Here is a 49,892-nt window from a genome sequence, read left to right on the forward strand (position 1 = left end):
CCCCATGGGCAACCGTTCGCTGCTCCTGCGTTACGTGCTGCTGGCCATCGGCTGGCTGAGCGTAGCGCTGGGGGTGATCGGGATTTTCCTGCCGGTGTTGCCCACCACGCCCTTCCTGTTGCTGGCGGCCGCCTGTTTCGCCCGCAGCTCGCCACGGTTTTATCAGTGGCTGGTGGGGCATCCACGGCTTGGGCCGTGGATTCNNGACTACCTGGACGGCAATGGCATTCCGCTCAAGGGCAAGGTCTATGCAATCGGCTTGATGTGGCTGAGCATCGGCTTCTCCTGCTACCTGGTGCCCCTGCCGTGGGCGCGGGGGGTCATGCTGACCAGCGCGGTGCTGGTGACGATCTACATCCTCAAACAGAAAACCCTGCAAAAGCCCTGAGCCCCCTCGTCATCCGATCATTCCCACGCTCCGCGTGGGAACGATCACCTGCCACCCGACAATTTGTCCTGCCTCGCTGAATNCAAAAGCCCTGAGCCCCCTCGTCATCCGATCATTCCCACGCTCCGCGTGGGAACGATCACCTGCCACCCGACAATTTGTCCTGCCTCGCTGAAAACACCGCCTAGACTTCAGTCATCTGCACCCGAGCAGCCAGACATGTCCCGTCGCCGGCGTAGTCCAGGATGGCCAACGCTCCGACTTCGGCTCGGCGGATGGCTGCTGCTGGCGAGTTTTCTGCTGACCGGGCTCAGCAGTGTCTGGGCCGACTGGAACTTTACGCAGATCCTGCAAATCGCCGAAAAGCGCTACGGCCCGCTCGGCCCCGCCCAAGGAAGAATCGAGGCCTGGAGTCAAATGCTTAAAAGCGAACTCAACCAACCCGAGCGCGAACAACTGGACGCGGTCAATCGCTTCTTCAATCAACAGCTGAACTTTCAGGACGACACGCGCATCTGGCGTCAGACCGATTACTGGGCCACGCCGGAAGAATCTTTGATTAAGGGTGCCGCCGACTGCGAAGACTACGCCCTGGCGAAATATTTCAGCCTGCGCCAACTCGGGATTCCCAGCGAGAAACTGCGCATTACCTACGTCAAGGCACTGTCCCAAAACCAGGCGCACATGGTGCTGACCTTCTACAGCAGCCCCACGGCCGAGCCGCTGGTGCTCGACAACCTGATCGGCGAAATTCGCCCCGCCTCCCAACGCAACGACCTGTTGCCGGTGTACGCCTTCAACGCCGAAGGCCTGTACTTGCCGGGGGCCAATGGCGGCAAACGCAGCAGTGACTCGAAGAAATTGTCGCGGTGGCAGGACGTGTTGAAAAAGATGCAAGCCGAAGGGTTCGCCGTGGGCGAAGGCTAGCCGCCATCGCAAGGAGCGTTTTATGTCGCTGCGCAAACAGTTATTTCTCGCCATTTGCCTGTTCTTGCTGGTGGCCTTCAGTGGCAGTTTTTTTGTCAGCCTGGAAAGCTCCCGAGAACAGATGCTCAGCCAGTTGCGCTCCCACGCCCAGGATGCTGCCACCGCCTTGGGTCTGTCGTTGACCGCGCAGATCGACGACCCGGCGATGACCGAATTGATGGTCAGCTCGATTTTCGACAGCGGCTATTTCCGCAGCATCCGCGTCGTCAATATCGTTGATGAAAAGGTGCTGGTGGAGCGCAGCACATCGGCGCAGATCGAAGGCGTGCCCGGTTGGTTTGTGAGTCTGGTCAACCTGCGCCCGGAAGGTGGCGATGCGCTGATCATGCGCGGTTGGGAACAGGTGGCGCGGGTCGAAGTGCAGAGCAATCCGCAGTTCGCCCTGGCCAAACTTTGGGACAGCACCCTCGGCAGCCTGATCTGGCTGTTGATCTGCGGGCTGCTCAGCGCCGTATTCGGTGGATGGTTGTTACGCCGGCAATTGCGCCCGCTCGACAAAATGGTCCGGCAAGCCGAAGCCATCAGTAAACGCGAGTTCCTCAGCCTGCCAAAACTGCCACGCACCCCTGAACTGAGGCGCGTGGTGCTGGCCATGAATCAGATGGTCGAAAAGCTCAAGGCGCTGTTCTCCGAAGAGGCCACGCGCAGCGAAAAATTGCGCGCCGAATCCTATCAGGACAGCCTCACGGGCCTGGCCAATCGACGCTTGCTGGACGAACAACTGGCCGACCATTTATTGGTCTGCGAGCAAAGCAGCGACGGCCATTTATTGATGCTGCGAATCAACGACCTGATCGGCCTCAACCAACGCCTGGGCGGCCAGCGCACCGATGGGCTGATCAGCGCCGTCGGCGAATTGCTCAAGCGCCTCACACAACTGCCGGAACGGCGCACCTGGCTGGCGGCGCGTAATCGTGGCGGCGAATTCAGCCTGCTGACACCGGGCCTGGACAGTACCGAAGCCGCCCGCCTCGCCTCGGAAATCAGCGCCACCCTGGAAAACCTGCGCCTGACCGGCGCCAGCGATTGCATGCCCGTTGCACACTTGGGCGTGGTCGCCTATCAGCCCGGCCAAGCGGCCGGCGACGTCCTGCTGCGCCTCGATCAAGCGCTGGCCCAGGCTCAGCAACATCCTGAGCGGCCGTGGGTGCATCTGGCCCATTCCGATACCGCGACGAACCACTCGCAACACGACTGGCGCACCTGGATCGACGACGCGCTGACCCACGGCAAAATGCAGCTGTATTTCCAACCCGTGGTGCAATGCGCCGACACCAGCCAGGTGCTGCACCACAAAGTCCTCGCGCGCTTGCTCGACCCGCAAGGCGAGGCCATCGCCGCCGGGCATTTCCTGCCGTGGATCGAGCGTCTCGGCTGGTCGGCACGGCTCGACCTGGCGATGCTCGAAGCCACCCTCGATTACCTCATCGTCAACCGCTGGCCGCTGGCGTTAAGCCTGTCCGGCAGCACCCTGCGCGACCCGGCACAACTGCGACAAATCATCGACATGCTCGAATCGCTGCCTGACCTGGCCCCTCTGCTGACACTGGAAATCGACGAACGCCAACTACCGCCCCCCGATGAATTGCAACGCCTGAGCCACAGCCTGCTCGACACCGGTTACCGCATCGGCTTGCAGCATTTCGGCGGTAGCTTCAGCCAGATCGGCAACCTGACGCAGCTGGGTTTGGCGTATCTGAAAATCGATGGCGCGTACATCCGGCACATTGATGAACAGAGTGACAAGCGGCTGTTTATTGATGCGATTTACCGGGCGACCAACAGCATTGATTTGCCGTTGATTGCGGAGATGGTCGAGACCAAAGGGGAATTGGAGGTGATTCGGGAGTTGGGGTTGTTTGGGGTGATGGGGCGGTTGATTGGACCGCCGGAGCCGATGTAAGGGGTATGACTGCGGTTTGAAAGTTGGCATTAGCTATCAGATATGTCGGCCCAAAACTGCTGGGTTCGGACAATCTTTTCATGTTAAACGGCGATGTTTAAAAGACACCGTCGCACATCCCCCCTCGACAGGAGTCTCCCCATGCTCGTGCAACCCGTCCGTCACCTTGTTTCCATGCTGCTGCGTGAACCAGAAATCCCCGGTGCCCGTCTACTGGACTCTTCCACTGACGTCTGGGCAATCAACCGCGCCGCGGCCCTGGACAACTTCCCCATCAACGGGCTCAAGGTCTACGTCCCGGCCTGGTCAAGCATGGGCAAAGGCGACAAGGTCGAGCTGCTGTTCAACGGCCAGGTGGTCAATCAGCACATTATCACCGACGACGCCGAAGTCGGTCAGCGGGTGACCTTGTGGGTCGAACCCAGGCATTGGCTGACCGGGACGCACACGCTGGCTTACCGGGTGACGCGTTTCAATCAGGGCGCCGAGACGTTTACGCCGGCACTCAAGCTCTACGCCAAGCTGGAGATTCCTGCGGGCCAGGACCTTAACCCGGAAGAAGGCAGCCACTCGAACCTGTACCTGTTCATCGATCCGGCCATCGTCGAGAACATCGTCGACAAGGAGATCGCCGCGGCCGGGGTGGACATCATCATTCGGGCCGAGTCCGGGACCGGCGTGCCTTATCCGGATGCGGCGGTGGGCGATGTCATGGTGCTGAGCTGGGGCGGTGTGCTCGTGGAATCCGCGCCGCTGACTGCCGAGCAGATCAGCGACCCGGCCACTCACCCGATCGTGATCCACGTCGTCGAAGCCACCATCCTGGCCGCGGGCGACACCGACATCTCCGGGCTGGCGGTCACCTTCCGCGTGCGCGATGTGGTGCACAATTTTTCGGAAGACTGGTGCAAGGCCACGCGGCTGGTGGTCATGACCGGCGTCGATCTGCTTGATGCGCCGATCGTCAAGGAGGCGACGAACAACATCCTTGACCTCGATGCGCTGGAGGACAAAAACATCACGGCTCAGGTCTGGGCCAAAGGGCCGGCGTTCAAGCTGGAGGACCGCATCATCCTGAAGATGCGCGGCACCACCGTGGACAACGAGGCCGTGGAAGTCAACACGCCGGCCCAGACGGTCAACAACCTGCCGCATACCTATGAATTCAAACTGTCCAATGCCGACGTGCGTCAACTGGCCAAAACCCAGGTGACTTTTTCCTATCGCGTAGAGCGCCCGGGCGTGACCGACCCCCTGCCGTCAAAGGGGCAATTCGTCACCTTCATCGGCGAACCGAAACACCTGGCCGCGCCCAAGGCCGAAGATGAACAAAACGGCGCGATTGATCCGGACCTGCCTCACCCTCGCGTGCGGATTCCGTTCGATCCGATCATGCAGCAGGGCATGGCCACGACCTCATCTGGGCCGGCACCCGCCCGGATACCGGCAGCTACACCCCTGAGCTGGATTGGTATTTTCCAACCTGGGAAGAGATCGAAGCCCAGCAAGATTTCTTCATCGCGGTGGACGGCAGGCACCTGAAAACCCTGGAAGGCGGCACGCTGGAGCTGTGGTACCACCTGCTCAGCGAAGACCAGAACGGCGACCGAGTCCGCCGCGAATCCTTGCATGCGGCGCTGCTGCAGGTGGGCGAGCCGCAACTCGAACTGGTCAAACCCATCGTCCTCGGTGAACAGGACGGAGCGCTGGAGCCCGGGGACCTGCCCGGCGGCATCGGCAAACTGACCGCGCCAAGGCCGACCGTCAAACCGACCCAATCCGGTGACATCGTGACCTACACCTGGACGGGTGAAGTCACGGGCCTCACGGAAGACTCCGCCACTCTCAACGGGCTGTCCAAGGACAAGGACGTGCACTTCACCCTCAGCGCCGCGTTTGTCGCCGAGCATATCGAGCCGAACCGCGGCAAGAAGGTGACGGTGAGTTACCGGATCTGGCGGGCGGCGACGAACGAGACGAGTTATTCGAATGTGCTGGAATTTGGGGTTGGCCAGGCGATTGGCTCAGGCAACCTGAAAGTCATGGGGGCGCGCTTCAATTGCCATACGTTTGGGCATACCGGCGCTTCTCGTGTATTGAGCGCGTTCGATGCCACTACCGAGCAACCCATAGAGGCGCAGTGGAAATATGCCACAGACATTGAGTGGACAACTGCCGCCACCTGGACTGATACAACGCCACAGGAATCTTTACAGGTTCGTTCCTCCGACAAACAGATCACCCTCAATCCGGCAAATATTATCGGCAACGGACACTGCTTCGTCGCGCATCGTGACGGGGGTGACGTGATCGCTTGGGGCAACGCTGATTACGGTGGGAAGATTCCTCCGGCCATTATCCCCCTGAAAGACATCGTTGAAGTCAGTAGCACTTACTCCGCTTACGCTGCCCGCCGAACCCATGGCGCGGTGGTGGTGTGGGGGAGACCGTATGGTGGTGGGAACATGGGCAGTGTTGTTCCTTCGGACTTTGTTCGGGTTGTTGGTAACTCAGCGGCGTTTGCCGGTCTAAAGAATGCGAGTCAGGTGGTTGCCTGGGGGTATGACAATGGGGGCGGCACTGTGCCTACTGCAATCGCGGCACTCAGGGACATTGTACGGATCGTTGTCAGTAGCAACGCATTTGCCGCGCAACGGGCCACCGGGCAGGTGGTGGCTTGGGGGGATCCCAGTCGGGGGGGAAACCTGCCGACGGACATTGCCCTGCTCACCGATATCAACATGATCCTCGGTGCCCAGTATGCCTTTGCGGCCCTTCGCGCCAACGGCCGTCTCGTCGCTTGGGGCAGGGCCGAGTTTGGTGGAAATCTGCCAGCACCGATTGCTTCATTGAACGATATCATCGAGCTGCGTTGTAATGCTCTGGCGTTTATAGCGAAGCGCGCTACAGGCCAATGGGTGGCTTGGGGCGAACCATCAAGTGGTGGCACTATCAGCCCAGAGTTCGCGGGATTGACGGATATTGTCGACGTGAGCTCGACAGCATCAGCATTCGCAGCTCGTCGTGCCAACGGCCATGTAGTGGCGTGGGGAAGCCCGATAAGGGGCGGCGTGGTGCCTGCCGACATCGCGCTGCTGAACGACATTGTGCAGGTGGCCGGCACGCAGAGTGCGTTCGCAGCCTTGCGTAAGAATGGTACCGTCGTAGCTTGGGGTAAGCCGGATATGGGGGGGGATACGTCAGCGGTTGAGGACCAACTGATCAATGTACAAGCCCTATACGCCAGCGACGAGGCGTTCGCCGCCCTGACTTCCGATGGTCGCGTTGTAACCTGGGGTAACCCGGAAAAAGGAGGCAACAGCAGTGCAGTGCAAGACCAGTTGGTCGGTCAGGTTTCCTATCAGGTAAGTGCAGTTTCGCGTGGAGTGAGTGTTTAAGGGACGGATCGATTGACTACGCATCGCAACACTGAACTGGGGATTGAGCCAGTGGTGATGCTGGGCGAGTTGGCGGTGAATCGGATGCAGGATAACCTTGATCCGAAGTCATCACTGGTCAGTCATACCGTGTCATCGTTCTTCGCGAGCAGGCCCGCTCCCACATTGGGTCTGGGTCGATCACGGAGGTGCATGGAACAAGAAACGGCCTACCCAGGCCGTTTTTTTTCGCCTACCGTTTGTCTAAAACCCCCGCCCACCTGTTAGTTCTGACAGTAGTCAGCGCGCCTTTCATCGTGCCCAATCTACCTGTCAATGTCCCCTCCCCCACAGTGGCGTACCTTCGCCAAGGAGTTTTTGATGGCCGCTTCTGGTCTATTCCTGTTTCGCCCTTCAGGGTCGGTCGTCGCCCCGCTGCAGCACCGGCCATTGATGATTGCCGGCGCGGTCGAGCCGATTGTCGACGGTGACGCGGGTATCAACATCAGTGTGGTGGAGAGCCATCCGGAGGGGGTGTTGTGCGCTATCAATAAATACAGCCCTCCAGTGCTGGCGGGCGATCAGATTGATGTGTATTGGGACGGTGACAAGATCTTCCACAAGGAACTCCAGCCAGAAGAAGTCGACGGTGATTTCCTGTTCTTTTTCCTGCCCGTCGCCCCCATGGTTCCCGGTTGGGTGGAAACGGTTTACTACGTGCTCACGCGCAAGGACGAAACAGTGCCGGACGACCCGTCAGCTGGGTTGCGGGTGCTGGTGAAGCTCGACAGGCCGGGGGGGCGCGACAAGGAACCTCATCTGCCAGGCCATTCCGAACTGCATCAACCTCAACTCCCCCAAGACGTCATTGACAATGGTATCGATGCGGAGTGGGCCGCCAGCGGTGTCCCTGTCACGATCCCCTTCTACCTTGGAATTTTCCCTTACGACGTGGTGAATCTGCACTGGGGCAGCGTTCGAATCCCTCATACCGTCACCCCCGATCAGGCCAATCGCGAAACCCCCATCATCATCACGGTGGATCAGGACGCCATTCTCGCCGGCGGTGACAGCGCGGCGTTGCCGGTTCGCTACTTTCCGCACGACCCGGTGTGGAACTGGGCCGAGAAGCACTCCATAAGCACGACGGTTCTGGTCGATGCCGGTGCCTGGCGCCTGGAATCACCGATCATCAATGAAGCCGTGAACGGGGTCATCACCCTCAAGGATCTGAACAACGAAGACGTCACCGTTCTGGTCAAGATTGCTGGCGACGATTTTGCGATCGGCGATACGGTGAAGCTGACCTGGATCGGCACGCCTGCTGTCGGCAAACCGTTGATCCATACGCAATCGCGAACCGTGGACAACATCCCGCACCACCTCGAATTCAAGGTGCCCTACGCCGAGGTCCGCGCAATTGCCATGGGGTCGGCCGACGCCTCGTATGTGTTGACCAAACTGGATAACTCGCCGCCCCTGTCGTCCAAGCGCGCATTCGCCGATGTCGTTGGGGATGTGGCAATCATCCCGGCGCCCATCGTTGAGCAAGCGGTGGGCGGCACGCTTGAACCCGACAACGAATATGCAACGGTGCGTGTCAGCTATCCCGGCATGGCCAGCGGCGATTCCCTCAACCTGATCTGGCTGGGTACCCAAGCCAACGGTCAGTCGTATTTGCACGAAGAGCCACACACTGTCAGCGCCGGAGAGGCCGCCGACAAGCTAGTGACCTTCCACATCGACAGTCAGCACATTGTCGTGCTGGACAAGGGTTCGCTGGACCTGTCCTACCGCATCACCAACGACGCCGTAGCGCTGTATGGCATCAGTGAATCGGAACGCTTGCTGCTCAAGGTCGAACAATTGCGCACCACACTGCCGGTGCCCGTGGTGCTGGAAGCCGACCCACCGGATGTGCTCGACCCCTCGAAGGTTTTCCATAACGTGAATGTCAGGGTCAACTACCTCGGCACGCTCCCGGGCGACATTCTGACCTGTCACTGGAGCGGCAACGGTCCTTTTGGCAGCACAACCAACTGGGTGCCGATCACCACCGTGACCGCCGGAAAACCCGTGACGTTCAGAGTGGCGGAGGAGTTCGTCGCGGCCAACATCGGCAAGTACGTCAAGGTACGTTACACGGTGAAGCATGCGACTACGGGGTTGTGGAGTTATTCGGTTACGTTGAATTTGCTGGTCGCAGCATGGATTGCACCGACACTGGACACAGTCACCGACTCCAAAGGCCCGGTCCCCCAGGGCGGCATCACCTTTGACCGATCAGTAACCGTCACTGGCACGGCCAGTCCCAACCAGAAAGTCCGCTTGCTCGATGGCACCACTTCACTGGGGGAACCCACCGCCAATGGTTCGGGCACCTGGACTCAGGTGGTAAGTGCATTGACCGTCAAGGCTTACAGCCTCAAGGCGCTGGCGCTGTATGGCGAGGGCGAAGAGTCCGCTCCACCGTTCACGTTTACCGTGGCGGCGGCGCTCAAACCGGCCATTGACTCGGTCACCGATTCCAAAGGCCCGGTCGCCCAGGGTGGCATCACCTTCGACCGGTCGGTGACCGTCACTGGCAAGGCCAGTCCCAACCAGAAAGTCCGCTTGCTCGATGGCACCACGTCACTGGGGGAACCTACCGCCAATGGCAGCGGCATCTGGACTCAGGTGGTAAGTGCATTGACCGTCAAGGCTTACAGCCTCAAGGCGCTGGCGCTGTATGGCGAGGGCGAAGCATCCACCCCGTTGCGCACGTTTACCGTGGCGGTGGCGGTCAAGCCAACCATTGACTCGGTCACCGATTCCAAAGGCCCGGTCCCCCAGGGCGGCATCACCTTCGACCGATCAGTAACCGTCACTGGCAAGGCCAGCCCCAATCAGAAAGTCCGCTTGCTCGATGGCACCACTTCTCTGGGGGAGCCTACCACCAATGGTTCGGGCATCTGGACTCAGGTCGTGAATGCATTGACCGTCAAGGCTTACAGCCTCAAGGCGCTGGCGCTGTATGGCGAAGGCGAAGAGTCCGCTCCACCGTTCACGTTTACCGTGACGGCGGCGCTCAAACCGGCCATTGACTCGGTCACCGATTCCAAAGGCCCGGTCGCCCAGGGTGGCATCACCTTCGACCGGTCGGTGACCGTCACTGGCAAGGCCAGTCCCAACCAGAAAGTCCGCTTGCTTGATGGCACCACGTCACTGGGGGAACCTACCGCCAATGGTTCGGGTGTCTGGACTCAGGTGGTAAGTGCATTGACCGTCAAGGCTTACAGCCTCAAGGCGCTGGCGCTGTATGGCGAAGGCGAAGAGTCCGCTCCACCGTTCACGTTTACCGTGGCGGTGGAGGTCAAACCGACCATTGATTCGGTCAAAGGCTCGACAAGCAGGGTCGAAATCCACAATGGCGGTACAACGTTCGAGACCAGTGTGACGCTGACCGGCACGGCCAGCAAAGGCCAGAAGGTCCAGGTACTCGACGGCACCATATCGAAGGGGGAGCCCACCGCCAGTACAACGACGGGAATCTGGTACTTGCTGGTGACAGGGTTGAGTGTGGCGTCTCACAGCTTCACCGCTAAAGCGTTGTATGGCAGTGGACAGTCCTCCACGCCAGCGCGTAGCCTCACAGTAGCAACACCATTAACAATTAATACTAGTCAGATGAACCTAAATGGGCTCTCAGTAAAAATCCCAAATTGGCCGAAAACTGGACAAGATTCTATTGGCAATACTGATGTTCGCCTGGCTCAAGGTGGAAAGACTCCCTATTATTATTATTCAAGTAATGAGGCCGTTGCCTCCGTGACACAAACGGGCAAAGTCACTGGCAACAGTATCGGCAATGCCACAATTTTCGTTCGAGACGCATCGCTTCAATTGGTAAGTTATCCAATATCAGTGAGAAACATATATCAACTGCGATCTAATGATTCATATTTAACGCACGCTCAGGCCGTTTCCTGGATGAGCTCCTTCGGCAATGCATTGCCGGCTGGCCAAGCCCTCAATGACATGCAACGAGTGTATGGCCAAAAATTACCTACCGCCCGAAATTATTGGCTTTGTGAAGTGGGTGGATGCCCTCCGGTTCAGGGTTATCAAACATACGCTTTCTACAATATAGATCATATGGATCAACGTTGCGCATCCGACGTCGACCAACGCTGGCGATTCGGGGCATGGTGTATTCAACCTTTATAGTCTTATAAACCTGACGAGTACAAAAGCGCACCTCATTAACTTCTTCCATCATGGGAGAGCGAATAAGGTTTTGAATGTGATAAGCGAAGGGGAAATATTTATTTCCACAATCGTGATTAAAGACTAGTTAAAGCGCCGAATCTATTTACGCGCCTTCACCTGCATGACTGATGTGAACTTAACCAGGATCAGGCGCGACTGGTCCTGATGAACGCTGTGTCGGGTCACCGCCGTTTCCGGAGTCACCACTCGACTCGAACCATCGGGCGGCGCTTCTCGGGGTGTGGCATGACAAGGTGCGCAGTTACGATGGAAGCTGGTGCGGGGCGGGCAGTCGATTACCCTGGCGCTACCGTTGTTGCTGAAGGTGAAGCGGATTGAGGATGGAGATTCGTGGTTGCCGAGACAGGTGATTGCCGGTCAGACGGGTCAATAAAAAACGCCGCTTACCCAATAGGAGAAGCGGCGTTTCAGTCTTGCAAGACTACTATTCCCTTACCAGTTAACCCTCACCCCAAAGTTAACCCCCCACGGCTTCTCAATGTGCTCGCCCTTTTCATAATCAAAATCAACGTGCGCCTGCATCCCCTCGGAGAAAGCCACTGCCAACCCCGCCCCGAAATCGGTACGGTAGCCCGACAGGTCGTTGTTAAACACATTGTTGTTCACTTGCACTTTGTTATTTTTGGCGAACTCGTAACCCGCCGCGGCACTGATATAAGGCTGTACCACCTTGCCGTTGCCGAAGTCGAAATTGCGCCCGAAGGTGCTGCCGACCTTGCCCAGCATCGAGCGGGCCCGATCACCGTTGGCGTCCATGCCGTTGTCCAGGTTGTAATGCTTGCCCTGGATCACGACAGACGAGAATCGGGTAAACGGTTCGATGAAGTAGCCATCGCCGAACTTGATGTGTCGGCCGAATTCGGCCCAGCCGCCGAGGCCGGAGTTGTCGTAGTCGCCTTTGGCACGGGAACCGTCGCTCAGGCCGACTTTTGACTCGTTGCGGAAGTGGTTGAACTTGAGCGCGGCATCGAAGTAGTAACCGGAATCGGCATCGAGCCAAGTTGCGTAAGGCCCGACGTAGTAGCTGTCGACGGTGCCGGAAGTGCCGTAATCAAGATTCAGCCTGGAATTGCTGTACCCCGCCATCACCCCCATAAACCATTGGCTCTCACCCAGTCTCGCATCAGCGCCCAGGGAAAAACCTTGCTGGGTTTGCTGATAAGCCACACCCGAGCCGTCAGCCACATTGTATTGGCTGCCGTAAGTACGCACCCAGGCACCCGACTTGCCGCCGTTGAATCGAAGCTCACCCATGCGACTGCGTAGGGATGCGTCTTCGCCGGTGGCCACAGTGATCGCTGTATTGAACAGGGCCAATACCGAACGCGCGCCCGGGCTGACGGTTTCGGTAGCAGGGTCCAGATACCAGTCGGTGGCCCCGCTTTCGTCCATCGTGCTTTTCAGCGAATAGGACCAGGTTCCCAGGTCCGCCCTGCCACTGATCAGCGAGAATTGCGCATCACCCGCCGCCGTATGCACGAGGTTCAATTGCCCGGGAGACACGGCATCCAGCCCAGAGGCCGCAACCAACAGACCGAACTGCCCAGTGGCCACACCGGTCACGTTCAGGAAATCGTGATGGCCGGTGGCAAAGTTGCCTTTCATCGCAAATACATTGGCGCCGGTGCCTGAGGCCGCAAGTGTTCCGACGTTCAACTGGTAGAACGTGTCCGGGGCATCGGGCGAACCGAAGCTGACTGTACCGCCATTCATGGCCAATGCGCCGACGGTGTCGTTGCGGGTCAGGGTCCAGTTGGAGCCGCTGTTGATGGTCACACCGTCGACCTTATCCAGGCTGCCGGTGAACCGTGAATTGTTTTGCAGGTTGACCGTGGCCGAGGAGGCGTCATCGACGAGCACGACATCACCGGTGAAATGGCCCTGATCGAAGGTGAGGTTCGCTACGCTGCTGCCATCTATATTCACGTTGCCTTGAAGCGCACTGTTGGCGACGGTCATGGCGGCGGTAGAGGCGCCTTGCACATCAAGCAAGATGTTGTTTCCGGCAAGCAGACTGGCACCGTTCGAGAGACGGATAGTGGCATTTGTGCCTCTCTCGACCAGAACCGCGGAGCCGTTGACACCCTGTACGATGGCATTATCCAGTGTAAGGGCACGAGCACCTACATTGGCGGAATCGTTGACCATCCGCACACCTGTCGCCTGCCCGGTGATATGCGTCCCGGCAGAGGCATCCACTTCACCGCCCAGAATGTTCACACCAATGCCGTCGCCTGCCGAGCCGGTGACTTGCGTATTGATCAACGACAATTTGCTCAGCCCCGTGACCTGGGCACCAGCTACTTCACCCTTGATCTGGCTATTGGAAACGGTCACGTCCGATCCGCCGGCCGCGACACTGGAACGGTTTACGGCCAGCCCGATGTCTTCGCTGGTCACATTGGCCCGATCGATAGTGCCTCGACTGCTGGTGACTACAACGCCTTCAGCGCCGCTACTGCCGACAATGCTCGCGCCGTTGATATTCAACGTTGAGCCAGATTGCACAGTGATCGATCGGGTACTGGCGCCATTGACGTTCAACACGCCATTGTTACGCACCAGATAGTCGATCGACGTTGTCGATGAGTCGATATCCAGTGTCGTTCCGTCGACGATGGTTGCCGCCTGTGCACCCGTGCCGGACAAAGAAAAGACCGGCATGAACACCAGTACGCCCAGCGCGCGTTTTCGAATAACCCTGACGGGGAGCTCGCCAAATACTTTCATAATTTATCCACCTCCAACTCATAATAAAAAGTGCGCAAATACATTTGCGTGAAAAAATAGAGCGCGGAAGGTAAAGGAACTCCCCCTAAAAAAATGTAGGAAATATCCGAAATCACATAGCGAATATTTCCATAACTTCCCTCACTAAAAAAAACCGGAAGGTTTTTACACCTTCCGGGCTTTTTCACTTAAATCGGACAAGGCGTTCCAGTCCCCCCTACCATATGCACTCTAACGAAGTGACTGGAAGTTACGTCCCGCCCATCGATCTCGACGACGTAACTGATTTCCCCCCATGCGCTCTGTGTTGCAAGAAGCTCCTGGTAGCGGACTTTTATAATAAAACCGTCGTCAACCTCCTGATCGCTCGGAGAATAGTTGAATTCGTACTTGGTACCCGGCTTCACTGTAGTCCCCGCAGAATCGCTATACCCTTGATAAGTACAGGCCAATGTTTTCCCCTTCAATTCCGGCTCTCCACCTGCGACCAGTGCTTCAGCACATTTGCCAAGCACTGCATCGGCTCGCAAAGATTGGCAATTGAGTAGAGTCAAATCTGGATCCATATGTTGAAACCTTACTTCGGGCGCAACACCCGGACGAATATAAACATCAACGTCCTGAGGCAACGAAAACTCCTCATTTTCGTTAAGGTCCGGATTGGTTAGTTTGTAACTTACCGGAAGCGGATTGCCATTTCCTCCTTCATCCACAACTTCCCACTCAACAGTCCATTCCAAATCATCCGTTTCCGTTCCATCCAGTTCAATGACGCCCCCCTGTGCTGCTGTCACCTCAACACCCTTCCAGATCAGTGTCGCAACGTCTCCGTCCTTGACGCCATCAAAAACCTGCGCAGTGACTGAAACCGTCTGATCTTTGTCGTCTTCTGTCAGTACATTCGGGCCATTACCTCCTTGTCCTTGAACAGTCACCAGATCAAGGTCCGGATTGGGATTCTCCTCCCCTTCACCGGGCCCCGGTCTGCGGAGGTCGACAACAATATTTTTTGTAAGTGGCGTTAATGGGTGACGAACCGTGCCGCGCTTTATCTGATAACTGGTTGTTATTGTTTTTTCGCCAAGGCTATCTTTAGCCAGCGCGCTATAAGGAACATTCACGTAGAAGGGAAAGCCGTTGATCCGCTGTGCGGGCAATAGAATGCCATCTACCGTCACTTCGATCTCATCACGATCCGCGATGTAATTATCGTACTCAGCCAATATCCCGATGCCCAAAGGCATCCGCGCATCGGCCAGATCCACCAGTTTAGGTAGCGTATCATCATCAAACAGCGGAATGCTGGGTGGCAATAATCCCTCTGGCGGATCCGTCAGCGATACGTTCGTTTTCTTGTACGCTGAGGGGAGACTCTTATTACCTTTCCGATCCATCAACGTATACCAGAGTTCTTTTTCACCCTCTTCGGTGCCAACCTGGGCAGCAGTCAAGTTGAAAGTAACCGGCACGGCGGTATCTGTAACAGTCACCTTCCCTATCGAAATAGCTCCTGGCAAAGATATGCCAAAGAAAGCTTCGATTTCATCCCCGATTTTTTTTGTGGCGTATTGAGGGACGGTAACAAGAACAAAACCGTTGGCATCCAGGTAAGGTTTGGTAATGCCGTCTCGCTCAACTTCTGCAGGAAGGGTCACCTCACCGTTCGGCAAGGGAGCCTGCGTATCGATATTAATTACCTCGTGCGCAACTTCATCAGGATTGCCACCATGACTCAGTATATAACTTAACTCATGCGATCCCGATGCATTAGTGAGGCCTGCTGGCAACAGCAATTCAAACTCAGTGATGGCAGGATCAATTGGAGTCTCATAATCATATCGGGTACCAACACGACTGCCATTCCAGGTCAAGTTCAAAAACCCTGGTATAGCGTTTTCATCGCCCGCCTGAGCAAATCGGGGGATCAGCACTTTTAGCTGTGCGCCTTGAAGACTGGAATGCAACTGATTTGGCAAATCGTCCGCGGTATCGGGCAACAGGGGATTATCAGCGTGCAGGGAGGGGGGCGCTGCGTCCTCTGTAGGCATACTCTGCCGAACGACAAGATAACGCGCGCGATTCTGTGCGGGATCCAATGGTTTGAAACTGGTCATCTGTATCTTCCTTTCAATTGCTTGATTATCTGACAAAGGACACTACCAGCCCCCGTCAGGACACTTGGAAACTGACCACCCACGCGCGGACTTTAATTCTGATAATCCGACTTAAACAGCGGACAGTATTGCGCTCTTTTAATCGATCAATGTTTAGGCACGTCACTCACGAATGATTCTTCGCAAATATCATTATTCGGCCCGCACAATTGACCACTGGGCATCGTTCTATTGATAATCACAAACTCAGACTTCGACTCACCTTGTCCGCCGTTGCTCTTTCTCAAAAAATATCGGCAAAGTGCTGATCCGCGATCAACCATCGGCGCAACTAACCTTTCATAGTCTGTCACCGATATATCAAAACCATTGCGTGCCTGCTCAAGACTGAGTGTTGTTTCAAATGACTCAGTGACCCCCGGGATGGGGGATGTGCCATTGGGGCCGTAACACCCTTGCCAATGAAGCTCGACAATATCGTCTTTGTCGAACGCGTCGTTACCCTCGATATGCACCCGCACCTGCTCCCACAATCGAGGTCTGGCACAGCAATCAAGCAGGCCTTTTAGCCCGCCATCAGGGAACGTCGGCTCCGGCAAATTCCTGATGATGATGATTGCCACGTTTACCGGAGTCGCTCGGGCCAACTGCACGTTTACCTGGTTGTCGGTGGTGTACCACACCGGTAACGCCGGATTTTCCATGTCTTGCTCGATAGCCGTCCAAGGAATACTGAACTCAATATTTTGCCCGGCGCTGTCGCCATCCTTGACCTCGTATTCAGCGACTGGCGTGCTGATGGCGCCCCAGTACAGGAAGATCTTTTCTCCAGGCTGTGGATTGTCGTACAAGCGCAAGTACCCGTCGGCGGGCTGACCATGATCTATCGTCTGCAGCGTGTTCAGTTGTTTCGAAACAGCGCCATAGATCTCCAGATTCGCCAGCGTGAGGTTCAACATCGCGGGAGCGTCAGCGTGATCCGGACCGGCGACCGTCAAATTGACCGGCACCTGCGTTTCTGGAGCAGGCGGCGTCGGTGTCCCGCCACGACTGATGCGGTAGTCAACACGCGCATCCATCGGCCCGAGCCCGTCAGCCGTCAGTGTCGACCACGGTACAGTTTGGCTGAGCGGAAATTGGGTTGGGTCAACGTCCAGGGGGGCGAGAGCATGACTATTCCACCGGATCAGAACCTTGTCGGAGGCGTCCGGATTGTCATAGGCATCGATTTCGACGGTGACCGCTTTCTGATCGACCGCCCCTTCGCGAGCGTGTTCGCGGTCGATCAACCCCCGCACCGACAATGGCACCCGAGCTGGATCGAGATTGCCAGGGGCCGGCGTCAAGTCGACAAAAACCGGTAACAGGGTCGAGCGTGGCCCACGGTTGCCGGCCCAATCACGTAGCCGGTAATAAAAGTAGCGTTGACCGTGCCCACGACCACGAATATCCGCCGCGTACACGGTAATGATGAGACGACGCTGGTCAATGTCCTGTTGACTGAACTCCTGCTCACGAATGCCAGATTCGGTATCCAGAGGATTGGGGTTGTCCGTCAAATAATAGATTGCGCGATCCCGGGCCTTTAAATCGACATAGAGCGGGACTTGTAATCTGACCTCTCCAAATCGTGTGAGGTAGTCATCGGTGATATCGCCGGGAACATCCAGCATCACCAGCGGCTTTGGCTCCTGACCATCATCCGGCGGCACTCTATCGACCGTGACGCGCTTGGAGAAGGACAGTTCTGCGTTCCCGCCGTAACTGAGTTGGTACGACAGGGAATAAATACCGTGATCCAGCTTGTCCCGAGGGACTTTCAAGGTCTTCTCCCCTGGGTCGGTGAACTCCTCCCTGTACACTTCGGTGAACGAACTGCCTTCCTTTACCCAACTGATAGAGATGATGTAGGGAAACGGATCGACGAGTGCCGTTCTCCAGTTCGGAACGATGACGACCAGGTCATCACTCACTGCACTTCTCGGCAACAGCCCCTCCGGACTCTCTTCGCCGTTCTCGTCCTTGAGGATGGCAGGCACCCTCGGTTGTTCCAGGGTTGGATCCGTTGGATCAGCCCGGTTTTGAGAAATCGGCATTGCTGACTTCCTCTCAAGACTTTGTCGACGTTCTCTCACGCTCAGTACGTATTCAGCGTGTCAGGTATTTGTTGCTCTGAAGTGATTTAACGGCACTGCGTACAGACTGGCTACTGTCAGAAATAACAGGTTTTGCTAGTTGGCATTAGCTATCAGATATGTCGGCCCAAAACTGCTGGGTTCGGACAATCTTTTCATGTTAAACGGCGATGTTTAAAAGACATCTCCTGACACTGACCAAGGCTACACAACCTTGCGCCGTTGCCTACGACTACGCCAGAATCCGCCGGCTTGTGTGCCTTGCCCCCTCGCTCTATCGTTTCCGTGTCGTTGCAAATGCAGCGATCGGGTTTAGCAGCTCGGTAAATATCAAGGCACGCAATGTCCCCTTTTTATTGCAGGCTGATGTCTGCAGTTTCGATATGGTGGCTGTGCGCGGGAGACCCTCGGGTCTGCCGGGTCTTATACCTCTCGGTTCGCTAACCTGCGTACAGCCGCCACCCTTACTTGTTTAGCGACAGGTACCGGTGGTTCCAACANNGATNAANGGAGTTTCACCATGTTCAAAATCACACCCAACCCACCCGAAACCGACGACGTTTCCCCCTACGAAACCCCCGATTCAAAAAAACTCAACGAAGCCGCCGACCGCGCCCTCGATTACTACCTCAAACCGGTCGTTCCCAAAGACACTCCGCGTAAACCGAGCACGATTTACTCAATCGACCCCGATACCAACGACGAGACCCTGCTGGTCAACGCCTGCGAAACCCTGGCGTCGGCGAGTGTGATGCTGAGTAATTTCGCGGGATTGATGGAGGGGTCGCATCGCAACACGGTGTTGGGGATTCAGCAGGTGGTGATGCTGGGTGAGTTGGCGGTGAACCGGATGCTGGATAATTTCGTTCCGCAGGGTTAGCAAAAATTCTGGGGCGAACACTTTCCTGTGGCGAGGGAGCGTGCTCCCGCTCGGCTGTGCAGCAGTCGTAGAACCAGCGAAACGCTGTTTATCAGACACAATCGCGGTGAATGGTTTTGGGGCTGCTTCGCAACCCAGCGGGAGCAAGCCCCCTCGCCACAACAGCTCTTCAGGCTGCGAGTTTTGTGGGGGACTTTCGGGCCTCTTCGCGAGCAAGCCCGCTCCTACAGTTGACCTGGGTTGTTCGCCTGTTTTGTGTTCACTGAAGATCAAAGTGTCGGAGCGGGCTTACTTGCGAAAGCGATCTCACAGACAACAAAAATCCCGCCATTCCTTACACAGGAATGGCGGGTTTTGTCGTTTCAGAGGTCAGCCTTCAGATCACACGGTGTCCACCTTCAACGAATGGTCATTCAACATGCCATTGATGATCGTCGCTGTGTCATGCCCACCCGCCACCACCCCGCCCGCTCCCGGCGTGACGCCGTAGTGGCTGGCCAGGTTGACGCCGGCCAGGTCGATGGTCTGGTTCGGTGCCGCGCCGGCCATGGCGCTGACGTCGATGCTGGTCAGGACCGAGGCGCCGCTGCCGATGACTTTGAAGTGCAGGTAGTCATCCAGCGATGCCGCGGTGCCGTTTTCGCCTTGCAGCAGTTGCGACAAATCGAGTTTGTCGGTGCCTGGTGTGAAGTCGGTGACCACGTCATGGCCGCTGTTGCCTTTGAGCCACTGGAAGGTGTCAGCCCCTGCCCCGCCAGTGAGGGTGTTGTTGCCCAGACCGCCAATCAGGAAGTCGTCACCGCCGCCACCCTTGAGGATGTCGTCGCCCAAGCCACCGTTGATAACGTTGCTGAAGTTATCGCCCGTGAGCGAGTCGTTGAAGTTGGAGCCGGTGAGGTTTTCGATGGCGGTCAGGGTGTCGGTGCCGGCGCCTCCGGTGTTTTGCGCGGAGGCCAGGCTCAGGTCGACCGTGACCCCGGCGGTGGCGTGGGCATAGCTCACGGTGTCGGTGCCAGTGCCGCCGTCGAGCATGTCGTTGCCGGTGCCGCTGAACAGCAAGTCATTGCCGGCGCCGCCGTGCAGCTCATTGTTGCCGGAGCCGGCGGTGAGCACGTCGTTGCCGTCGCCGGCATTGAGGACGTTGTCGCCGGCGCCCGCCACCAACACATCGTCGCCAGCCGTGCCGGTGAGAGTGTGGCCGTCCTGATAGCTGATGGTCACGCCCGCGCTGTCGCTGCCGCCGTGGTTGTCATTGGCGGTGTAAGTGCCGTGGGCATCCGGGGCGATGTCGTGGCCCCCGGCGTAGTTGAGGGTCATGGTCAGCTGATAGTTTTCCGCGTTGTTCACGCCGCTGCCGCTGGTGTTGGTGATGTTGGTAACGTGGATCTGGTAGGTCCCGTCCGCCGCCGCGGTGAGGGTTTGCCCGTCCGCGAGTGTGATCCACGCGCCGCCATTGAGCGAGTACTCCATGGCGATGTGACCGCCTGCCAGGTTGTGGTCCAGGTTAAGGGTTTCGCCCTGTTTGAGGTTGACGGTAATCCGGTCCTCATCGTTGGCGTTGCCGGTGGTTACCCCGCCCAGATAACCACTGATCACCAGCACGGCCGTCATGGTGGCCGCGTTCGCCGAAAAGGCGTTGCGCACATTCGCCAGGACCTGGTTAGCGGTGTTGTTGCCGGTCGAGGCGAAGCTGATCGCGCCAGTGCCGGTGAAGTCGGCGCCTTTTGAAATCCAGCCGGTGTTGAAGTTGGTGGGTGAAGCCGTCAGCGGATCGCCATCGGCATCGGTGTCGTTGGCCAGCAGCAATTCACCCGGCACCACGATGTTGCCCGAGAGCACGTTGGTGATGATGTGGTCATCGGCCGCCACCGGTGCCGCGTTCGGAATGACTTTGACCGTCAGCGTGGAGCTGGCCAGGTCGCCGTCGTTGTCGCTGGCGGTGAAGCCGATGTTTTCGGTGATCACCACCGCCGTGGTTTTTTGCGAGGTGTAGGTGTACTCGCCGGTGTCGAGGTTCACCACCAACGTGCCGCCATTGTTGGTGGCGATGCTGATGCTGTTGTTCACCGTGTTGAACGTGCCGTGGTTGGCGCCGCCACTGAAGTTCAACGAACCCTGATTGCTGTTGCCTTTAGGGTCGTAGGTATACGTCGTGCCGTCGACCACGAGGGTTTTGATGAAGCCGCCATCGGCGCCGAACGTGCCGCCTTCCAGCAAGGTGCCCGTGACCGGCGCGCCGACCACCGTGCCCGACAGCACCGAGTTGAGTTGGTTGAGATCGGTCACCACCACCGCGTTGGTGTTGGTGTGCGTGCTGCCGTCATAGGCCAGCGGATCGAGGTTGGCGTTGCTCACGCCGCTGCCCAGGCCGATCGCGTAATTCTTGATGCTGTTGGCGTCGAGGAAGGCTTTGAGCGCGGTTTCGTCTGCGGTGCCGATGTCGCCTTCGTTGGGTTTGCCGTCGGAGAAGAAGTAACCGATGTTCTGCGCCCCGGTCAGTTTGCCCGAGGTGTTGAACGCGGTTTGCATCGTCGCGACAGCCGCGTCGTAGTTGGTGCCACCGCCGGCAGTCAGGCCGGAGATGATCGACTTGGCGGTCGCGACATCCACCCAGATCGATGTCTTGTCAGTGGCGTTGCTGCTGAAGGTGACGATCTGCACTTTCACATCGCCCAGGTCGTCGTATTTGTCGAGCAAGGCACTGATCGCCTGCTTGGCCAGCGCCAACCGCGACAGCCCGGGTACGCCGGACGCATCGGCCATACTGCCGGAGACGTCGATCACCAACAGCAGGTTGGAATCGATCTCGACCGCGGCGACCGAACGATCGGCGGCGACCGCCTTGGGTACGTCATCGACGATGTTCACCACGATGGTGCTGGTGGTGCTGTTACCCGAGGCATCCGTGGCTTTGTAGGTGAAGCTTTCGCTCAGGGTGTTCGGGCCGTCGTTGGCGTTCGGCGAAGTTTTCGGCGCCGAGGTCAGGGTGTAGGTGTAGGTGCCGTTGGGGTTGAGCAGCATTTGCCCATAGGTCCCGGTGGCACTGCCGACCAGGGTGTAGGTGATGGCGCCACTGCCGCCGGTCACGGAACCGACCAGCGTCCCGGTGGACGTTTCCCCGGTGTTGCCCGGGTCGCTGCCGGTGACGGTGCCGGCGGCCAGGTCCGGACCATCCTGGTTCAGGTCGAGGGCTTTTTCGTAGACCGTGACGTCTTGATCGACCACGGCTTTGAGGCCGCTGTCGGTAACGTTGATGGTGATGGTGGTGGTGCTTTCATCGCCATCGGAATCGCGGATGGTGTAGGTGAACGTATCGGTGGCGCCCGCGACGCCGACCGAGTTCGGGTTGCTGTGGTACACGGCGTTGCCCGCCGCATCCAGGGTCAGGTAACCGTAGGTGCCGTTGATGTTGGTGCCCACGCCACCGACGGCAGAGGTGGCGGTGTTGCTGCCGGCCCGCACGCCGATCACTGCCCCGCCGGCCGCCGCTCCGTCGGCACCGGGTACGTCGTTGCCAAGTACGCTGATGTTGACCGTAGCGCCTTCGATCGCACTGGCGGTGTTCGGCGCAGCGGTGGGCAAATCATCGACGATGTTGACGTTGATCTGACCTGTCGCGGTGCTGCCGTCGGTGTCCGTCGCCACCACGGTGAAGTTCTCGGTGAGGCTGTTGGCGCCGTTGGCGGTTGGATGGGTTTCGTTGTCCGCCAGGGTGTAGCTGTAACTGACCACGCCAGTGGCAGGGTTGTAACCGGTGATGGTCAGCGTGCTGCCGAGCGGTGTGACCACCGATTGCGGGAAGCCTGCCGCCACGCCACCGGTGACCAGCGCAATGCCGCCCACGGTGAGGGTTTGCAGACCGTCCAGCGCGGTCACGGTGAAGGTGCCGCTCTGGGTCAGGGCCGGGGTATTGGGGTTGGTGCCGTCGCTGAGGTTTTTCTCGTAGACGGTAAGTTCACCACCGTACACATCGAGGCCGTTGAGCGTGACCGGGTCGTTGTTGTTCTGGATGTTCAGCACCAGGTTGGCAGTGCTGGTATCGCCGTCGGCATCGGTGAGGGTGTAGGCGAAGGTTTCGGTGCCTGTGCCGCCGCCGTGCAGGTTTTTGAAGTCGGCGTCGTTGGCGTTCAGCGTGTAGGTGTATGTGCCATTGGCGTTGAGTACCAAGGTGCCGTAAGTGCCGGTGAAAGTGCCTGGGGTCACAGGCCCGGCGTTCGGCCCGGTGGCAACATGGTCTGCGCCCTGGACGTCGTTGGTCAGGACGTTGCCGTTGAGGGTCAGAGCGGTTTCCGACGCCTTGGCGGCGTTGCTGTCGTCGAAGGCTTTTGGCACGTCATCGACGATCTTCACCACGATGGTGCTGGTGGTGCTGTTACCCAGCGAATCGGTGGCTTGATAGGTGAAGCTTTCAGTCAGCGAATTCGCGCCGTCGTTGGCATGCGGCGTTGTGGTCGCAGGCGACGTCAGGGTGTAGGTGTACGTGCCGTTGGGGTTGAGCTGGATCTGGCCATAGTTACCCGTGGCGCTGCCCACCAGCGTGTAGGTGATTGCGCCAGTCGCACCAGTGACCGAGCCGACCAGCGTGCCTTTGGCGGTTTCGCCGGTGCTGGTTGGATCGCTGCCGATGACCGTGCCGGCCGCCAGGTCTTGCCCGTCCTTGGTCAGGTCCAGGGCTTTTTCATAGACCGTCACGTCGGTATCGCGGGACGCGACGATGCAGCTGTTGGACACGTCGATGGTGATGGTGGTGGTGCTTTCATCACCGTCGGCATCGCGCACGGTATAGGTGAACACGTCGGTCGCGCCCGGGCCGTTCACCGCATTCGGATTGCTGTGGTAGGTCGCGTTGCCGTTGGCATCCAGCGTCAGGTAACCGTAGGTGCCGTTGATATTCGTGCCCAGGCCACCGATGGCCGAGGTCGAGGTGTCCGCGCCTGCGCGCACGCCAATCACTGCACCGCTGAGCGCCGGGCCGTCGGCACCGCCGATGTCGTTATCCAGCACGTTGCCCGAGACAGTCGCGCCCTCGCCCACCGAGGCGTGATCAGGGTTGGCGGTGGGCAGGTCGTCAACGATGTTGACGTTGATCTGGCCCGACGCGGTGCTGCCGTCGGTGTCCGTCGCCACGACATTGAAGTTCTCGGTGATGCTGTTGGCACCGTTGGCGGTCGGGTGGGTTTCGTTATCGGCCAAGGTGTAGCTGTAGCTGATCACGCCAGTGGCCGGGTTGTAGCCGGTGATGGTCAGCGTGCTGCCCAATGGGGTGACGATCGATTGCGGGAAGCCTGCGGCCACGCCACCGGTCACCACGTTGATCCCGCCCACGGTCAGGGTTTGCAGGCCATCGAGGGCGGTCACGGTGAAGGTGCCGCTCTGGGTCAGGGCCGGCGCGTTCGGGCTGGTGCCGTCGCTGAGGTTTTTCTCGTAGACGGTGAGTTCGCCGCCGTAAACGTCGAGGCCGTTGAGGGTCACCGGGTCGTCGTTGTTGTGGATGTTCAGTACAAGGTTCGCGGTGCTGGTGTCGCCGTCGGCATCGGTGATGACGTAGGTGAAGGTTTCAGTGCCGCTGCCATTGCCGTGCAGGGCTTTGAAATCCGCATCGCTGGTGTTGAGGGTGTAGGTGTACGTGCCGTTGGCGTTCAGCACCAACGTGCCGTAAGTCCCGACGAAGGTGCCCGGGGTGATCGGGCCGGCGTTCTCACCGATGGTCACGCGGTCAGCGCCTTGCACGTCGTTGGTCAGGACGTTGCCGTTGAGGGTCAGCAAGGTTTCCGAAGCAGTGCCGGCGTTGCTGTCATTCACGGCCTGTGGCAGGTCGTCGACGATGTTGACGTCGAGATTGCCGTTGGCGGTGGTGCCGTTGTCATCGACCACGGTGACGGCGAACTGCTCGGAGATTCCGTTGGCACCGTTGGCGGTCGGATGCGCTTCGTTATCGGCCAGGGTGTAGCTGTAACTGACCACGCCGGTGGTGCTGTCGAACCCGGTGATGGTCAGCGTGCTGCCGAGCGGCGTGACGATGGATTGCGGGAAGCCCGCGGAGACGCCGCCGACCACCACGTTGATGCCACCGACGCTGAGGGTTTGCACGCCGTCGAGGGCAGTGATGGTGAAGGTGCCGCTTTGGGTCAACGCTGGCGCGTCGGGGCTGCTGCCATCGCTGAGGTTTTTCTCGTAGACGGTGAGTTCGCCGCCGTTGACGTTGAGGCCATCGATGGTCACTGGATCATCGTTATTGTGGATTTGCAGCACCAGGTTGGCGGTGCTGGTATCGCCGTCGGCATCGGTCAGGGTGTAGGTGAAATTCTCGGTGCCATCGCCACCGCCGTGCAGCGCCTTGAAGTCGGCGTCGCTGGTGTTCAGCGTGTAGGTGTAAGTGCCGTTGGGATTGAGCACCAAGGTGCCGTATGTCCCGGTGAAGGTGCCGCCGATGATCGGCCCGCTGTTGGGGCCGGTGGGAATGCGGTCAGCGCCTTGCGAGTCGTTGGGCAGCACGCTGCCGGTCAGGGTCAGCAGGGTTTCCGAGGCGGTACTGGCGTTGGTGTCATCGACCGCTTTGGGCACGTCGTCGGTGATGTTGACGTCCAGCGTGCCGGTGGCAGTATCGCCATTGGAATCATTAGCGACGACGGTGAACTGTTCGCTGAGGTTGTTAGCCCCCTCGCCGGCCGAATGGGTGTCGTTGCCGACCAGGGTGTAGCTGTAACTGACCACGCCGGTGGCCGGGTTGTAACCGGTGATCGTCAGGGTGTTGCCCAGTTGTGTGGTGATCGACTGCGGGAAGCCGACAGCCACCCCGCCCGTGATCACATTGATCCCGCCGATGCTCAGGCTGGTCAGCCCGTCGGGCGCAGACACGGTGAAGGTGCCGTTCTGGATCAGCGCACCCGGATTGCTGGCAGAACCGTCGGCGAGGTTGGCTTCGTTGAGGGTCAGTTCGCCCCCCGCCACCGACAGGCCCGCGAGGGTCACCGGATTGTTGGGGACGTCAGGAACGATGGGGGCCGCGATTGCATTGTCGCCGTTGTCCAGATCACCGGCCAAGCGTTCCAGCGGAAATTCGGGAATGCCGTTGAAGCCTGCGGTGGGGAAGCCAATGGTGGGATCGACCCGCCCGCCCACTTCTTCGAGCATGACGAAACTGTGGCCGCCGCCCGCCGCTCCACCGGGTGCACCGGTCGATGTAGGGCCGGCCGCCGTGGCTTCAGCCGTTTGAGTCGGGTCATCGCCGGCAGCGATGGCTTTTTGCAGTTGCTCGACATCGGTCAGTTGCGCCTGAGTCGGCGTCACCGCTTCAGCGGTATCCACATGGGGCGCCTGATGCGCCAGTAGCTGGGAGGTCATTTGCAGGCTGCTACCCCGCCCGAGGGTCAGTTCCTGGCCATTTTGCAAATGCACGGCCACCGCGCCTTCGGCCCCGGTGATCAACTGGTCGCCGGCGAACAATCGATCGCCCTCGACCAGCGCACGTCGTGTGCCGCCGCTCGTTTCCGCGAACACCTGACCAATGACTTTACTGACGATACCGATGAGCGTTGCCATGTGCATTTCCTCCGCTGCCAACCGCTGTCGGCACCCTGTTTGTGCGAAGAACGTGCTCATGGTTGAAGCAGGTTGCCTGGCGGATCGCCTGCGAGGTGCGTTTACCCAAGTAAGCCGCTGCCCCGGCGATAGTCTCGCCAAGCGTGTCGCTCGTGGGCAATGTGTCCGTTTTTTGAAAAACCCCAATTTAATCAACAACCTTGGGGGTCCAATCGCAGCCAAATTGCCTTAAGTGCGATGCGTAACGATTTTGAACCTGTAGAGCGACAAAAAACTGTCGCCTCAAAACCGTATCGCTTCCCTCCCCTCCAGCACTTCTCCGCCCTATGTCGATAAGTGGATGGAACTTTCCTTGAACCCTCGAATGCTCCCTAGAGCTCGTGAATCAAGGGCTTTCAGAGTGAACAATGTGCTGGATTTTGCAGAGCGCATAAGTTTTTTTTGGAATAACCCCTATGAAAAAAATTTCTTAGCTACGCTCTAGAATGTTCTTAGCTACGTTGTTACAAGCATGAAACGGTTTTGCCTATAAATGTCGTCAAATAATTGGCGACTGATAAAGAACCATCAGGAATCAGGGAGATGTACCCATGCGCGTTTTAACCCCCCTTTGCAGCGCAATTCTGCTGGCCATGGCCTGCACATCCCAGGCCCAAGCCATATCGTTGACCGAGGCGATCCAGAGCACCATCGCAACCCACCCGGAACTGGCCTCGCGCGTAGATTCGCGCCTGTCCGCGGATGAGCAAGTCAAAGTCGCGAAGGGGGGCTTTTATCCATCAGTTGATCTGAACGCCGCCTACGGGCGCGGGTACAGCGATAACACCAACACCCGGGCGTTCGGCAATCACGACACCAGAATCCTCACCTACACCCAATCGGAGCTGCGCCTGCGGCAGATGCTGTTCGACGGTTTCAACACCGCGAATGAAGTCGAACGCACCAAAGGAGTCGTAAACTCCCGAGCCTATTACGCTCAAGGCACCGCACAGGATTTGGCATTGCGCACCATCGAGGTCTACCTCGAAGTGCTCAAGCGCCGCGAACTGGTGACCCTGGCCACGAACAACCTGCAGGCTCACTTGCGGGTCAACGACCAGATCGGCCTGCGCACCCAGCGTGGCGTCGGCAGCAACGCCGACTCCGATCAGTCCAGCGCTCGCCGGGCACTGGCGCAAAACAACCTCGACACCGCCGAAGTCGATCTGGCCGATGCCGAGTCGAATTTCGCCGCCGTTGTGGGACGCCTGCCGGATGAACTCGAAGCCCCGCCGTCGATCCGCGGCGAACTGCCCGCCACGCTGCCGGAAGCTCAGCAGAGCATGGTGGAAAACAACCCGTACCTGAAATCCGCCCAGGCTGACGTGCAATCGGCCGAGAGCCAGTACGAAGTCGCCAAGTCGCCGTTCTATCCACGTTTCGATGCCGAAGCCGCGGTGGGCGCGAACAATAATGTGCAAGGCGATGAAGGCCACGATAACGAATGGCGCGTGGGCGTGGTGATGAACTACAACCTGTTCCGCGGCGGCAGCGACAAGGCTCGCCTTGCTTCCGATGCGCACCAGATCAACCAGGCGATGGACATCCGCAACAACGCCCTGCGCCAACTCAACGAGAACATCCACCTGGCCTGGAACGCCATGGTCAATGCCAAGAAACAGACCCCGACTGCGCGCGAATACGCCGATACCAGCCGGCGCGTGCGCCTGGCGTATCAGGACCAGTTCGGCCTCGGCCAACGCACTCTGCTCGACTTGCTCGACAGTGAAAACGAGCTCTACAACGCCAACCGTCGCTACACCGAAGTGCGCTACACCGAGGAATACTCGATGTACCGCGTGCTGGCGAACATGGGCGAGTTGCTGAGCAAGCAACGGGTGGTATTGCCCGCCGATGCGATCGCCTCCACCGAAGTGAAAAACGAAGCCCGTTTGCCTGAACTGAAGTAGGCCTGTGGAGAGATCAATTTGACCAGCATGGAACCCGGCAACACCGGTGTCGATCCGCGCCTGAGCTTCGATGACCCGCTACTGGACGGTCTGTTGATCCTCTGCAAACTCCACGGCGCGACAGTCAGTCGCGCCAGCCTGAGCGCCGGGCTACCGCTCAACAAACAACGTCTGAGCCTGGACCTGCTGCCTCGTGCAGCAGCGCGGGCCAGCTTGCAGGCGCGGGTGCTGCGCCGCGAACTGGCGGACATTTCCGCGCTCAACCTGCCTGTGATGCTGATCCTCAACAACGGCCGCACCGCCATCCTGCGACGTTTTGGCGATGACGGCCGGTTGCTGATCCTGCCCAGCGAAGCGGACGGCGGCGAACAATGGGTCAGCCGTGAAGAACTGGCCGAAAATTACAGTGGCCAGGCCTTGTTCGCCCGGCCACGCCATGAACTCGAAGACTTGCGCTCGCCGCTGGTGCCGCGCGTGGAGGCGTGGTTCCGCGACACTTTGAAGCTGTCGAAATGGCTGTACAGCGATGCGATTCTGGCGAGTTTCCTGATCAACCTTTTGGGGTTGATGGTGCCGCTGTTCGTGATGCAAACCTACGACCGCGTGGTGCCGAACCAGGCCACGTCGACCTTGTGGGTGTTGTCGATCGGCTTGCTGATCGGCACCGGTTTCGAACTGGTGCTGCGGGTAGTGCGCGCGCACTTGCTGGACACCGCCGGGAAGAAAACCGACGTAATTCTTTCCGCGACCTTGTTCGAACGCATCACCGGCATGGCGATGAAAGCGCGGCCGGCGACCATTGGCGGTTTCGCCCAGAGCATCCATGACTTCCAGGGCCTGCGCGAATTCCTCACCGCCGTCACGCTGACCAGCCTGATCGACCTGCCCTTTGCCGTGCTGATGCTGGTGGTGATCGGCCTGCTCGGCGGCTGGCTGGTGGTGATTCCATTGCTCGCCTTTCCGATTACGATCATTTTCGCGATGGTGATTCAGGTCCGCCTGCGCGATACCGTGCAGAAAAGCCTGAGCCTCGGCGCCGAACGCCAGGCCTTGCTGATCGAAACCCTCGGTGGCCTGGAAACCCTGAAAGCGTGCAGCGCCGAAAGCGAACGCCAGCACAAATGGGAAAGCACCCACGGCGCCCTCACCCGCCTCGACAGCCATGCGCGCAACCTCTCGGCACTGGCGACCAACGGCACGCTGTTCATCCAGCAATTCTCCGGCATGGCGACCATCGTCGCCGGGGTCTACAGCATCATCGCCGGCAACCTCAGCGTCGGTGCGCTGGTGGCGACCTACATGCTCGGCAGCCGTGTGCTCGCGCCACTGGGGCAGATCGCCGGTTTGATCACGCGCTACCAACAAGCGCAACTGACGATGAAAAGCACCGATGCGCTGATGTCCTTGCCGCAAGAGCGCGACGCCAACCAGCGGCCGCTGGAGCGCACGCAGTTGCAAGGCGCGATGGATGTCAGCGGCGTGACCTTCCACTACAACGGCCAGAACGCCCCGGCCCTGTCCAATGTCAGCTTCAGCGTCAAACCCGGCGAACGGATTGGCATCATCGGTCGCAGCGGCTCGGGCAAAAGCACCCTGGCGCGATTGGTGATGGGGTTCTATGCACCGGAAGAAGGCCAGTTACTGCTCGATGGCCTGGACTTGCGGCAACTCGATGTCGCCGACCTGCGCCAGCAAATCGGTTACGTCGCCCATGACCTGCCGCTGCTGGCCGGCAGCCTGCGCGACAACTTGACCCTGGGTGCGCGTTACATCAGCGATTCACGGATGCTCGAAGTCGCCGAACTGACCGGTGTCACCGAGCTGGCGCGCCAGCATCCGCAAGGTTTTGACCGGCCCGTGGGCGAACGCGGGCAGTTGCTGTCCGGCGGTCAGCGTCAGGCGGTGCTGCTGGCCCGGGCCTTGTTGCTGGATCCGCCGATCATGCTGCTCGACGAACCCACCAGCGCCATGGACAACAGCAGCGAAGATGTTTTGCGGCAGAAACTCCACGGCTGGGTTCAGGGCAAGACCTTGCTGCTGGTGACTCACCGCACCTCGATGCTCAGCCTGGTGGATCGGCTGTTGGTGCTGGATAACGGGCGGATCGTTGCCGACGGTCCGAAAGAAGCGGTCATCGATGCACTGCGCAAGGGCCGTGTCGGCTCTGCGGCTGTCTAGGAGCTACTCATGGCCCGTTCATCATCCGACACGCCACAAGACCGGGGCTACTTCGGCAGCTTCGGCAAAACCGCCGAGAGCGAATTCATGCCGGAAACCGCCGGCGCTTCGCTGCAGGATTCTCCGCGCTGGTCGCGAATCACCGTGTGGCTGGCCGCAGCCTTGCTGATTACCGCGCTGGTCTGGGCCAAGTTTGCGGTGCTGCAAGAAGTCACCATGGGCGAAGGCAAGGCGATCCCGTCGAGCAAGGTCCAGGTGATCCAGAACCTTGAGGGCGGCATCGTCACCGAGATCTTCGTGCGCGAAGGGCAAATGGTGAACAAGGGCGACACCTTGCTGCGCCTCGATGACACTCGATTCCTGTCAAATAAGGGCGAAAGCGAAGCGGATCGTTACGCGTTGACCGCACAGGTCGAACGCCTGTCGGCCGAAGCCGAAGGCCGGCCGTTCAAGCTGTCGCCGGAGGTGATCGCCAAGGCGCCGCAAGTGGCCGAGGATGAGCGCTCGCTGTATGAACAACGCCAACGTCGACTGGCCAGTGAGCAACGGACGCTGAGTGAACAACTGCGGCAGAAAACCCAGGAACTGGCGGAATTTCGCTCCAAGCAGGGGCAGTTCAGTTCGAGCCTGGCCTTGCTGCAACAAGAGATGAACATGTCAGCGCCACTGGTGGGCACCGGGGCGGTTTCACCGGTGGAAATCCTGCGGCTCAAACGCAGCGCCGTGGAGATTCGCGGCTCGTTGAACGCCACGACGCTGGCGATTCCCCGGGCGGAATCGGCGATCAATGAGATCAAAAGCAAGATTGATGAATCGGAACAATCCTTCCGCTCGGACGCGGCGAAAGAGCTGAATGAAAAACGCACCGACCTGTCGAAAATCACAGCGTCGAGCATCGCCATCGATGATCGCGTGACCCGCACCACGGTGGTGTCGCCGGTGCACGGGATTATCAAAGTGCTGAAGGTCAATACCATCGGCGGCGTGGTCCAACCGGGCAGCGACATGGTGGAAATCGTCCCCATTGAAGACAACCTGCTGATCGAAGCCAAGGTGCGGCCGCAGGACGTGGCGTTTCTACATCCGGGGCAGAAAGCGATGGTCAAGTTCAGTGCTTACGACTACACGATTTATGGCGGACTGACTGCCAAGCTGGAGTTGATTGGTGCGGACACGATTACCGATGACAAGGGCAACAGCTTTTATCTGATTCAGGTGAGGACCGACAAGAATCACTTGGGCGGGGATGTGAAGCCGTTGCTGATTATTCCGGGGATGGTGGCGACGGTGGACATCATTACCGGGGAGAAAAGTGTGCTGGATTACCTTTTGAAACCGGTGTTGAAAGCGCGGACCGAGGCGATGCGGGAAAGGTAGTCTCTTGCCGGAATTGTTGGTGTTTTTGCTGTCGTCTTCGCGGACAAGCCCGCTCCCACAGTGTTCGTGGTGTTCACATCTTTTGTGTACAACACAAATCCTGTGGGAGCGGGCTTGCCCGCGAAGAGGCCCTCACAAACACCGCCTATTTCGGCCCATGATTGCGCTGAAAAACCTCTTCCCCCATCGCCGCAATCTGCCCCTCGATCAACGCCTCGAACGGTTTTAACAAGGGTTCAAAAGAGGCCGGCGCTTCCAGCGTCTGCAACGCCTGAACAATCGCCTCCACCGTCGACAACGCCCCTGGCCCCGGTGCCTTGCGCAGCCGATAGCGCGAAACGCCACCCTCGGCCAACGTCACCCTCGGCAACGCCGCCAGCAACGGATTGAGGTGCAACATCTTGCGCGCCTTGCGCCAGGTGCCGTCCGGGACGACCAGCAGCAGCGGCTCTTCATTCGTGGTGTACGCCTGCAACGGCTGCGCTTCGTCGGCCGGAAACAACAACCGCGCCTGATACCCCGGCGGGTTCAGCAGCGCCGCTAGATCCTCGAATACTTCCCCCACAATCAACTCGGCATTCTTCAAGCCCAACGCCGCTAAACGCGCGGTGTTCAGCGCATGATTCACTTCGCTCGGATGCTGCAACAGCAACACNCGGGTGCGGCTGTCGAGGCTGGGGATCAGCGGGCACAGGCAATGGGTGATGGGCCTGAGGCACCGGGAACACTGGGGTCTGGACATGATTTTCAGGCCTGGTTGAGCTGGGCTTTGAGTAGGTCGCGGAAGGTCTGGATCAGCGGCTCGCGGCTGCGGCCACGACGCACGATCATCGAAAACGGCGCCTGATAACCAAACGTCGCCGGCAGCAGGACGCGCAAGTCGCCCTTGTCCGCCCAAGCCTGGGCGTAGTGCTCCGGCAGGTAGCCGATATAGGCGCCGGACAGCACCAGAATCAACTGCGCCTCCATACTTTCCACCGTCGCCGCGCTGTGTTTGAAGCCGTGACGCGCCAGTTCGGCCTGGCTCCAGTAGCCACGACCGACCATGCGTTGCTGGGTAATCACTTGTTCGGGGATACGCCGTTCGTTGAATAACGGGTGTCGCGTGCTGCAATACAGCCAATGCTGCTCGCGGTACAGCGGCATGTAGATCAACCCACTCATGCGGGTGGAAAACGCACCGATGGCCAGGTCGAGACGGTTGTCCTGNACGCCGAGCTGCAATTCGTAGGGGCTCATCACCGACAAATGCAGGTGCACGGCCGGGTGTTCCAGGCTGTAGGCGCCAATGNCTTCGGCGAACGGCAAGGCCTTGTCGCTGACGGTGGAGTCGATCACCCCAAGGTTGAGGGTGCCGCGCAGTTCGCCCTTCAACGCCGCCGCGTATTGTTCGAAGCCTTCGAGCTCGCCGAGCAGACGCAAGGTTTCCTGATGGAACAGCTCGCCCTTGCTGGTGAGGCTGAAACCGCCGCGACCGCGATGGCACAACACCAGCCCGAGGGCGGATTCGAGCTGGCTCATGTAGGTGCTGATGGCCGAGGTCGAGAGGTTGAGCTCTTGCTGGGCATTGGCGAACCCCTGATGACGGACCACGCTGACGAAGATGCGTAACAGTTTCAGGTCGGGTAAAGCGTTGGCCATGGGGGCTCTCCGTCTGTCGCTTTTGTGGCTAGGGAGCTTGCTCCCGCTGGGCTGCGAAGCGGCCCCAAAATCATTCACCTCGTTGTGTCAGACGGACCGCATGAGGGATTTTACGACTGCTGCGCAGCCGAGCGGGAGCAAGCTCCCTCGCCACTGGGGCTCTGTACACGCCGACAAGTCTATCTGTGCGCTCCGCATTAGTTTAGAAAAATCTGAACTAAGTATTTGCCCGTAGCGATTCTTCCCGGTCACTACATTTCGCAGAATCGGCCCCCAACGGTGCCCGAACCTCCCCGGAGCGGCGCAACCGACATAAATAAAACAACGACGATGAGGCCTTACCCGTGGACAAGATTCTTCACCAACCACTGGGCGGCAATGAAATGCCGCGCTTCGCCGGCATCGCCACCATGATGCGACTTCCCCACCTGCAAACGGCCAAAGGCCTGGACGCCGCCTTTGTCGGCGTGCCGCTGGACATCGGCACCTCGCTGCGCGCCGGCACCCGCTTCGGGCCGCGTGAGATCCGTGCCGAATCGGTGATGATCCGCCCCTACAACATGGCCACCGGCGCCGCGCCGTTCGACTCGTTGTCGGTTGCGGACATTGGCGACGTGGCGATCAACACCTTTAACCTGCTCGACGCCGTGCGCATCATCGAGGAAGCCTACGATGAGATTCTTGAGCACAACGTGATCCCGATGACCCTGGGCGGCGACCACACCATCACCCTGCCGATCCTGCGGGCGATCCACAAGAAACACGGCAAGGTCGGGCTGGTGCACATCGATGCCCACGCCGACGTCAACGACCATATGTTCGGCGAGAAANTNGCCCACGGCACCACCTTCCGTCGCGCGGCTGAAGAAGGCCTGATCGACTGCGATCGCGTGGTGCAAATCGGCTTGCGCGCTCAGGGTTACACCTCCGAAGACTTCAACTGGAGCCGCAAACAGGGCTTTCGCGTGGTCCAGGCTGAAGAATGCTGGCACCACTCTCTCGCGCCGCTGATGGCCGAAGTGCGTGAAAAAGTCGGCGGCGGCCCGGTGTACCTGAGCTTCGACATCGACGGCATCGACCCGGCCTGGGCGCCCGGCACCGGCACCCCGGAAATCGGCGGGCTGACCACCATCCAGGCGATCGAAATCATCCGTGGCTGCCAGGGCCTCGACCTGATTGGTTGCGATCTGGTAGAAGTTTCGCCGCCCTACGACACCACCGGCAACACCTCGCTGCTGGCCGCCAACTTGCTGTACGAAATGCTCTGCGTACTGCCGGGCGTGGCCCACCGCTGAGGATCGGTCATGAACGAACGTGATCAGGTGTTGAACGCCGCCGCCGATCTGGTGACGGCGTTTGCCCGTAACGATCGCGAAGCCTACTTCGGCGCGTTCAGCGCCGACGCCAGCTTCGTCTTCTACACCCTCGAACAGCCCTTGCTGTCGCGCGATGCCTATCAGGCGTTGTGGGACACCTGGCGCGCCGAGGATGGCTTCGAGGTGCTTGCGTGCACCTCGAGCAACGCTTTCGTCAGCCTGCAGGGTAACGTGGCGGTATTTATTCATGACGTGGCCACCGAGCTGCGCATGAACGGGGAGCAACACTTCAGCCAGGAGCGCGAGACGATTGTGTTTCGCCGACAACAACAAGGCCTATGGCTGGCCTGCCACGAACATTTGTCCGCGATGCCGGAAGGGCTGCCACCCCCTTAGCCAAACAGGTGACGCTCACACACGATGAGCGCGCCTTTATGATCGGAGCTGATCATGAATAACAACAACAAAGACCAAAGCCTTACGCACATTGAAACCTACGGGGTCGAACAGATCCCGGACAACGAACGCACCGCAGGCCCGACGGATCTGTTCCGACTGATCTTCGGCGGTGCCAACACCTTTGCCACCGCCGTGCTGGGTAGTTTCCCGGTACTGTTCGGCCTGTCTTTTCAGGCCGGCGTCTGGGCAATTGTGCTGGGCGTGCTGCTGGGCTCGCTGATCCTCGCGCCAATGGGCCTGTTCGGGCCGATCAACGGCACCAATAACGCGGTGTCTTCCGGTGCGCACTTTGGTGTGCACGGGCGAATTGTAGGCTCGTTTCTGTCGCTGCTGACGGCGATTGCCTTCTTCTCACTGTCGGTGTGGAGTTCGGGCGATGCGCTGGTCGGTGGTGCGAAACGTCTGATCGGCCTGCCGGAAACCGACCTGACCCTGGGCCTGGCTTACGGCGTGTTCGCCATGCTCGTACTGACCGTGTGCATCTACGGCTTTCGCTTCATGCTGTGGGTTAACCGCATTGCGGTATGGGCGGCGAGCCTGCTGTTCCTGCTGGGCATCTTCGCCTTCGCCGGGCCTTTCGATGTGAACTACGCCGGCACCGTGAGCATGGGTCAACCGGGTTTCTGGGCAGCCTTCATTGGCGCTGCGCTGGTAGCGATGAGCAACCCGATTTCCTTCGGCGCGTTCCTCGGTGACTGGTCGCGTTACATCCCGCGTGACACCTCCAAGCGCCGGATCATGGCCGCCGTGGTGATCTCGCAGATCGCCACCTTGATCCCGTTCCTGTTCGGCCTCGCCACCGCGACCATCGTGGCCATCAAGGCGCCGGACTACATCGCGGCCAACAACTACGTCGGCGGGCTGCTGGCCGTCGCGCCTACCTGGTTCTTCCTGCCGGTGTGCCTGATTGCGGTAATCGGCGGCATGTCCACCGGCACCACGTCGCTGTATGGCACGGGGCTGGACATGTCCAGCGTGTTCCCGCGCCTGCTGTCACGGGTCAAGGCCACGTTGCTGATCGGGGTGATGTCGATTGCCTTCATCTTCATCGGACGTTTCGCCGCCAACCTGGTGCAAAGCGTGTCGACCTTTGCCGTGCTGATCATCACCTGCACCACACCGTGGATGGTGATGATGATCATCGGCCTGATCGTACGCCGAGGCTTTTACTGCCCGGATGACCTGCAGGTGTTTACTCGCGGTGAAACCGGCGGCCGCTACTGGTTCAGCCATGGCTGGAACTGGCGCGGGCTGGGCGCCTGGATCCCGAGCGCACNGGTCGGTCTGTGCTTTGTCAACCTGCCGGGGCAGTTTGTCGGCCCGCTGGGCGAACTGGCGGGCGGTATCGACATCAGCCTGCCGGTGACCCTCGGCCTGGCGTCGCTGGTGTATCTGACGCTGCTGAGTCTGTTCCCGGAACCGGCTGCGGTGTTCGGGCCGAATGATGCACGCAGCAAGGGCACGGATTCGCTCGGTAAACCGGCGATGCGACAAGCCGCCTGATCAAACGCATTACCTGTGGTCAACGCATTACCTGTGGGGACGGTTTGTCCACAGGGATTGATTTTTCGCCTCACCATAAAAAAGACAAGGTGTTTCCCCTGAAGAAACGCGGTTGCAGGATAGCCGCCTGATCAAACGCATTACCTGTGGTCAACGCATTACCTGTGGGGACGGTTTGTCCACAGGGATTGATTTTTCGCCTCACCATAAAAAAGACAATCGGAGACACGCCATCATGGCTTTGGATTTATTCGTCGTACTCATCTACGCCGCCGGCATGCTCGTGCTCGGCTATTACGGCATGCGCCGCGCCAAGACCCACGAAGACTACCTGGTAGCCGGTCGCAACCTGGGCCCGTCGCTGTACATGGGCACCATGGCCGCCACCGTGCTGGGCGGTGCATCCACCGTCGGCACTGTGCGCCTGGGTTATGTGCACGGCATCTCCGGTTTCTGGCTTTGCGCCGCACTGGGTTGCGGGATCGTGGCGCTGAACCTGTTCCTCGCCAAACCGCTGCTGAAACTGAAGATCTACACCGTTACCCAGGTGCTGGAAAAACGCTACAACCCCATGGCCCGCCAAGCGAGTGCGGTGATCATGCTGGCCTACGCGCTGATGATAGGCGTGACCTCGATCCTGGCCATCGGCACCGTGCTGCAAGTGCTGTTCGGCCTGCCGTTCTGGCTGTCGGTGCTGTTGGGCGGTGGCGTGGTGGTGGTGTATTCGACNATCGGCGGCATGTGGTCGCTGACCCTGACCGACATTGTGCAGTTCGTGATCAAGACCGTCGGGCTGATGTTTATCCTGCTGCCGATCTGCCTGTACCGCGTCGGCGGCTGGGACCAACTGGTGGCCAAGTTGCCCGCGTCGAATTTCAGCTTCACCGAAATCGGCTGGGACACGATCATCACCTACTTCATGATCTACTTTTTCGGCATCCTGATCGGCCAGGACATCTGGCAGCGGGTATTCACTGCCCGTGACGAAAAGGTCGCCCAGTACGCAGGNACGTTCGCCGGTTTCTACTGCATNCTTTACGGACTGGCCTGCGCCCTGATCGGCATGGCGGCGCATGTACTGCTGCCGAACCTGGACAACGTCAACAATGCCTTCGCCGCCATCGTCAAAGCCTCGTTGCCGGATGGNATTCGCGGCCTGGTGATCGCCGCTGCCCTGGCGGCCATGATGTCCACCGCCAGCGCCGGCCTGCTCGCCGCCGCCACCACCCTGACCGAAGACCTGCTGCCGAAACTGCGTGGCGGTAAACAGTCGAGCCTGGGTATCAACCGCCTGTTCACCCTGCTGACCGGCATCGTGGTTCTTGGCATCGCGCTGGTAGTCAATGACGTAATCAGCGCCCTGACCCTGGCCTACAACCTGCTGGTGGGCGGTATGTTGGTCCCGCTGATCGGTGCAATCTTCTGGAAACGCGCAACCACCGCCGGCGCCATCGCCAGCATGGGTATGGGTTTTGCCACCGCGCTGCTGTTCATGATCAAGGACGGTATGGACGCCAACACTCCGATCTACTACAGCCTCGGCGTGGGTCTGGTGAGCTTCGTGCTGGTCAGCTTGCTGTCCCCTCGTCCGGCAACGGTGGCCAGCGCCGCCTAAGCTGAACATAACGACTTGATGCTTTCTTCGACGGGTGTGGCGTCGGTTGCCACACCCGTTTTTTTTCGTCTGGAGAAAACCTTTGATGAAGATTGTTTCTCGCGATCAGTGGTTCGAGGTCAAACAGCTCAGTGACGGCATTCGGCTGATTCACGAGCCTTACATCCGGCCTTTCTATCGCTGCAACCTCTGGCACATTCAGGGCCGCGACAAGGACTTGCTGCTGGACAGCGGTTCCGGGCTGGTGAGCCTGCGTGAACAGTTGCCGTGGATCACCGAACGGCCGTTGGTGGCGGTCGCCAGTCATTGCCATTTCGACCACATTGCCGGGCATCACGAATTTCCGGAACGGCTGGTGCATCCGGCCGAGGCCGACATCCTGGCGGCACCCGACGGCGAAAACGATTTGAGCCGGGCGTTTGTCGGTGACGAGATGTTCGAGGCGCACCCGGACTGCCCATTGTGCTACGCCGAATATCGAGTCAAAGCCGCACCGGCCACGGGGATGATTGAAGAAGGCGATGTGCTGGATCTGGGCAATCGCGTGCTGCAGGTGCTGCACACGCCGGGGCATTCACCGGGTGGCATCAGCCTGTACGAGGCGGCAACCGAGACGCTGTTCAGCGGCGACATTATCTACGACGGCCCGCTGATCGCAGACGCCTACCATTCCAATCTCGACGACTACGCTCGCAGCCTGCAGCGTTTGCGCGGGTTGCCGATCCGCACGGTGCACGGCGGGCATTTCGGCAGTTTTTCCGGGGAGCATTTGCGCACGATGATTGACGAGTGGCAGCGCTCACACGCCTGAAGCCTGCTGTACTCAAGCCCAGGGACAACAACAATGACGCCCTCGAAGAACCACCATGAAAAGAGCTGCCGTTCGTGCCGCCGTGCATCGCTTCATCAGTCGTCTGCTGGAGGGTCAGGATGACTTCGACGACAACGCCAGCCTGGCGCAGTTGGGATTGGATAAACAGGATATCGAAGAGCTGATCTTCCATCTGGAGGATGAGCTGGGGTTGACGGCGTTTACGGCGGAAGAAGACCGGATGCTCAAGGAGGCCAGGACGGCGAATGATTTGAGTCGGTTTTTGGTGGAGATCGGGCGGCATTGAGTACGAATGCCAAGCGCGCGCTCGTGGTGAACTGTGGCGAGGGAGCTTGCTCCCGTTCGGCTGCGCAGCATGTTCCGAGTATTCCCTGACAATTCTGAGGCTACCAAGGGGCGCTGCGCGCCCCAGCGGGAGCAAGCTCCCTCGCCACAGAGGATTTGCCAGGTTTTAGCCAGTGCGGGCCAGACTTACCGGCGGCGCGGCTGGCGTCGACGCTGTTCGTCGTCAGTGCGAATTGGCACCGGTTGCAGAGGCGGTTCGATCAAACCGAGTGCAACACCCAGATCGTGCAGCCAGTTTTGGATTTTCTCTTTCATGGTGCCCCCTTCAGGGTAGTGCCGAGCGGCTGAAATTCTGTAGCCCCTTCGCACTGATAATAGTCCGAAGTCCTACGCAATGCTCGGCCAAATCCGCAATGATCTGTTACTGAATTGATCAGAATACCTGACCGATAGTTCAAGCAATCGCCGAAGCCTGCACTGGCGCCGATGGATAGACCGTCTGTTGCTGCTCAATCCACGCGTTCAGGTTGGCCCCGACCATGCCTTTGCGCCACATCAACCAGGTTGTTGCGTGGGCAAACGGCTCCGCCAACGGGTGCACCGCCACGCTTTCGCGGCCCGGCAGGCTGGCCAGCATCGACTCCGACATCAGCGCCACGCCTGAGCCGGCAATCACACACGCCAGCATGCCCGGGTAAGACTCGATCTCCATCGCCCGGCCCATGGCCGCATGGTCATGGGCGAACCAGGCTTCCAGACGCATCCGGTAGGAACAGCCCTGACGAAAGGTAAACACCGAGCGCCCTTCCACATCCAACGCGCTACGCACCGGCGGGTGATCGGCCTCGCTGATCAGCACCAGCCGCTCGTCGCATAACGGCACGCCATCCAGTCCGGCCAGTTCCAGCGGGCCGTCCACCAAGGCCGCATCGAGACGACCGGTGAGCAAGCCCTCAAGCAATTCGCCGCTGGGCCCGGATTGCACTTGCAGGTTCACCGCCGGGTACGTGCGGTGATAACGCGCCAACAACCCCGGCAGATGAATCGCCGCCGTGCTGTACATGGTGCCCAACACGAAGTCCCCGGCCGGTTGCCCGCCCTGCACCGCCGCCTGAGCTTCATCGCGCAAGTTGAACAGCTTGGCGGTGTAGTCCAGCAGGACTTTTCCCGCAGGTGACAACTGCAAACGCTGACGCTCGCGGACGAAAAGCTCTACACCGAGCTGCTCTTCAAGTTGCTTGAGCCGCGTCGACAGGTTCGACGGCACACGGTGCAGGCGCTCGGCCGCACGGGTGATGGAGCCCTCTTCCGCCACGGCCTGGAAAATGCGCAATTGACTGAACTCCATACCTTTCTCCAAAACTGAACAAGTTACTCACTATTATTCATTTTTAAAGAAAGTCAATCAGTCCTAGCCTGACGGTCATTGAGCCTTTACCGGAATTCAGACCATGTCTCCCTTGATTCGCTTACTCGCCAGCTTTATCGCCCTGATGATGGCCATGGGCATCGGGCGTTTCGCCCTCACGCCGCAAATGCCGCACTTGCTCAGTGAAGGTCAAATCGACCTGACCGCCGCCGGTCTGATTGCGGCTGCCAACTACCTCGGTTACTTCGTCGGCGCCGTGGATGCCATGTTCTCTCGTCGCCCCGAACAGGTTCGTCGGCGACTGCTCGGTGGTCTGTGGTTGTGTGTGCTGCTGACATTGGCGTCTTTCTGGGCCAACGGGTTCTGGTCGCATCTGGTGCTGCGATTCGGTACCGGCGTGGCCAGCGCCTGGGTATTGGTGATGATCACGGCGTTGAGCCAGCCACTGGCCGCGGCAGCCGGTCGCCCACGACTGGGCGCCCAGGTATTCGCCGGACCGGGTTTGGGGATTTTTCTTACAGGAATGTTGGCCTTGGGCTCACACCTGCTGGGGCAGACGTCTGCCACCCTGTGGCTGGTGTATGCCGGTGTCGCCTTGGCGATGCTGCTGGGGATTCTGCCGTTTCTGCCGCAATCGACCGCCGCTGCGGTTGCCGCACCGAGCTCAGGCACTTCGAGTCAGCAAGGCATTGGCCGTCTAGGTGTGATCTACGGACTGTACGGTTTGGGCTACATCATCCCCGCCACGTTTCTTTCGCAAATGGCCAGCGCCCAATTCCATGGTCAATGGCAGGCCGACCTGTTCTGGCCGTGCTTCGGCCTGGCGTCGGCCATCGGAGTGGTACTGGTCAGTCTGCGTCGACAAACCCCGAATGGCACTCGCCACTGGCTGATGGTGACGTTGTGGCTGCAAGCCGCCGGCGTCTTTGCCTGCCTGTTGGGCAGCGGGCCGGGCTTGGCCTTGGGCGTCATTCTTTGCGGCACGCCGTTCCTGGCCTGCATGCAATTGGTGATGCAACGCTCCCGGGAACTGGCGCCCCACGCCACCCAACGCAACGCCGGGTTGCTGACGGCGTGCTTCGCCGTGGGTCAGCTCGCAGGACCGTTGCTGGCGGCGCTGAGCAGCAACTTCAGTGGCGGTTTGCAGCCAGCACTGGTGGTTGCCGGCAGTGGCTTGCTTGTCGCCGGTGGGTTGTTGTTGCGTCCGGTCACTGCTGCCCAAGGGCTTTGCGCAAACGACGGCGCACCCACTGCTCAGCGCTGACAAACGTGATGCCCAACAATACCAGCACGGCACCGATGACGAAGTTAACGCTCAGTTCTTCACCCAGCAACACCACGCCGAACGTGACACCGAACAGCGGTGTCATGAACGAAAACACCGCCAGGTTCGCGGCCAGGTAACGGCGCAACAGCCAGAACCATGTCAGGTAGCTGAAGAACGACACCACCAGCCCCTGGAACAGCACGCTCGCCACCGCCACGGTGGTCAGGCTGACGTGGGTCACCTGACCGCTGAGGATCGCGATCAGCAGCAGCCCGACGAATCCGACGATCAGTTGATAGAACAGAGTCAGCGTCACCGGAGCTTCCGACAGCCGCGAGGCGCGCACCACCACCGTGGTCGCGCCCCAGGATGCCCCGGCCAGCACACCCAACGCATCGCCCATCAACATGCGGTGATCGAGGTTGTCCCAGGACACGCCGCCGGCAAACGCGATGGCGATCCCGACGAACGCGAGGAAAATCCCCAGCCACTGCACGGGTCTCAACCGTTCGCTCGGCAGCAGCCAGTGCACGCCCAATGCGGTGAAAATCGGCGCGGTGTAGAGGAACACCGACATGTGCGCAGCCGTGGTCAGTTGCAAGCCTTCGGAAATGAAGAAGAACTCCAGACCAAATAGCGCACCGGCCAGCAAACCACCGCGCCAGGTGTTGCTGACCTGATCCCAGCCGCCCTTCCAGCAGATCAACAGTCCTACAAGCAACGCGGAAATACCCGACCGCCCCGCCGCCTGCATGACCGGCGCGATGTCGGGCGCCGCCCATTTGATCATTACTTGCTGCACGCCCCAGATCAGGCACAACCCGATCATTACTTGCAGGGCAAACCCATCGGCGCTACGCCGGCTGGCGCTCACCGGAACACCTCGACAACAACAAACATGGCAGTGACTCGACAGTAAAAACAAAGCCCCGGCCTGCTTGCTGGACAAACGGTTTCGGGGCGAAAAGTTATGCTGTCGATTATTAACCAGATGGCCAGAAAATGCCGCTGCGGAGGACTTTTNNGCCCGCGATAACGTCATCGCAGGCAACTGGATCACAGCATCTTTCGCGCAACCCAATACCCAACAGTGCAGGCAACGCAGGTGGCCAACGTGCCCCAGGCCATGTCCATCAACGCCAACTGCGCCGACCATCCGTTCAACGTCGCCCAATTACTCAAGTCATACGTGCCGTAAGCCACCAGCCCTAACAACGCGCCCAGCGCCGAGGCTCGTCGCCAAGTCTTTGCCGGCAACACCACGAACACCACACAACCGAATACATAGAGAAGATAGAACACCGCTGCCGGGGCCAGCAGCGGTTGGTCGAGCATCAGCGGACCGAGCAGCGCCCGATAAGTCGGCGCCATCAGCACGCCGAGCCAGAGGCCGTCGAGCACGAGAAACGCGAGCAAGGTGCCCGCGTAAGCAAACAGCATTTTTTTCATAGCCGCCCAACCCCATGTAATCGTCCTACATGGGGCCGGAGCGAGGTCAGCTTAGTTCAATGCGATCGGCATGAATGACGATCTGACCCTGCTTGTAGAGCGCACCAATGGCCTTCTTGAAGTTGCCTTTGCTGACGCCGAACAAGTTGCTGATCACTGCCGGGTCGCTTTTATCGCTGACCGGCAAGGTGCCGTTGTTTTCACGCAATTTGGCGAGGATTTTCGAGTTCAGGCTGGAGGCCGCTTCCTGGCCGACCGGCTGCAGACTCAGGCTGATGTTGCCATCGGCACGAATCTCTTTGATAAAGCCTTTCTCTTCCTTGCCCGGGCGCAGGAACTTGAACACTTCGTTCTTGTGGATCAGGCCCCAGTGCTTGTTGTTGATGATCGCCTTGAAGCCCATGTCCGTGGCTTCAGCCACCAGCAGATCGACTTCCTGGCCTACCTGGTAGTTGGCAGGCGTCTTGTCCAGGTAGCGGTCCAGCCGTGCAGTGGCGGTGATGCGCTTGGTGTGCTTGTCGAGGTAGACATGCACGACGCAATATTCCCCGGCGGTCAGCTGACGTTTTTCTTCGGAGTACGGCAGCAACAGGTCCTTCGGCAGGCCCCAATCCAGGAAAACACCGATGCTGTTGACTTCAACGACTTTCAAACTGGCGAAGTCACCGACCTGAACTTTCGGCTTCTCAGTCGTCGCGATAAGTTTGTCATCGCTGTCCAGATAAATGAAAACGTTAAGCCAGTCTTCATCTTCACTGGGAATATCTTTTGGGATATACCGGTTGGGCAAGAGGATTTCGCCATCTTGNCCACCGTCCAGGTACAAACCAAAGTTAGTGTGTTTAACCACTTGCAAGCTGTTGTAGCGCCCGACTAAAGCCATTTCCAATACCCTCATTGCGTGGGCGGCATTCTACCCGGTTTTGCGGGCGGCGTTCCCGTAGCCAGCCCGGTGACAGCAGAAATTCTTCTGCAGGCCTTCATTTTCCTGGGTTCTGCCTCGGGCTTTTGGCCGCTCGTCAGGCCGAACGGGTGATCGCCACCCTCGCCAACGGATCTGAAACCTGTGTTTTTCTACCGTCGTTCTTATTTAAAACAGCGGCTTAGGGACGTATTTCGAATAATAGCTTGTGATTAATGACGCCCCTGCGATGTGTATTTTGGGGGGATATTAGCCAAGCAATTGTCAAGTATTTCCTGTACGATGCCTGGCCAAGTTAATTTTCTACAGGTTAGTGGCCGCCATGCGCGTAAAAGCATCCAACAGCAAAGCAAAGCCAGCTCCAGCCGTTGAAACCAGCGAATCGATCAACAGCCAGATTGCTGCGTTCCTCAAGTCCGGCGGTGAAATCCAGCAAATTGCCAAGGGCGTGAGCGGCCAGACTTTCGGCCCGTCCAAGCAGATCAGCCTGGGCAAGAAGTAACACTTCCCCCAAAGATCCGCCGCGTCACCTGGTCCGTAAGCGCTTTGAGCTTCGAAGCGCTTGGACTGGAACCTCCCCGCAACACCCCGCCAAACACATCAATATTTCAAAAATCGACGAACGGCCTTCAATGCCGTGCATTCGCCGGTATGCTTGCACACGTCTAGATCAAGCGTTTCAGTAGGTTTTTGTTCCTGCTCCTCGCGGTCATGGAGTGACGCATGCTCAAACCCTCCTATCTATTGCTCGGCACCCTGCTGTCGTGTTCGGTCGCCAACGCGCAAGTCTTCCAGCGTGAATTGGGCGATTTCGATCTCAAACTCGGCACCACCCCCAGCCGCAGCATGGCCCAGGGGCTGGTCAAGCCTTCCAGCACCGGCTCGTTTCACGGTGGCCTGGACCTGAGCCATGACAGTGGCTTTTACGTGGGGCAATGGGCACCGAGCATGGGTTTAACGCCGGGAGCCAACCTTGAAGTCGACTCCTACATGGGCTTTAAACAGCCTTTCGATAATACCCTCGGCTACGAAGTCGGCATGATCCGCTACAGCTATCCAAAAGTGGACACCCTCGACAGCCAGGAGCTGTTCGGTGGCCTGACCTTTCTCGGCAGCCGTTTCGGCGCCGCGTTCAGCAACGACCCGGACAAACAGAACAGCACCGTCTTCGCCGACCTGGGCGGCAATCAGCCGTTCGGCATCGGGATCAGCATGAAATACACCACCCACCAACTCAACACGCCAGCGTCCGTCGACGGCGGCTATATCGGCAGTTTCACCGATTGGTCCGTGCAACTTTCCCGGCCGTTCATGGGTGTCGACCTGAACTTGATCTACAGCGACTCAAGCCTCAGCGGTAGCGACTGTTCCGCCTACTCCGGGCACAACAGCCAGTGCGACGGGTTGGTCACCCTCAAGGCCGAACGCGCCTTCTATTGATCGGCTGAACTGCCGGGCCCATTCTGCGTTCACATAAGAATCCCCCTCACGAAGCCAGGCTTTCGCAAGGATTCGCTCATGTCGCGCTGGTTAAAATATCTCGCCGTCATCATCACTCTCAGCCTCGCCCTTGGCGCCTGTAGCCGCGTGGGCCTGGCCTACCGCAACCTCGACGTGATCATTCCGTGGACGCTCAGCGACTATCTGGACATGAACGGCGAACAGAAAGGCTGGTTCAACGAGCGCCTCAAGGAACACCTGGCCTGGCACTGCACCACGCAATTGCCAGGCTATCTCGACTGGCTGGACCGCTTGCAAACCATGGTCGAGACCAATCAGGTCACCGACGCCGCACTGCAATCCCGCACTCAAGAAGCCAAGGCTGCCATCGCCCAGACCGCTCGGGAAATCACCCCTTCGGCCATCGAATTGTTACAGGGGCTGGACGACAAGCAAGTCGCGGAAATGAACGACGCCTTCGCCAAGGACCAACGCAAGCGTCAAGACGAATACGTCAAACCAACGCTCGACCAGCAGATCAAGGAACGTAGCGAGCGCATGCAAAAACGCCTGAATGACTGGCTTGGCCCGCTCAGCCCGACCCAGCAACAACGGGTGGTGACATGGTCGAACGCCTTGGGTGACCAAAACACGCAATGGATCGCCAACCGAGCGCATTGGCAGAAGCAATTCAGTGCGGCCGTTGCGCAGCGCCAGAGTCCGGAATTCCCACAACGAATCGAGACGCTTCTCGTGAATCGCGAGAGTTTATGGACGCCGGCGTACCGTCAGGCTTACGCCAACACTGAAGCGCAAGCACGGGGATTGTTTGTGGATCTGATGGCCGAGAGCACGCCGGCTCAGCGTCAGCGGCTGTTGAAAAAGATTGAAGGGGTGCGCAAGGACTTCAACGATCTGAAATGCCTGAAAGCCGCGAAACAGGGCTAAACACAACACAAATCAAACTGTGGGAGCGGGCTTGCTCGCGAAGGCGCAGTGTCAGTCAACATCATAATTGCCTGACACTGCGCCTTCGCGAGCAAGCCCGCTCCCACATTGGTAACCGGTGGTCTTCAGGCGATCTGAGCCTTCGACGCCACCTCATCAAACGTCAGCTCATCCAGCGCATCTTCCTGCTCATCCAATACCTGCCGCGGATGATCATTACCCGGAATGCTGCTGTCGATCAGGCTCAACAAACTCGAGCCCCGCGGCGTCAAAATGTAATTGGAGCCGGTGCCGCCCTGCTCTTCTGGCCGAGGCTCGATGTAACCACGCTGCAGCAGTAACTTTTCGTACTCGCCGGCCACCGCTTTGAGGTGATCGAGGTTTTCAGTCGCTTCGCCTTCCGACGCTTTCTCCGCAGCGTACTGCTCGGCATACGGGCGCGGCGTGAAGCTGTTTTCACCTTTCTGCACTTCGTGCAGCAAGCGTTCAATCAAATCCCAGTTGTAAGTTGTCATCCTGATTCAACCTCCAAAGCCTGTGAGAGAGAGGGCCTTCTTAAGTTGTGACCGACACCACACGCAGCCGTTCAGCCGAGTTTTTTGCGGCTAACGACCGACGGCATGTCGATTTGGACGCAGGTCAAACGACTAGGCTCTGTAAGACACCTCCCAGCATTGCGAAGGAGAAACCTGATGAACGTTCAGAACCATCCCGTCGTGTCCCGTGAAGAATGGCTCGCCGCCCGCAAACAACACCTGGCCCACGAAAAAGCCTTCACCAAGGAACGGGACAAACTCAGCGCCGAACGCCGCGCCCTGCCCTGGGTGAAAATCGACAAGGACTACCACTTCCAAGGCCCCCACGGCGAACTCAAACTCGCCGACCTGTTCGGCGGCCGCAGCCAATTGGTCATCTACCACTTTATGTTCGCCGCTGGATGGGATGAGGGATGCCCCGGCTGCTCGTTCCTGTCCGACCACATCGACGGCGCCAACCAGCACCTGACTCACCATGACGTCGCCGTGGTGGCGGTTTCCCACGCACCGTTTGCCGAATTCCAGGCATTTAAACGGCGCATGGGCTGGAAATTCGACTGGGTGTCGTCAGAAGGCTGCGATTTCAACTACGACTTTGGCGTCACCGCCCGAGCCGAAGACGTCGCTGCCGGTAAGGCCACCTACAACTACGAAAAAACTGACGGTGCCGAGGAAGAACTTCCCGGCCTCAGCGTGTTTTATCGCAATGAAGCGGGAGAAATCTTTCACACCTATTCCACTTATGCCCGAGGCCTCGACCTGCTGGTCGGCGCCTACAACTACCTCGACCTGACGCCCAAGGGGCGCAACGAGGAGGAAATCATGGAATGGGTACAGCATCACGACAAATACGAAGACAAGGCGTCGCCCAGTTGCTGCCATGCTGGATAGTGCGCGTTAAAACACATAACAACTTTCAGGCCGATGGGTCTCGAACCGCCACGACCGGATCACGCCATCGGCCGTGGTGTACACCGAGTAACTGCAGTCGAATAGCCAGTTGAAGTAGTAGCGATTACCGTCGCCCTCGACCACTCGCTCATAGCGGTGTTCGTGATTGTTCGGGGACCACAACATGACCCGACAGCGAACATCGCAGGGGCCGCTCTCGATGTTGGGCATGGGCTGCCCGACCAGGCTGTTCGCGCTGTCAATCCATGCTGAACGAGAAGGTCCGCAAGCGGATAGCGACAGGGCTAGCACCATTAATATTAATTTTGGAAACATGTCCGATCCTGGGGTATACAGATTTTCTGTTCGAAAACTCAATATTTAAAATTGGTTTTTACTTCTCCACCANNCAGGTGAACTTTCAGCAGGCCGCAGCCTCAACCGTTTAACCGCCCAATACGGAATTCGAGGCCTGATATGAAAACCCTGCTGAAACTCACCCTCACCATCACCCTCGCCAGCGCCCTCCCCGCTTGGGCCTGCACCCCCGAAGAAGCCACCGCCAAGCGCGAACAACTGGCCAAGGAAGTGACCAGGCTCACGGAACAGAATCCGAAGAAGGCCAAAGAGATCAACGCCGAGCTGCAAAAGATGGATCTGGGTACCGCCAGCGCGGATTTGCCCGACAAGTGCCAGCTGATTGATCAGCGGTTGAAAGAGCTGCAGACGGCGGATAAAAAGGCTGAGAGCTGAAACCAGGGCCTTCGGATCGCTCCTACGCAAACAACGACGGTTCCTCCGGCGCTGTCACAGGCGCCGTTCTTTCGATCTGGAATTTGCACTAGCGCATTTAATTATTTGCACAAACGCATATTCATGCCTAAGGTTACCTCGAGCCCGGATCGGAGCCGGCCATCAACCATGGCAAACCGCACACGCCGATCGCTCAGCCACACCGCTACAGACCCACTAGCTGGACGCTAGTTTTCACTCATGGAGGATTGAAAATGTTAACCACTGAAGCCACGTCATTCACCGGCGAAACCCTGCCAAGGTGCCTGACCGGTCATCTGCTCAACCCGCAACTGTCCGATGTCGAATCGGCTGCCCCCCTCAATGCACTGGCCGCTGCCAGCCTCAACTTCAGCATGCAGAAACAAACCCAGACCAACTGGTGCTGGGCGGCTGTTTCCGCGTCGGTCGGCAACTACTACGGCACCGGGTCCTGGACCCAGTGCGGTGTTGCCAGCAACGCGCTGGACCGCAACTGCTGCAACCAGCCGGGGCCGTGCAACGTCTACGGCTACCTGGATTCCGCGCTTCGGATCACGCGCAGCTACAACGGCATGAATCAAGGCTCGCTGCAGATGTCGGCCATCCAGAACCAGCTCAACATGGGCCGCCCCATCGGTTTGCGTTGCGCCTGGTACGGTGGCGGTGCGCACTTTCTGGTGATCTATGGCACCAACGGCAACTACCTGTTGATCGCAGATTCGATCTACGGCTATTCGACCCGCGCATTGAACTCGTTCCCCGGTTCGTACAACGGCGGCGGCAATTGGACCAACACTTACTTCACCGTAAAAAACT

Annotated in this window: 36 protein-coding genes and 1 pseudogene; 24 read left to right on the forward strand and 13 right to left on the reverse strand. The window is 59.1% G+C overall.

Features of this window, described 5'->3' with window-relative positions; all coding sequences use genetic code 11:
• Positions 1 to 4 precede the first annotated feature (4 nt).
• The 7 genes and pseudogenes from B7L09_RS09180 to B7L09_RS09200 all read left to right on the forward strand — a co-directional run bounded on the left by B7L09_RS09180 (position 5) and on the right by B7L09_RS09200 (position 10,861).
• Positions 5 to 388, forward strand: a complete 384-nt coding sequence (locus B7L09_RS09180) for a YbaN family protein (protein ID WP_094468587.1) — start codon at positions 5 to 7, stop codon at positions 386 to 388.
• Between the two features lie 219 nt (positions 389 to 607).
• Positions 608 to 1,315, forward strand: coding sequence for a cysteine protease LapG (gene lapG, locus B7L09_RS09185; protein ID WP_094468559.1), 708 nt, complete (start codon positions 608 to 610; stop codon positions 1,313 to 1,315).
• Positions 1,316 to 1,337: 22 nt separating this feature from the next.
• Positions 1,338 to 3,278 (forward strand): cyclic di-GMP receptor LapD, encoded by a 1,941-nt coding sequence (gene lapD / locus B7L09_RS09190; RefSeq protein ID WP_094468560.1) that lies wholly within the window; start codon positions 1,338 to 1,340, stop codon positions 3,276 to 3,278.
• Positions 3,279 to 3,419: 141 nt separating this feature from the next.
• A complete protein-coding gene (locus B7L09_RS32350; protein ID WP_049870733.1) occupies positions 3,420 to 4,820 on the forward strand; it encodes a hypothetical protein in 1,401 nt (466 codons plus the stop codon).
• A complete protein-coding gene (locus tag B7L09_RS32355) occupies positions 4,802 to 6,676 on the forward strand; it encodes an RCC1 domain-containing protein (protein WP_049870734.1) in 1,875 nt (624 codons plus the stop codon). Before B7L09_RS32350 ends, B7L09_RS32355 begins: the two co-directional genes overlap by 19 nt.
• Positions 6,677 to 6,697: 21 nt before the next feature.
• Positions 6,698 to 6,784, forward strand: a pseudogene (locus tag B7L09_RS32775) (DUF6124 family protein); the annotation flags it as partial.
• A gap of 252 nt (positions 6,785 to 7,036) precedes the next feature.
• Positions 7,037 to 10,861 carry an immunoglobulin-like domain-containing protein gene (locus B7L09_RS09200; protein ID WP_176457680.1) on the forward strand — a complete coding sequence of 1,275 codons (3,825 nt, stop codon included), beginning with the start codon at positions 7,037 to 7,039 and terminating at the stop codon, positions 10,859 to 10,861.
• A 495-nt stretch (positions 10,862 to 11,356) separates the two neighbouring features.
• Here B7L09_RS09200 and B7L09_RS09205 read toward each other — a convergent pair whose 3' ends face one another.
• From B7L09_RS09205 to B7L09_RS09215, 3 genes are all read right to left on the reverse strand, one after another.
• Complete coding sequence (locus B7L09_RS09205) at positions 11,357 to 13,654, reverse strand: autotransporter outer membrane beta-barrel domain-containing protein (RefSeq protein WP_010461988.1); 2,298 nt, start codon at positions 13,652 to 13,654, stop codon at positions 11,357 to 11,359.
• A gap of 188 nt (positions 13,655 to 13,842) precedes the next feature.
• On the reverse strand, positions 13,843 to 15,768 hold the full coding sequence (locus B7L09_RS09210) for a hypothetical protein (RefSeq protein ID WP_010461990.1): 1,926 nt from the start codon (positions 15,766 to 15,768) through the stop codon (positions 13,843 to 13,845).
• Positions 15,769 to 15,914: 146 nt separating this feature from the next.
• On the reverse strand, positions 15,915 to 17,864 hold the full coding sequence (locus B7L09_RS09215) for a hypothetical protein (RefSeq protein WP_010461992.1): 1,950 nt from the start codon (positions 17,862 to 17,864) through the stop codon (positions 15,915 to 15,917).
• Positions 17,865 to 18,423: 559 nt separating this feature from the next.
• Between B7L09_RS09215 and B7L09_RS09220 the strand changes: the two genes are divergently transcribed.
• On the forward strand, positions 18,424 to 18,783 hold the full coding sequence (locus B7L09_RS09220; RefSeq protein ID WP_094468562.1) for a DUF6124 family protein: 360 nt from the start codon (positions 18,424 to 18,426) through the stop codon (positions 18,781 to 18,783).
• Between the two features lie 381 nt (positions 18,784 to 19,164).
• On the opposite strand, the gene B7L09_RS09225 is transcribed toward B7L09_RS09220, so the two are convergent.
• Entirely contained in the window at positions 19,165 to 26,325 is a 7,161-nt protein-coding gene (locus tag B7L09_RS09225; protein ID WP_094468563.1) for a retention module-containing protein, read from the reverse strand.
• Between the two features lie 590 nt (positions 26,326 to 26,915).
• Between B7L09_RS09225 and B7L09_RS09230 the strand changes: the two genes are divergently transcribed.
• The 3 genes from B7L09_RS09230 to B7L09_RS09240 are packed head-to-tail and all read left to right on the forward strand — an operon-like array spanning position 26,916 to position 31,829.
• Positions 26,916 to 28,274 (forward strand): TolC family outer membrane protein, encoded by a 1,359-nt coding sequence (locus tag B7L09_RS09230; protein WP_094468564.1) that lies wholly within the window; start codon positions 26,916 to 26,918, stop codon positions 28,272 to 28,274.
• An 18-nt stretch (positions 28,275 to 28,292) separates the two neighbouring features.
• Positions 28,293 to 30,452 carry a type I secretion system permease/ATPase gene (locus B7L09_RS09235; protein WP_094468565.1) on the forward strand — a complete coding sequence of 720 codons (2,160 nt, stop codon included), beginning with the start codon at positions 28,293 to 28,295 and terminating at the stop codon, positions 30,450 to 30,452.
• 9 nt (positions 30,453 to 30,461) lie between these two features.
• On the forward strand, positions 30,462 to 31,829 hold the full coding sequence (locus B7L09_RS09240; protein ID WP_094468566.1) for an HlyD family type I secretion periplasmic adaptor subunit: 1,368 nt from the start codon (positions 30,462 to 30,464) through the stop codon (positions 31,827 to 31,829).
• Positions 31,830 to 31,974: 145 nt separating this feature from the next.
• Here the strand turns inward: B7L09_RS09240 and B7L09_RS09245 are convergent, their stop codons facing one another.
• Positions 31,975 to 32,571 carry a tRNA-uridine aminocarboxypropyltransferase gene (locus B7L09_RS09245; RefSeq protein ID WP_094468567.1) on the reverse strand — a complete coding sequence of 199 codons (597 nt, stop codon included), beginning with the start codon at positions 32,569 to 32,571 and terminating at the stop codon, positions 31,975 to 31,977.
• A gap of 5 nt (positions 32,572 to 32,576) precedes the next feature.
• Entirely contained in the window at positions 32,577 to 33,470 is an 894-nt protein-coding gene (locus B7L09_RS09250; protein ID WP_094468568.1) for a LysR family transcriptional regulator, read from the reverse strand.
• 344 nt (positions 33,471 to 33,814) lie between these two features.
• On the opposite strand from B7L09_RS09250, the gene speB reads away from it, so the two are divergent.
• From speB to B7L09_RS09280, 6 genes are all read left to right on the forward strand, one after another.
• A complete protein-coding gene (gene speB / locus B7L09_RS09255; protein WP_094468569.1) occupies positions 33,815 to 34,765 on the forward strand; it encodes an agmatinase in 951 nt (316 codons plus the stop codon).
• Positions 34,766 to 34,774: 9 nt separating this feature from the next.
• A complete protein-coding gene (locus tag B7L09_RS09260; RefSeq protein WP_094468570.1) occupies positions 34,775 to 35,182 on the forward strand; it encodes a YybH family protein in 408 nt (135 codons plus the stop codon).
• 54 nt (positions 35,183 to 35,236) lie between these two features.
• Positions 35,237 to 36,748: a purine-cytosine permease family protein gene (locus tag B7L09_RS09265; protein WP_094468571.1), complete on the forward strand. Its 1,512-nt coding sequence runs from the start codon at positions 35,237 to 35,239 to the stop codon at positions 36,746 to 36,748.
• Positions 36,749 to 36,983: 235 nt separating this feature from the next.
• A complete protein-coding gene (locus B7L09_RS09270; RefSeq protein WP_094468572.1) occupies positions 36,984 to 38,363 on the forward strand; it encodes a sodium:solute symporter family protein in 1,380 nt (459 codons plus the stop codon).
• A gap of 85 nt (positions 38,364 to 38,448) precedes the next feature.
• Complete coding sequence (locus B7L09_RS09275) at positions 38,449 to 39,174, forward strand: MBL fold metallo-hydrolase (protein ID WP_094468573.1); 726 nt, start codon at positions 38,449 to 38,451, stop codon at positions 39,172 to 39,174.
• A 55-nt stretch (positions 39,175 to 39,229) separates the two neighbouring features.
• Positions 39,230 to 39,481 carry a phosphopantetheine-containing protein gene (locus B7L09_RS09280; RefSeq protein WP_094468574.1) on the forward strand — a complete coding sequence of 84 codons (252 nt, stop codon included), beginning with the start codon at positions 39,230 to 39,232 and terminating at the stop codon, positions 39,479 to 39,481.
• Between the two features lie 185 nt (positions 39,482 to 39,666).
• Here the strand turns inward: B7L09_RS09280 and B7L09_RS32360 are convergent, their stop codons facing one another.
• Both B7L09_RS32360 and ptrR read right to left on the reverse strand, forming a co-directional pair.
• Positions 39,667 to 39,795 (reverse strand): PA1414 family protein, encoded by a 129-nt coding sequence (locus tag B7L09_RS32360; protein ID WP_003184145.1) that lies wholly within the window; start codon positions 39,793 to 39,795, stop codon positions 39,667 to 39,669.
• Between the two features lie 139 nt (positions 39,796 to 39,934).
• Positions 39,935 to 40,828 carry a putrescine utilization regulator PtrR gene (ptrR, locus tag B7L09_RS09285; protein ID WP_094468575.1) on the reverse strand — a complete coding sequence of 298 codons (894 nt, stop codon included), beginning with the start codon at positions 40,826 to 40,828 and terminating at the stop codon, positions 39,935 to 39,937.
• Between the two features lie 103 nt (positions 40,829 to 40,931).
• On the opposite strand from ptrR, the gene B7L09_RS09290 reads away from it, so the two are divergent.
• Positions 40,932 to 42,113, forward strand: coding sequence for an MFS transporter (locus B7L09_RS09290; RefSeq protein WP_094468576.1), 1,182 nt, complete (start codon positions 40,932 to 40,934; stop codon positions 42,111 to 42,113).
• On the opposite strand, the gene B7L09_RS09295 is transcribed toward B7L09_RS09290, so the two are convergent.
• The 3 genes from B7L09_RS09295 to B7L09_RS09305 all read right to left on the reverse strand — a co-directional run bounded on the left by B7L09_RS09295 (position 42,058) and on the right by B7L09_RS09305 (position 44,448).
• On the reverse strand, positions 42,058 to 42,990 hold the full coding sequence (locus tag B7L09_RS09295) for a DMT family transporter (protein ID WP_094468577.1): 933 nt from the start codon (positions 42,988 to 42,990) through the stop codon (positions 42,058 to 42,060). The genes B7L09_RS09290 and B7L09_RS09295 overlap by 56 nt on opposite strands.
• Before the next feature lie 182 nt (positions 42,991 to 43,172).
• Positions 43,173 to 43,565 carry a DUF2177 family protein gene (locus B7L09_RS09300; protein ID WP_094468578.1) on the reverse strand — a complete coding sequence of 131 codons (393 nt, stop codon included), beginning with the start codon at positions 43,563 to 43,565 and terminating at the stop codon, positions 43,173 to 43,175.
• A gap of 46 nt (positions 43,566 to 43,611) precedes the next feature.
• On the reverse strand, positions 43,612 to 44,448 hold the full coding sequence (locus tag B7L09_RS09305; RefSeq protein ID WP_094468579.1) for a CvfB family protein: 837 nt from the start codon (positions 44,446 to 44,448) through the stop codon (positions 43,612 to 43,614).
• A 361-nt stretch (positions 44,449 to 44,809) separates the two neighbouring features.
• Between B7L09_RS09305 and B7L09_RS09310 the strand changes: the two genes are divergently transcribed.
• From B7L09_RS09310 to B7L09_RS09320, 3 genes are all read left to right on the forward strand, one after another.
• The gene (locus B7L09_RS09310; RefSeq protein ID WP_003193095.1) at positions 44,810 to 44,989 is read left to right on the forward strand and encodes a PFL_1563 family small protein; all 180 of its coding nucleotides are present in this window, start codon (positions 44,810 to 44,812) and stop codon (positions 44,987 to 44,989) included.
• Positions 44,990 to 45,210: 221 nt separating this feature from the next.
• Positions 45,211 to 45,927 carry a TorF family putative porin gene (locus B7L09_RS09315; protein WP_094468580.1) on the forward strand — a complete coding sequence of 239 codons (717 nt, stop codon included), beginning with the start codon at positions 45,211 to 45,213 and terminating at the stop codon, positions 45,925 to 45,927.
• A 78-nt stretch (positions 45,928 to 46,005) separates the two neighbouring features.
• Positions 46,006 to 46,875 (forward strand): DUF6279 family lipoprotein, encoded by an 870-nt coding sequence (locus B7L09_RS09320; RefSeq protein ID WP_094468581.1) that lies wholly within the window; start codon positions 46,006 to 46,008, stop codon positions 46,873 to 46,875.
• 125 nt (positions 46,876 to 47,000) lie between these two features.
• Here B7L09_RS09320 and B7L09_RS09325 read toward each other — a convergent pair whose 3' ends face one another.
• Positions 47,001 to 47,390: a transcriptional regulator gene (locus tag B7L09_RS09325; RefSeq protein WP_094468582.1), complete on the reverse strand. Its 390-nt coding sequence runs from the start codon at positions 47,388 to 47,390 to the stop codon at positions 47,001 to 47,003.
• Positions 47,391 to 47,567: 177 nt separating this feature from the next.
• Between B7L09_RS09325 and B7L09_RS09330 the strand changes: the two genes are divergently transcribed.
• Positions 47,568 to 48,302: a DUF899 domain-containing protein gene (locus tag B7L09_RS09330; RefSeq protein ID WP_094468583.1), complete on the forward strand. Its 735-nt coding sequence runs from the start codon at positions 47,568 to 47,570 to the stop codon at positions 48,300 to 48,302.
• A gap of 6 nt (positions 48,303 to 48,308) precedes the next feature.
• Here B7L09_RS09330 and B7L09_RS09335 read toward each other — a convergent pair whose 3' ends face one another.
• The gene (locus B7L09_RS09335; protein WP_094468584.1) at positions 48,309 to 48,533 is read right to left on the reverse strand and encodes a hypothetical protein; all 225 of its coding nucleotides are present in this window, start codon (positions 48,531 to 48,533) and stop codon (positions 48,309 to 48,311) included.
• Between the two features lie 246 nt (positions 48,534 to 48,779).
• Between B7L09_RS09335 and B7L09_RS09340 the strand changes: the two genes are divergently transcribed.
• Both B7L09_RS09340 and B7L09_RS09345 read left to right on the forward strand, forming a co-directional pair.
• On the forward strand, positions 48,780 to 49,055 hold the full coding sequence (locus B7L09_RS09340; RefSeq protein ID WP_094468585.1) for a hypothetical protein: 276 nt from the start codon (positions 48,780 to 48,782) through the stop codon (positions 49,053 to 49,055).
• Between the two features lie 254 nt (positions 49,056 to 49,309).
• On the forward strand, positions 49,310 to 49,892 hold a 583-nt coding region (locus tag B7L09_RS09345; RefSeq protein ID WP_094468586.1), incomplete at its 3' end, for a papain-like cysteine protease family protein.

It is taken from the genome of Pseudomonas mandelii (assembly GCF_002251635.1).
Lineage (GTDB): Bacteria > Pseudomonadota > Gammaproteobacteria > Pseudomonadales > Pseudomonadaceae > Aquipseudomonas > Aquipseudomonas mandelii_B.

Excerpts from the sequence above, each read along its gene's own strand:
- B7L09_RS09320 (WP_094468581.1), top strand. The coding sequence starts at position 46,006 with ATGTCGCGCTGGTTAAAATATCTCGCCGTCATCATCACTCTCAGCCTC.
- B7L09_RS09220 (WP_094468562.1), top strand. The coding sequence starts at position 18,424 with ATGTTCAAAATCACACCCAACCCACCCGAAACCGACGACGTTTCCCCC.
- B7L09_RS32350 (WP_049870733.1), top strand. The coding sequence starts at position 3,420 with ATGCTCGTGCAACCCGTCCGTCACCTTGTTTCCATGCTGCTGCGTGAA.
- B7L09_RS09210 (WP_010461990.1), bottom strand. The coding sequence starts at position 15,768 with ATGACCAGTTTCAAACCATTGGATCCCGCACAGAATCGCGCGCGTTAT.
- lapG (WP_094468559.1), top strand. The coding sequence starts at position 608 with ATGTCCCGTCGCCGGCGTAGTCCAGGATGGCCAACGCTCCGACTTCGG.
- B7L09_RS09215 (WP_010461992.1), bottom strand. The coding sequence starts at position 17,864 with ATGCCGATTTCTCAAAACCGGGCTGATCCAACGGATCCAACCCTGGAA.
- B7L09_RS09275 (WP_094468573.1), top strand. The coding sequence starts at position 38,449 with ATGAAGATTGTTTCTCGCGATCAGTGGTTCGAGGTCAAACAGCTCAGT.
- B7L09_RS09200 (WP_176457680.1), top strand. The coding sequence starts at position 7,037 with ATGGCCGCTTCTGGTCTATTCCTGTTTCGCCCTTCAGGGTCGGTCGTC.
- B7L09_RS09340 (WP_094468585.1), top strand. The coding sequence starts at position 48,780 with ATGAAAACCCTGCTGAAACTCACCCTCACCATCACCCTCGCCAGCGCC.
- B7L09_RS09300 (WP_094468578.1), bottom strand. The coding sequence starts at position 43,565 with ATGAAAAAAATGCTGTTTGCTTACGCGGGCACCTTGCTCGCGTTTCTC.
- lapD (WP_094468560.1), top strand. The coding sequence starts at position 1,338 with ATGTCGCTGCGCAAACAGTTATTTCTCGCCATTTGCCTGTTCTTGCTG.
- B7L09_RS09205 (WP_010461988.1), bottom strand. The coding sequence starts at position 13,654 with ATGAAAGTATTTGGCGAGCTCCCCGTCAGGGTTATTCGAAAACGCGCG.
- B7L09_RS09310 (WP_003193095.1), top strand. The coding sequence starts at position 44,810 with ATGCGCGTAAAAGCATCCAACAGCAAAGCAAAGCCAGCTCCAGCCGTT.
- B7L09_RS09240 (WP_094468566.1), top strand. The coding sequence starts at position 30,462 with ATGGCCCGTTCATCATCCGACACGCCACAAGACCGGGGCTACTTCGGC.
- B7L09_RS09290 (WP_094468576.1), top strand. The coding sequence starts at position 40,932 with ATGTCTCCCTTGATTCGCTTACTCGCCAGCTTTATCGCCCTGATGATG.
- B7L09_RS32360 (WP_003184145.1), bottom strand. The coding sequence starts at position 39,795 with ATGAAAGAGAAAATCCAAAACTGGCTGCACGATCTGGGTGTTGCACTC.
- ptrR (WP_094468575.1), bottom strand. The coding sequence starts at position 40,828 with ATGGAGTTCAGTCAATTGCGCATTTTCCAGGCCGTGGCGGAAGAGGGC.
- B7L09_RS09225 (WP_094468563.1), bottom strand. The coding sequence starts at position 26,325 with ATGGCAACGCTCATCGGTATCGTCAGTAAAGTCATTGGTCAGGTGTTC.
- B7L09_RS09280 (WP_094468574.1), top strand. The coding sequence starts at position 39,230 with ATGAAAAGAGCTGCCGTTCGTGCCGCCGTGCATCGCTTCATCAGTCGT.
- B7L09_RS09330 (WP_094468583.1), top strand. The coding sequence starts at position 47,568 with ATGAACGTTCAGAACCATCCCGTCGTGTCCCGTGAAGAATGGCTCGCC.
- B7L09_RS09230 (WP_094468564.1), top strand. The coding sequence starts at position 26,916 with ATGCGCGTTTTAACCCCCCTTTGCAGCGCAATTCTGCTGGCCATGGCC.
- B7L09_RS09335 (WP_094468584.1), bottom strand. The coding sequence starts at position 48,533 with ATGCCCAACATCGAGAGCGGCCCCTGCGATGTTCGCTGTCGGGTCATG.
- B7L09_RS09260 (WP_094468570.1), top strand. The coding sequence starts at position 34,775 with ATGAACGAACGTGATCAGGTGTTGAACGCCGCCGCCGATCTGGTGACG.
- B7L09_RS09325 (WP_094468582.1), bottom strand. The coding sequence starts at position 47,390 with ATGACAACTTACAACTGGGATTTGATTGAACGCTTGCTGCACGAAGTG.
- B7L09_RS09315 (WP_094468580.1), top strand. The coding sequence starts at position 45,211 with ATGCTCAAACCCTCCTATCTATTGCTCGGCACCCTGCTGTCGTGTTCG.